Origin of the sequence: Indibacter alkaliphilus LW1 (assembly GCF_000295935.2) — a bacterium.
Classification (GTDB): domain Bacteria; phylum Bacteroidota; class Bacteroidia; order Cytophagales; family Cyclobacteriaceae; genus Indibacter; species Indibacter alkaliphilus.
Window position 1 is genome coordinate 1 of record NZ_ALWO02000050.1, and the last position, 57671, is coordinate 57671.

The following is a 57671-nucleotide window of genomic DNA, read 5'->3' on the forward strand; positions in this document are numbered from 1 at the left end:
GGGCGTCGAGCCCCTACGAAGTTTGCCCAAGAGAAGAACCTCTGGCTCATGATTGCCCGATGAAATTACTTAATGAATGTTGAACCAAACGGTCAACGCTATTTAGGGAAGTACATCTCTCATCCTTCATCCCTCATCCTTCATCCTTCATCCTTCATCCCTCATCCTTCATCCTTCATCCTTCCTCCTTCATCCCTCATCCTTCATCCTTCATCCCTCATCCCTCATCCTTCCTCCTTCCTCACATATTCCTCCTATACTGTCCTCCTACTTCATATAGCGCATTGGTAATCTGGCCTAGGGAACAATATTTAGCTGCTTCCATCAAAGTATCGAAGATGTTACCATTTTGAATAGCCACTTCTTTCAGATTTTCAAGGTATTTTTCAGCCTCTTTTTCGTTTTTCTTTTTCAGGATATTTAAGGTCTGAATCTGAGCCTCTTTTTCATCTTTAGTAGCTCTGATTACTTCTCCAGGAGTCACTGTAGGTGATCCCTCAGAAGAAAGGAAAGTATTTACGCCAATAATCGGATACTCACCGGTATGCTTCAAAGTTTCGTAATGAAGACTTTCCTCCTGGATTTTCCCTCTTTGGTACATGGTTTCCATAGCTCCTAGAACACCGCCTCTTTCAGTAATCCTGTCAAATTCCAGATTCACTGCCTCTTCTACCAAATCTGTCAATTCTTCAATGATGAATGACCCTTGTAGTGGATTTTCATTTTTGGCCAATCCCAATTCCTTATTGATGATCAGCTGTATCGCCATGGCTCTACGGACAGAAGCCTCTGTAGGCGTAGTAATGGCCTCATCATAGGCATTTGTATGCAGAGAGTTACAATTGTCATAAATCGCATACAAGGCTTGAAGCGTAGTCCTGATATCATTAAAATCAATCTCCTGTGCGTGTAAAGACCTTCCTGAAGTCTGAATATGATACTTCAGCATTTGTGACCTTTCATTGGCACCGTATTTTAATTTCATGGCCTTGGCCCAGATTCTTCTTGCTACCCGGCCTATCACTGAGTACTCGGGATCAATACCATTGGAGAAAAAGAAGGAAAGGTTTGGAGCGAATTTATTGATATCCATCCCCCTGGAAACATAATACTCCACATAAGTAAAGCCGTTGGACAATGTCAAAGCCAACTGTGTAATGGGATTGGCTCCTGCCTCCGCAATATGGTAACCTGAAATAGACACTGAATAAAAATTTCTGACACCATGATTGATAAAATACTGCTGTACATCCCCCATCAATCTCAAAGAGAATTCGGTAGAGAAAATACAGGTATTCTGTGCCTGATCCTCTTTTAAGATATCTGCCTGTACTGTTCCACGGACCTTTGTCAAGGTATCTGCTTTGATCTTGGCATAGACTTCCGCATCCAATACCTGATCTCCGGACACTCCCAGCAACATCAAGCCCAATCCATCATTTCCTTCCGGTACTGTTGCATTGTACTTGGGCCTCTCACTTCCTTTTTCTTTGTAAATTTCGTCAATTTTAGCATTGACATCTTCTTCCACACCATTTTCCCTGATATACAACTCACATTGCTGGTCAATAGCTGCATTCATGAAAAATGCCGTCATAGTCGCCGCTGGACCATTGATGGTCATGGAAACAGAAGTTTTCGGGTCTGCCAGATTAAAGCCCGAATAGAGTTTTTTGGCATCATCTAGGCAGCAGATATTCACTCCTGAATTACCGATTTTTCCATAAATATCAGGTCTGTAATCTGGGTCTTCTCCATATAAAGTCACTGAATCAAATGCCGTAGACAGCCTTTTTGCAGGCATTCCTTTGGACACATAATGGAATCTTTTGTTGGTACGCTCAGGGCCACCCTCGCCTGCAAACATCCTTGTAGGGTCCTCCCCTTCTCTCTTGAAAGGAAAAACACCTGAGGTATATGGAAATTCGCCCGGCACATTTTCGGTCAAACCCCATTTCAAAAGATCTCCCCAGGCCTCAAATCTTGGAAGGGAAACTTTCGGTATTTTGGATTGAGAGAGAGAAGTGGTATAGGTCTGTACCTTGATTTCTTTATCCCTTACTTTGAATACATAGAAATCATCTTTGTACTTCTGTGCTTTTGCAGGCCACTCTTCCAACCATTTCTTGTTTTTGGGATCAAGTTCCAACTCTACTTCAGCGTATACTTCTTGCAATTCTTTGGTCAAACGGTCTTTATCAGCCACTTTTGTGCTTTCAATGGCCTCCATAGACTTTTTGATGCTGTAAAGTTTTTGGGCTACCTCTTTTTGGTCCGACACCCATTTGTCATAATTCCTATTGTTTTCAGATATCTCAGATAAATACCTGGTTCGGGCCGGAGGAATGATGTATATTTTTTCGGACATCTCTTTGGTGACTTCAAAAGAAGATAACAGATCTGTTCCCGTTTTTTCCACCAATTTATGAATGATCGCCCTGTAAAGGTTATTCATTCCGGGATCATTAAACTGCGAGGCAATGGTTCCAAAAACAGGAATATCTTCTTCTTTGATGTCCCAGAGGTTATGGTTACGCTTATATTGCTTTTTGACATCTCTTAAAGCGTCTTGCGCACCTCTTTTGTCAAATTTATTGAGCGCAATAATATCGGCAAAATCCAACATATCAATTTTTTCCAACTGTGTAGCAGCACCATATTCAGGTGTCATCACATACAAAGACATGTCAGAGTGCTCGATAATTTCTGTATCCGATTGTCCTATACCTGAGGTTTCAAGAATGATCAGATCAAAAGATGCAGCCTTCATCACATCCACCGCATCCTGCACATATTTGGAAAGAGCAAGATTGGATTGTCTAGTGGCCAATGACCGCATGTAAACCCTAGGGTGATGAATGGCGTTCATTCTGATACGGTCTCCAAGTAGCGCACCTCCCGTTTTTCTTTTGGATGGGTCTACAGAAATGATAGCAATGTGCTTGTCATCAAAATCTGTCAAAAACCTTCTGACCAACTCATCTACCAAAGAAGATTTTCCGGCACCACCTGTCCCGGTAATACCCAAAACAGGCGTCTTATTTTCAGCAGAAGCTTTTCTGATTGCTTCCAGCAAATTTTTGCTTTGCTCTGGATAATTTTCGGCTGCTGACACAACCCTGGCGATGGTCTTTTTATCGGATTTGTCCAATGTCACCTCAGCTTTTACATCTTTCCCTACAGGGAAATCAGATTTTTCAACCAGATCATTGATCATGCCCTGCAAGCCCATAGACCTGCCATCATCTGGGGCATAAATTCTGGTAATTCCGTAATCATGCAATTCTTTGATCTCTTCAGGAAGAATGGTACCGCCCCCACCACCAAAAATTTTGATATGTCCACAGCCTTTTTCGTGCAGAAGGTCATACATGTATTTGAAAAATTCCACATGACCACCTTGATAGGAAGTAATCGCTATCGCCTGTACATCTTCCTGAATAGCACAGTCTACAATCTCCTGAACAGATCTGTTGTGGCCCAAATGAATCACCTCACAACCTGTAGCTTGGATGATCCTCCTCATGATATTGATCGCAGCATCGTGGCCGTCAAAAAGTGATGCAGCAGTTACCAGCCTGATGTGGTTTTTGGGTTTATAACTTTCTTGTGAATGAGACATGAATATATTTGGGTTTGTAATTGAATCCTTTAAATACGTCAAAGCAAAATTAGAAATCTTATTTCAATTGATTTTTTGCTTGCACTGAATACCTTGCGAATATAGGAAAAAAGCTAAAGTCTTCCTGAAACTTTAAAGCAAAAATCGGAATAATATTTTGAATGGATTAGAATTTCATTTTTTTTCAGAATATTATATAATGAAATTAATCGAAATTAAATACATCAATCTTTCGATCTGGATAAATTTAAAATTAAGAGGTTTTTTGGGTTGAGCAATAAAAAACCATGTCCTCAGATGACTTACGTCATACTTTTTAAAGGAAAAAAGCCCTTCCTTTACCTCAATTCAAAGATTTTAAACTAATTTAACCTTCACACTAAGCTGCGATTTATGAAACTCTCCTTATACCTTGGAAGCTACAAAAATGTCAAAGTCTTTATCCACTGGACTTTCTCAATTCTTTTGCTTTGGATCATCATTTCCAACTGGAGGCAGGGCATACCCGCAGCAGATATAGGTTGGACGGTTTTGTTTGTCCTTTTGCTTTTCGTATGCGTTGTATTGCACGAATTTGGCCATGCCTTGGCAGCACAAAGGTATGGTATCCAAACTAAAGACATTATTCTGTACCCAATCGGAGGAGTAGCCCGACTGGAAAAAATACCTGAAGATCCCAAACAGGAATTATGGGTAGCCATAGCAGGCCCACTTGTCAATGTGTTTATTTTTCTGGTCTTATCAGTAGTATTGACTTTTACAGGATTTAATTTGGAAAGTCTTGAGGAACTGAAAATTAATCCCTCCACCATCCTCATGTACCTGGCTTCAGCCAATTTGATATTGGCAGTGTTCAACCTGATACCGGCCTTCCCTATGGACGGAGGTAGAATCTTGAGGGCCTTTTTAGCCATCAGGCTCCCCAGAGCAAAAGCCACCCAGATAGCTGGTGGTATCGGTCAGTTTTTGGCCATCTTTTTTGTCTTCTTTGGTCTTTTCAACAATCCTATACTGGTATTGATTGGGATCTTTATATTCCTGGGGGCCTCTGCAGAGGTCAGCCATACACAGCAGCAAAGTTTCCTCAAAGGCTATAAAGTCAAAGATGCCATCATGATGCGCTTTCCTATTTTGGCATTTGACGCCCCTCTGTCAAAGGCAGTGGAAAAACTCCTCAATTCTCAAGCTACTCACTTCGTCATCGTCAAAGATGACGTAGCTGTTGGAACATTGAGCCGCAATCAAATTATTCAGGGGCTAAAAGAAAACGATGAAATGTTGCCTGTTGAAAAAGTAGCAGATTTTTCACCTTTAAAGATAGAAACAGAGCAAGACCTTGATGAAGCTTGGAGAGTCATGATGACAAAAAACAAAAAAGTAGCCTTTATTATAGAAAATGGACACTTTTTGGGAATTCTGGACCAGGAAAATATCTCTGAATTTGTAATGGTCAAGTCAGCTTTAAGTAAATAATTTAGCTTTTCATGCCAGATCTCCAATCCACAAATACCAAATGGTATCAGGAAAACCCCGAAGTTGTTTTGGACATACTAGGTTCAAATCTTGACGGCCTTTCAGATGATCTCGCATCCAAAAGAATGGTTGATTTTGGTAAAAACAAATTACCCGACAGGGCCATTATAAGCCTTTGGAAGATTATCTGGAGCCAGCTTTTCAATCCACTGATCTTTATTTTGATCGCTGCAGGCATCGCTTCCGTATTGATTGGGGAAGCAAAAGATGCGGTATTTATTCTTTTGGTGATCCTGATCAACACAGGCATAGGAGCGTATCAGGAATATAATGCCGAAAAAAGCGCCTCTAACCTTCAAAAGCTTTTGAAAATTAAATCCAAGGTGAAGCGCGCTGGCAAAGTCAAAGAAATAGATGCCGAGGAATTGGTGCCAGGTGATATTGTCTATCTGGAATCGGGAAACAAAGTCCCGGCAGACCTGAGGCTTGTGGAAGTAGCTGGACTTGAACTGGACGAAAGCATGCTGACAGGAGAATCCCAATCAGTCAGAAAACATATTGAGCCCATTCCAAAAGAAACTCAAGTCGCTGACCGGAAAAATATGGCTTATGCCGGTGCAACTGTCATCTCAGGCAGGGCAAGGGGAATAGTAGTCGCTACAGGCCTTCAGACAGAAGTTGGTAAAATTGCACTCAATGTGCAGGAAGGAGAATCCGCAAAACCACCTTTGATTCTCCGAATGGAGAAATTCACAAGAAATATTGCCAACATCGTCATTGTACTCAGTGTGATTTTGGCCATAATGCTCAGGTTTCAGGGCATGGATTTTGGCTCGATTTTCTTTTTTGTAGTAGCCTTGGCAGTATCTGCTATTCCGGAGGGATTGCCCGTATCCCTGACAGTAGCCCTAGCTGTAGCCACCAGAAGGATGGCCAAAAGAAATGTTATCGTCAGAAAACTCACCTCTGTCGAAAGTTTGGGCAGCTGTACAGTCATTGCAAGTGACAAAACCGGCACCCTTACTGTCAATCAGCAAACGGTCAAGAAAATAAAACTTATCGACGGGCAGACTTTTGATGTCACTGGAGAAGGATACAATGGAGATGGAGAAATCCATTCAATCTCAGAACATTCCGTAGCAGTTTCCTATGGGCACTCAAGCCTACTGGACCAGATCATCAGAGTTTCCCTACTGGCCAATGAAGCTTCTCTCAAACCATCCGAAAACTCCTGGGAGTACCATGGAGATGCCATGGATGTCGCCTTATTGGGAATGGGGTATAAAATGGGCAACACTGCAACAAATGTCGTAAAACTATCAGACCGTCTTGATGTAATTCCATATGAATCAGAAAGAAAATTCTCAGGTGCATTTTATCAGGACAGGGGAAACATAAAACTCGGAGTAAAAGGAGCGGTAGAAACCATTCTGGACTTTTGCCAACTGTCAACATCTGAAAAAGACAACATCATGGCTGAGGCCAACCAATTGGCATTGAGCGGGTACCGGGTTTTGGGTTTTGCAGAAGGACTGATAGAAACATTTACTCCTAAAGAATTCTACCCGGACACTGACATCCAAAACCTGGAATTCTTAGGCTTGGTCTGCTTTATAGACCCTCTCAGAGCGGAAGCTAAAGAAGCTGTCAAAAAATGTAAAACAGCGGGTATAGAAGTTCTGATGATCACAGGAGATCACCCTGCTACTGCATCTAATATAGCGTTAGAATTGGGCTTGAAGGAAAAATCAAGAAATGTGGTCACGGGCAAAATGCTTGCAGAAACAGGCGATCCGAAAAGTCCCGAATTTGCAGAACTCGTAGCCTCCACCAGTGTATTTGCCCGCGTTTCCCCTACCCAAAAACTGGAAATTGTCGATGCATTGATACAAAAAGGGGAGTTTGTGGCAGTTACAGGAGATGGAGTCAACGACGCACCTGCATTGAGAAGGGCCAATATTGGTGTGGCTATGGGTTCAGGAACTGATGTAGCCAAAGAAGTAGGAGCCATGATTGTGGTCGATGACAATTTCTCCTCCATCGTAGCCGGGGTGGAAGAAGGCAGGTTTGCCTACGACAACGTGCGTAAGGTCATTTATCTACTGGTTTCCACCGGAGCGGCGGAAGTGGTGATGTTTATACTTTCCATACTGGCGGGCCTTCCCTTGCCGCTATTGGCAGTACAACTTCTTTGGCTGAACCTCGTCACCAATGGCATTCAGGATAAGGCTTTGGCTTTTGAAAGCGGAGAAAAAGAAACCATGCAAAAAAGGCCCCGTAAGCCTTCTGAAGGGATATTCAACCGCATCATGTCGCAACAGTTGATCCTTTCCGGATTGGTGATCGGCTTGATTGCTTTTGGGTTTTGGCTTTATTTAAAGCAGTACACTGATATTGAAGAAAATGCAGCCCGGAATATGGTCTTACTTCTGATGGTTTGCATGCAAAATATACACATTTTCAATTGCCGTTCTGAGTACAAATCCACGTTCAAGATACCGGTTTATAAAAATTACCTGTTGATCCTTTTTGTCCTGGCAGCACAGGGTATCCACATCCTGAGCATGCACATACCATTTATGCAGGACATCTTAAGGATACAACCCATTTCACTCCAACAATGGTTGCTGATACTTGGATTGGCACTGCCTGTTTTGTTGATAATGGAGTTGTTTAAATTGGTAAAAACCTCCAATAGAGCATAGAATAGTTACAAGTTCCATATCAAAATATTTTTTTTCCAAAGCTAAATTTTTTAAGTTAGTTCTAAATTCAAGAAATGTGATAAAGTTAAGATTATCTAATATTTACCCTACAATTAACTTTAGTAATCTTTGTCTTACTCTTATCAAACTTTTTCTTTTCCCTTTAGCAATTCAAGGTCAGGAATATCAAAATTATCTTGAAAAATTCGATACTGCTTTAGAACCATCAGGCTTCGAAATAACCTATTTAACACTTGATAGAAATATCCTTTTAGAAAAGGATGAAATAAGTTTTCATGCAGTAACTGTTGACAATAAATCGAAGCGGATAGTATCTCAGAGCATCAACCTGAATATTGAACTGTTAACTCGGGATGGAGAAATCGTCGATTCCGGGATTTTCCGTTTGGTAAATGGTATCGCTCATGGCACTTTGCCTATCTCATTGACACCGGGAAGATATATTCTGATGGCATATACCGAACAAACCCGGGATTTGCGGAAAGCATTTTTCAAAGGTCTTTCCGTAGTCGACGAATCAGGGAATCTAGAGCCTCGCGAGCAAGATGTAAGTCTACAAGTTTTCCCAGAAGGAGGCCAATTGGTCAATGACCTGAAAAACACACTTGTGATTGTGGCCAATGAAATAAATGGCAATGGACTGGAAATCAACGGGAAAATCACTGATGATGAAGGTATGGATGTTGGCTACTTCCAAACAGACACCTTTGGATTGGCAAAAATTCCTTTTGTGCCGAAAAAGGGAATATCCTATCAGTTGGTACCTGAGTCAATCGCAACCAGCGCTATTCCACTTCCAAAACCTCAGGCTTTTGGGACAAATTTACATTTATTGAATCTATATAAAAGTGAAAAAGTGATTTTTGAAATAACCTCTACAACACTGACAGAAAACGACAGCCTTATTGTTTCGGTATTCAGTGAAAAGTCCCTAAAGGTTTTTGACACCCATCATTTCACCGGAAATAAACTGACAGTTTCTATTCCATACGAACTTTTGGACCAAGGTATTCATCAACTTGAACTAATAGATTTGAATCACAACTTGATCGCCAAGAGAAAATTTTACGTGAAACCCACATTAAAACCAATTAACCTAAAACTCACCTCAGACCAAGATTATATAGACCTTAAAATCAATGAAAAAGAGCCAAAAAGTAACATTCCCTATGGTGTGGTGAGTTTGACTGCTCGAGGTATCAGCAATACTAACCTCGGTTTAGAAAAACACCTTTTTATCAGGTCAATATTAAATAAAGACATTACCATCCTCGACCAGTCTCCGAACCTTTATTCGGATGAAGAACTTGAATCCTTGGATAGGATAATGATTACACTTGACAGTACAATTTTGGATTACAATTACGCTGAATTTCAGCCAAAATCTATTCTAAAACCCGGTTTAAGCTACAGTATCAAATTTTCCGATCAAAAATCCGGTGATCCCATTGCCAACACTCCAATTTCTTACTATAGCAATGTTTTACCTTTTTATCTAGAGGATGGAGTTACTGACGAAAATGGAATAGTCCATCTACAGGGCTTAGACTTTTTTGACAGTGCTGATTTTATCTTTCAAAAATTGGAGAGAAAATACAAAGAATTTGAAATTGAGCTTATTTCAGAAAATCTGCAAAGAAGGAAAGAAGTATTGCCCGAATGGATTTACTTCCCTGGTCAAAAAGAAAGAACTACCGAAATTTTAACTCAAGCAGTAAAATCTAATCTTGCCAAAAATCAAAATGTGGATTATGAACTGGAGGAATTCACCATTACGATCGACAAACAAGATTATGATGACAGGTATAAGATGCGCCGTATTTTCGGGAAAGGGAAAATCAAAATTGTTGACCCCAAACAACCAAATCCCTCGCATCCCTTAATCCTGGTTCAGAATATGGGGGTAACGGTAATACCTAATGGTACAGGTGGATATAGGGCTTTGGTTGGCGGGAGGAGTCCCTCAATTTATTGGGATGGTGTCCGCCTTAATCCTGCAACCTTGATTGATAATTATACCTCGAAACAGGTGGAAGAAGTAGAGGTGCTTAGGGCTGGTGCCATTTTGTTTTACAGCAGGCCATTCTATGAACCTTTGGAAGAAGGTAAAAAGAAACTGACTTTGCAGGGTTTTCAAAACAATCCAGACATTTCAGCTGCTGCCATGGGAAATTACAATAAATTTTTCCCGGTCAGTCCGGAAGAAAAAAATGCAGTGCGCTTTAACTTCCCTAAACCCAACAATGGTCAGCTTGAATACTCTGGTATTGACAGTGATGGAAATATTATCTTTTGGAAGTCCGAAATAGATTGATTGTTTTAAGGGAAAACTAATGATCACTGTAACAATTCACTTTAGGCATTTGTCTCTTTTCCATGTATTTTTAACTTTCCCTTTTAAATCAATACCCAAATGAAAAATCCGCTTTTATCTTTTATCCTCTTCTTGGCATTTGGCATAATGGACCAAGCCCAAACCATCGAGTCTCCTGACGGTCAACTTTCTTTACACTTCAAAATCAAAGAAGGAAAAGCCATTTACGCCCTTGATTTTGGACAAAAATCTGTAATCAAGCCTAGCCATCTGGGTTTTGAGATCAAAGACCAAGAACCGCTAGCTGATGGGTTTGTACTCGTAGAAAGTCAAACAGAAAGCCATGATTCCTATTGGACACCTGTCTGGGGAGAGGAAGACCGCATCCGAAACCATTACAATGAACTTTTGGTATCCCTGCTTCAAGAATCCACAGAGCGCAAACTGAATATCAGGTTCAGGTTATTTGACACAGGCTTAGGCTTCCGGTACGAGTTTCCCCTTCAGGACAAACTGGCCCATTTTGTCATCAAAGAAGAACTCACACAATTTGCCATGGCAGGCGACCACACTGCTTTCTGGATTCCAGGAGACTACGATACCCAAGAGTATGATTATACAGAATCCAAGCTCTCAGAAATCAGGCAACAGATGGAAAATGCGGTCACAGGCAACCTTTCCCAACAGCCATTTTCTCTGACAGGAGTACAGACTTCCCTGATGATGAAAACAGATGATGGCCTCTACATCAACCTCCACGAGGCTGCGCTTATCGACTACGCAACCATGCATTTGAACCTTGACGATGAGACCTTCACCTTTCAGTCCTGGCTCAATCCTGATGCCATTGGAGACAAAGGATACCTACAGGCACCTTCCCACTCCCCTTGGAGAACGGTCATTGTCAGTGACGATGCCCGCAAAATCCTGGAATCGCGGATTACCTACAACCTCAATGAACCCTCTAAAATTGAGGATACTTCCTGGATCAGACCCATGAAATACATCGGTGTGTGGTGGGAAATGATTACAGGAAAAAGCTCCTGGGCCTATACAGACGAACTTCCTTCAGTCAGACTGGGAGAAACGGATTATACCAAAGTAAAGCCTAACGGCCGTCACGGGGCGACAACAGAAAATGTCAAACGTTACATAGACTTTGCCGCAGAACATGGGTTTCAAGGTGTTTTGGTTGAAGGATGGAACATTGGTTGGGAAGATTGGTTTGGCAATTCCAAGGACTATGTGTTTGATTTTGTCACTCCTTATCCTGATTTTGATCTGGAAGGAATACGGGACTATGCCAAGAGCAAAGGGGTGGAAATGGTCATGCACCATGAGACCTCCTCTTCTGTGAGAAATTATGAAAGGCACTTGGACAAAGCCTACCAGTTTATGAAAGATCACGGCTATCATTCTGTCAAATCCGGCTATGTAGGAGACATCCTGCCCAGAGGGGAAAACCATTACAGTCAATGGATTGTCAACCACTTCCAACATGCTATAGAAAAAGCTGCCGACTATCAAATTATGGTCAATGCCCATGAAGCCGTCAGACCTACAGGGGTAGCAAGGACCTGGCCTAATCTTATCGCCAATGAATCGGCGAGAGGGACAGAGTTCCAGGCATTTGGAGGCAACAAGCCCAATCATGTCACGGTACTCCCATTTACCCGCCTGATAGGAGGACCAATGGATTATACTCCCGGGGTATTTGCAATGGACATCAGTAAAATCAATCCGGACAACAACTCTTGGGTCAACAGCACCTTGACCAATCAGCTCGCACTATATGTCACCATGTACAGCCCCCTGCAAATGGCTGCTGACTTACCTGAAAATTATGAACGCTTTATGGATGCTTTCCAATTCATCAAAGATGTCCCGGTAGACTGGAAAGAAAGCAAATACCTCGAGGCCGAGCCAGGCTACTACTTGACCATTGCCAGAAAGGATAAAAACAGCAACAACTGGTTTGTAGGAAGTGTCAATGGCATCCAAGAAAGAGTGTCTGAAATTTCATTTGACTTCCTTGATCCGGAAAAAACCTATATTGCAACGATCTATGCAGACGGTAAAGATGCCCATTACCGGAACAATCCACAGGATTACATCATTCGCAAGGTGGTCGTCAACGCTAAATCCAAGCTGAAACAGAAGAAAGCTTCAGCCGGAGGCTATGCCATCAGCATCATGGAAGCCAGTAAAGAAGAAACAAAAGGTATCAAAAAGCTTTGAGCATGACTAAAAATAGACTGAATCTTATCATCACAGCCCTGATTTTTTTTACAGTACTTTATTCCTGTAACCAAAAAGGGACTGAAGAAAAGAATACAGAATCAGAATTCAATGAGCCTTTCAGGCCTCAATTTCATTTTACTCCTCCCAGCAATTGGATGAACGATCCCAACGGTATGGTCTATTGGGAAGGTGAGTACCATTTGTTTTACCAATACCATCCAGACGGCAATACTTGGGGCCCTATGCATTGGGGACATGCCATTTCAGAAGACCTGGTCCACTGGGAACATCAACCCATTGCGCTTTTCCCCGATGAACATGGGACTATTTTCTCGGGTTCCACAGTAGCAGATTCCGAAAACACCTCTGGTCTGGGCACCAAAGAAAATCCTCCATTAGTTGCTATTTTCACCTATCATGATGCCGATGGAGAAGAAGCCGGGAGAGATGATTTCCAAACCCAGGGAATCGCATTCAGCACAGACAAAGGACGTTCTTGGACAAAATATGAAGGGAATCCGGTATTAAAGAATCCGGGAATCAAGGATTTTAGAGACCCCAAGGTCGCTTGGGTCAAGGATCAATGGATCATGTCACTTGCCGTAAAAGACAAGATAAGCTTTTACTCATCACCCAACTTACTGGAATGGACCCTTGAGAGCGATTTCGCTCCCGATTGGGCAGCTTATGGGGGAGTTTGGGAATGTCCTGACCTTTTTCCCCTGCCAACTACAGATGGTAAAGAAAAATGGGTTCTATTTGTCAGCATCAATCCGGGTGGTCCGCAGGGCGGCTCCGCTACGCAGTATTTTATCGGTGATTTTGATGGAAAAAACTTCACTACAGAAACTACCGAGGTGAAATGGCTGGACTGGGGAGCTGATAACTATGCCGGAGTTACCTGGTCAAACGTACCGGAAACTGACGGAAGAAAAATCTTTATTGGTTGGATGAGCAATTGGCAGTATGCCCAAGAGGTGCCTACAGAAAACTGGCGTTCTGCCATGACCATTCCAAGAAGTTTGAAGCTTTTCAGCGATGGAGAAGGGTATTCATTGGCCTCAAGGCCTGTCAATGAACTTGATAAACTCCAGTCAGAAACAAGCAACATTTCAGGAACTGAAGCTGAGTTGACACATGAATTGGTAGAACTGGAATTTGATATCACAGAAGAAGATTTCAGAATTGAGTTCCAAAATGAGGAAAACGAAAGGTTGATTTTGGAGAAAACAGGTGAGTTTGTTGTGCTGGACAGAGTTTTGTCCGGAATCACCAATTTCAAAGCTGATTTTGCAAATACCCAAACTGCCCCTATTGGAAATATTCAGGCCAAGAACCTACGCATATTCATTGACCGGTCCTCGATTGAAGTTTTTATCAATGAGGGAGAATTGGTGTTGACCTCTTTGATTTTCCCAACAAGTCATTATAGCAAAATCCAAATGCATGGATTGGGAAGTGGAAAAGCACATTACTTGAAGAGTATTTGGTAAATGAAGGGTAAATATTTCACGCAGCGGTCGCAGCGAACCCGCCGCAATCGCCGCGTGAACCAAATACCAATAAACCTAAGTGAAAGCGGGACAAACCTTGTTGTAATTCTTTAAATCGTTCGTCACTACGTGACTTTCGACCTTTACTATTTCTTAAATTCCTTGGATTGAAACCCATGGTTATTATATCGACTGCTCCTATGGAGCTGGTTAGAAAATTCTGTTAAAGTGCAAATTTGCATTTAATCAGTAATACTGAAAAAATCATAAAAGAACTCCATAATCTTGACCAAATTCCTTAAACTTGAATTTGGTCATTTTATTTCCAGCAAACATTCCCCAATTCTTTCCTAAGCACAATTTGAATTCAAACTTAATATCTATCTAATATCCAATATCAATGAATATCGACCACGTCTGTTTCAGGAGTTTTGAGATTGTTTACTAAATTTCAGAACTCTAAATATTCTTTCCTCTCCTACCTATGAACAAAAACTACGTTTTATTCCTCTCCATCACAGCCGCTTTAGGAGGTTTCCTGTTCGGTTTTGATACTGCTGTAATATCCGGTGCTGAAAGAGATATCCAGGCACTTTGGCAACTCAGTGACTGGACCCATGGACTTGCTGTGGCCATGGCGCTTTATGGGACGGTGATTGGAGCACTTTTTGGAGGAATCCCTGCGGATAAATTTGGCAGAAAAGCCTCTTTGGTCTGGATCGGTGTTTTCTATTTGGTTTCGGCAATGGGTTCTGCCTTGGCTCATGATGTCAATACATTTATGTTTTTTAGGTTTTTGGGAGGACTTGGCGTAGGCGCTTCCTCTGTGGTCGCACCCATGTATATTTCAGAGATTGCCCCTGCCAAAAGGCGGGGACAATTGGTAGCCCTTTATCAATTCAATATTGTGTTTGGGATATTGGTCGCCTACTTCTCAAACTATCTTATCGGTACGGCAAACCTGACAGAAGCCTGGAGATGGATGCTTGGGGTAGAAGCGATTCCTGCCCTGATTTACAGTATCCTTATCATCAAAGTACCTAAGAGTCCAAGGTGGCTGATTGCCAAAAAGCATGATTATGAAGGTGCAAGAGAAATCCTGACCAAAACAGATCCGGAAGGGGTGGATGAGGCCATTTCACTTGCCATTGAGGAGAGCAAGGAAATCAAAGGCAATGTAGTCTGGACCGCTTTGTTTCATCCCAGGTTCAGAAAAGTGACCTTTTTTGCCTTTCTCATTGCCTTTTTCAACCAAATGTCCGGCATCAATGCCATCATCTACTTTGCGCCAAGGATATTTGAAGCGGCTGGAATAGCCACAGAAGATGCCCTGTTTTCTACCATTGGAATAGGAGTCATCAATATTGTTTTTACGATGTTAGGGCTTTATTTGATAGATAAACTGGGCAGAAAAGTACTGATGTATATAGGTTCTATAGGGTATATCATATCCCTGTCCCTGATGGCCTACAGTTACTTTGGAGGTATGGTCAGCAATACCCTTTTGCCTTGGTTTGTATTTGTATTTATCGCCTCTCATGCGATAGGTCAGGGTTCAGTGATCTGGGTGTTTATTTCAGAAATATTCCCCAACGAACTCAGGGCATTTGGTCAGTCCTTGGGCTCTTTCACCCATTGGATATTCGCAGCGGTGATTGCCAATCTCTTCCCCTTCTTTGCAAGCAACTTTGGAGCGGGAAATATTTTCGCCTTCTTTGCCCTGATGATGGTCTTGCAATTGTTGTGGGTAGCATTTAAGATGCCGGAAACCAAAGGAAAATCATTGGAAGAAATTCAAAAAGAATTACAAAAAGAACATGTCTAAAAAAGTTGTCTGTTTCGGTGAGATGCTATGGGATTGCTTCCCAGATCATGAAATCCCAGGAGGTGCACCTATGAATGTAGCACTTCACCTCAAGCAATTGGGCTTGGATGTCAAAATGATTTCCAGATTGGGAAAAGATGTACGTGGAGAGAAACTCCTGGCTTTTGTGAAATCCTATGGTTTGGATACGGAAGAAATACAGTGGGATGAAAACCATCCCACCGGAACGGTCACCGTGGACAACAAAGATCCTGAAAACATACAATACACCATCAATGCCCCTGCTGCATGGGATCATATCACCCTTAGCAAGACCAATTCAAAAACAGTCAATGAGGCGGATGCCTTTATATTTGGGAGTCTGGGTATCAGAAACCAAATGAGCTGGGACAGCCTTTACCACCTTGTACATGCCCCCGTTCTCAAGATTTTTGACATCAATTTAAGGTCTCCTTACTATGATTTTGAGCAGATAGAAATTCTGTTGGGATATACAGACATCTTGAAAATCAATGAGGATGAGTTGCTGATTGTGGCTGACTATTTCGACATTCCTGTCAAATCCAAAAAGGATTCAGAAATTGCCAGCATTGTAAGCGCATACCTTTGCGAACATTTCCCCATTCAGATGGTCTGTATCACTCTGGGCAGCAAAGGAGCTTTGATCTACGAGGAAGGGAAAATATCCTCACATCCAGGATACAAAGTAAAAGTGCAGGATACCGTAGGTGCTGGTGATGCTTTTTTAAGCGGTTTTGTCAAGGCATACTTAGACGGAAACAAGAGCAGGGAAATTCTGGATTTTGCCTGTGCTTTAGGGGCTTTTGTTGCTACGCAAAAAGGAGGTACGCCGAGGTATGATTTGGAAGAGGTAGAAATGGTCAAAAAAAGGATTGAATAAGGCACCAAAGTGAATAATCAATTTTTATGAATATAGACATTGAAGAGAACCTTACTCAAAAAGAAAAGTATTATCCTGATGTCATCATTTTTTTGATTGCAATCCCTATAATCAGTGCCATTAACTTTCACCTTACATATACCAATATACAAGCCAATTCCTTCTATCTGGTTAGATTTCTAATAGACACCGCCCAGGGATATATAGCTTGGTGGGCCGTCCGGCTGTTGATTATCAATCTGGATACACGAATTCCATTTGAACCAGATCCTGCGAGAAGGATCTTACTACAGACTATTCTGACCACTTTCACAGGAGTCTTACTAATTGCCCTCACTACCGAAGCCCTCAGCCTTATGATCAAGAAGGAATGGGCTCCCTTTCATTTTTATTCAAAAGACCTGTTGATAATCAGCATCTGGTTTTTGGTGATCAATGGATTCTACATTGGCATGTATTTCTACAGGCAATGGAAAGAAAAAAAAGTATTTTATGCCCAAGGTAATTCAAAGCCCTGTGGCTTTCCGGTAAAAAAAGGCAATCAGGTTATTTTGGTCTGGTTTGAAGAAATTTCAATGTTCCTCGTGGATGCTGAATATATTTTGCTCATTGATTCAGCCGGCAAGAAATTTTTGATGGACTTATCTTTGGACAAAATAGAAAAAAAAGTACCGGGCTCTGATTTTTTCAGACTAAACAGGCAGGTAATTGCCAATAAAAAAATAATCAAGGGTTTTAAAAAAATTGAAAATGGAAAACTGTTGATCCAATTAATTGAATCATTTGACCTCAGTCAGGATTTGATAGTAAGTCGTACAAAAGCATCCTCCTTTCGCAGCTGGTTTTTGAATTAAGGGTAACATTTCAAGTTGGTTTTTATATCATTTTGCGGATTGAAATACTTCAATAGGCAGTCATACAAAATGTCTCAAGTAAATTTGGAGAAAAATCAACTCCATGAAGCCTTTACTCCTTCTAGTGATAGCCTGTCTTTTCTTTCCGAAAAACCAGGGTTTGGCACAAGCCGAAACCGGGAACAACTACAGAAACTTCCCCATTGTTTTTTCATTGCAATTCCATTCTTTAGCAATGCCATTCAAAGACCTAAAAAGTAATTTCAAAAATGTTGGTTTTGGGATAGGTACTGAAGTCAGCCATAACGGACTTCACAATTGGGTACAGCAATTTGATTTGATCTGGATTAAAAACAAAGGAATTGGAAACGGAATTTTATTATCTACCCAAACTTCCTACAGGCCAATGATGGTGGGGAATATTTTTGCAGAAGTAAAAGCGGGAGTTGGATATTTGAAATCATTCAAACCTTCTCAATCATACCAGCAAATTGATGGCAAATGGAATGAAGCCAAAAAAAATGGAAAAGGCATGCTGGCCTTCCCAATTGGGCTTGGTCTAGGACAACATAACCATTCAGAATCAAGTTACATTTCTCCGTTTTTTGGCTACCAGATGATTTTGGTCACTAATTATAATCAAGATATCCCTATTGTTCCACAAACTCTTTTTCAGATAGCTGGGCGAATTCATCCCAATTATTCCAATGTGATCCAAGACTAAGCCATAATGTTATGTATATCAAAAAAATCCTTTTCGCTCTTCTTTTGTTAATTCCTGCTCAACTCTTTTCCCAAGGGATGCAAACCTGCAATTGTCCTGATACCAAACTCCAATTTTCAACAAATAAGGTTACAGTCCTTAAAGCAGCATTGGATAAGCTTACGGGACAAGGAATCCCAGGAGCAGTTGTAGGTGTTTTTGACGAAAGTGGTTATTGGGAAATAAGCAGCGGTTTTGCAAAAATCGAAAACCAAACCAAAATGCAATTATGCCATCTTCAATATCTTCAAAGCATTTCAAAAACTTATTTGGCTGTTACTATTTTACAGCTATATGAAGAAGGAAAATTGGGGCTGGACAATAAAATCACAGAATATTTATCCAGCCAATTATCAAGTAACATTCCAAACGCATCTGAAATTTCTGTTCGGATGCTTTTAAATCATACATCAGGTATTCCTGAATACAACAGTCAGCCAACCTATGTAACCCATCTCCTACAGAATCCTACGAGGATTTTTCAACCAGAGGAATATTTTCTGTACATCAAAAATAAAAAACCTGATTTTGAGCCGGGAACAAAGTATGGTTACAGAAATACCAATTATGTAATTCTTGCTCTGATAGCTGAGCAGATTACCGGAGATCACAAACAATTTATGGAAGAAAGAATTTTCAAAGTACTTAATTTAAAAAACACGATTTACAGAATCGAACAAGGCGAAACTTACGAAAAAAGGTTAGTTAATACCTATTGGGATAGATTCAGTGACGGCACTTTGGAAAACGTATCTGTGCTTCAAAATAGCAATGTAGCATCCATGATTGGTGATGATGGAATAATTACCACCCCAGAGGATGCAATTACTTTTTTAAAAGGATTAATGGGAGGTAAATTAATATCAAACAACAGTTTGGAATTGATGCAGGAGTGGGTGAAGAACTTAAATGGAAAAGAAGTCTATGGCTTGGGTTTAAATATTTCTGACTTTAAAGGTCATAAAGGAATAGGCCATAGTGGCGGAGGACTTGGAGCGGGAGTACAGCTTTATTACTTCCCTCAAAAAAAAATTTATACCTTTCTGGCAATCAATTTAGGTACTGTTACAAATAGCCCTATCCATCAAAATGCAGAATTGACTCTTGAGAAGATTTATAACATTATACTACAATAGTTTTTGTTTGCTAACAATTATTGAACAGTGACTGATGAATAATTGGCTACACAGCATTTAAGCATTGAGAAGAAAAACAATCTGATCAATCCAGAAAAACTTGAACCAAAATCATCAGTTTCTTTCTAAATCTTCAATGAATTATTTTTTAAAAATTTATCATAGTAAAAATTAAGTATAAGCGTATATTGAAGTTCAAATACTTATTTTGTGATGAAAAAATTGTTTTCTGCTATCGCTCTTTTTTCTTCGAGCCTTTTCGTCTTATCAATTTTCTCTGGATGCGAATCCAAAGAAGAAATCAAAGAAGATCGTGTAAGTCTTTCAGCAGCTGAAATGGAGCTTTACAGCCTATTGATGACGTACAGGGCTGAATTGGGCTTGCCGGAAATTCCTCTTTCCATTTCCATGACTATAGTCGCCCAAACCCATGTAAAAGACCTACAGGAAAACAACCCCATGTCAGGTGAATGCAACAGTCACAGTTGGTCGGAATTTGGGAACTGGACACCTTGCTGCTATACCGCTGACCACGCCCAAGCTGCATGCATGTGGAACAAGCCGCGCGAACTGACTGAATATACAGGGAATGGATTCGAAATAGCAGCTTATAACATGGCCAGCATCAATCCTTCCGGAGCCCTAAATGCTTGGAAAAACAGCCCCGGGCACGATGCCGTGATCAGAAACGATGGCCCTTGGAATCAAGAGTGGAAAGCCATTGGAATAGGTATGAACGGCAGGTTTGCTGCTGTCTGGTTTGGCAGGGAAGCCGATCCCAAAGGTCAGCCTCAATGATTTAAATTCTCCCTATTGCTTACTGATATTTTTCAAACAATTCTTTAAATCTAAAAATTATTAACTCAAAGTTAACCTAAAAACCCCTTATTAGTTGAGAAGTTCATGTATCTTTGAATTAATAAAAATCAAATAAATCAAATCTTTATAATAAAATTTAATACTAATTATTGATTTTATTTCAAAATACCATGCGTAATCTTCTTTTAGTTCTTGTTTTAGGTAGCTTCATTTTGGTATCTTGTGAAGACCCACAGAATCCAGAATCTTTGATTTCTCCTGATCCTGAGGTGTTTTACAAATCAGATAAGCTGTTCTTTTCCACTTACTCCCAATCGGAAGAAAGTGTCAAGTTTTTGATATGGGATTCAGAGTCTAACAGGACTTTCAATAGGCTTTTTTTATTGAACGAAAATGCTGATACAATTTTGATTTCCGGACTTGAACGGGCTCCATTTTTTACGCATAATTTTATAGCAGAAGTCAATCACAATTTCAATAAGGCCGATAAGTATCAATTATTGGTTGAAGAACGGGTTAACAAAGACAGTATTAATTTTTACCAACTTCCTGATTATCAGCATTTATTCAAGTCTCAGACTACACAATCTTCCCTTGCAAAATTTGAAAGGCTCTATGATTTTGACCTCACTCCCGATAGAGACTTTATTTTTGTTTTCGATTTTGAGAATAATGTACAAGCCAATTACAGGGTTCAAATAAGTACAGGTGAGATTTTGAAGTTGAAAGGTGATCTCGGCAGAAAATTAAGAGCCGTAGACAAAAACACGCTATTACATACAATAAATGGCATTTACGAATCCGAGATTTTTACTTATGATGTGGAAAAGAAAACTTCAGAGTCATTTGGTGTGACCGGTGGAAATGGAGGAAAGCTGACAAGAGTATTCGAAAATCATATCGTGTTTGAGAACCCTGTTGTAGATGGCGATAGAACGCTTACAGTGGTTAACCTCATCAATGATGAAAGAAGAATAGTTCCTAATTTTGCTTTTGGATACAGTATGCGGGAAAATATACTAGGACAAAAAATCTTTGGAAATTCGATTTTTGATATAGCCAGTGGTACAATAAGCGAAGAGTTGACTCCTTTTATAGGAACATCTTTAATACAGTATCTACAAGATGAAGATCTTGTATTTTTCAGGCAAAGCCCTGGTAAAGAATTGAGAGAAGAAGGTTTTGATATCAAATTCGCTGTTAGCAAAAAAGGAGGGCAAATTCTATTTGATTCAGGATTAGAAAAACATGTTTCCTATCACCTTCCTTCAGAGACAAGAATCATTGATAATAAATTTTTGGTCTATGTTCAATATGGGGACTTCACAGATGAACATAGGTTAAGTGGATTCTACCAGGTCGACTTATCAACAGGAACCATGGAATTGATACAAGCGGAAAGCAGGTTGAATTTAGCTGTGGATGGTATAGTCCAGATAGAGGATAATTTGTGGCTGACAATTTTTTCTGGAGAGATTGGCTTGATGAGAATCAATTGATATAAGTAGGTTGAAATATTTTCAAAAATAAATTCAGGTCTCCAGGAAATGGGGGCATATTGAAAAGGCTTCATCGAATAATCCGGACAGTTTTAAAACTTATTGATTTACATGATGTTATTGAAATGTAAAACCATAAAACAAGACATCAAATGAAAAGATTAAGAATTTTATCATTAGCCTTTGCTTGCAGTGCAACAGTTTTAGCAATAAGTTGTAATCCCAAAACCTCTCAAACAGCAGAAGAAACTGAAGTTTTGGACAAAGTAGTAGTGGAAGAAGAAGCTCCAACAGTGGTTGAAATCGCAGTTGGTTCCCCTGACCATACAACACTGGTAGCTGCCGTAAGTGCAGCCGGTTTGGTAGAAACTTTAAATGGAGATGGTCCATTTACTGTTTTTGCACCGACCAATGAGGCATTTGGAGCTTTACCAGAGGGAACTGTTGAAAGCCTTTTAGAGCCAGAAAATAAGGATCAATTGACTTCAATTCTAACCTACCATGTGGTATCCGGAAATGTAAAGGCTGCAGATTTATCTGATGGTCAAGAAGTCACCACACTGCAAGGGGGGAAATTTAAAGTTACCATTCAGGATGGAAAGGTTTATATCAATGATGCAGTATTGACTGGGGCAGACATTGAAGGAGTCAATGGTGTAGTACACATTATCGATGGAGTATTGCTTCCAGGTTAATAGAACTCCAAAATTTAATAAATCCTGTAACTCGAAAGAATTACAGGATTTTATTTTTTTAGGTCAAGAAGGATTCATGTGCCACATTTAGCTTGATATTTCAAAATAACGTAAACACCCATTTCGCAGTAGCTTGGTCTCTGGCTTGTTGCCTTTGACAATTTCTTCAAAATATCAAATTGGAATGAACCGAATATCAATCAATCAATTTTTAAATCACTCTCCCTAAAGCTTGCTGCCAATTGCCATACACCTCTTTATATGCTTCAACTTTAGAGGTTTCTGGCTCAAAAGAGGATAATTTTTCCAGACCCGCAAATGCTTGTTCGGCACCTGAATAAATTCCAGCCCCTATTCCTGCTCCTCTGGCAGCTCCCTGAGCGCCATCGGTATCGTAAAGCTCCAGGACCACTTCATTCATATTAACAAAAGCTTCTCTGAACAAAGGACTCAAAAACATATTTGCCTTTCCTGCTTTTACAGTATTGAGGTTGAGGCCCATATCCTTCATGATATCAAAACCATATTTCAAAGAGGATACTATACCTTCTTGAACAGCCCTTAGAACATGCCTTCTATCATGTTGCAAAAGATTGAGACCCATCATATGAGCACCCACAGCTTGATTTTGCATAATGCGCTCTACTCCATTGCCAAATGGAATAAAAGATAATCCTTCAGCTCCAATCTGTGTTTCCTGAGCCAGGTCATTCATTTCCGGGTAAGACACGGATTCTCCACCCAACAACTTCTTTATCCAGGAATTGAGAATCCCGGTTCCGTTGATACAAAGCAAAACACCGTAATGAGGATTTTCTTGTCTATGGTTGACATGAACAAATGTATTGACTCTTGATTTTGGATCATAAACTGGCTTTGTACTGACCCCATACACAGTCCCTGATGTACCGGCAGTCGTTGCTAATTCACCTTCTTCCAAAACATTCAGCGAAAAAGCATTATTGGGCTGATCACCTGCTCTGTAAGTAATCGGAACACCTTCCTCTATACCCAAAATTTCAGCGGCTTTCTTCGTCACTTTACCCTGCTCAGAAAATGAAGGAACCACATCTGCAATCAGGCTTTTGTCAATACCGTAATTTCCTAGAAGTTTTTCGGACAGACCATTAACTTTAAAATCCCAGAAAATACCCTCAGATAGTCCTGTTTCAGAAGTCTTGATTTCTCCACTTAGCTTCATGGCAATGTAATCACCTGGAAGCATGATTTTATGGATTTTGGAATAAAGCCCAGGCTCATTCTCCTTCACCCACTTGAGTTTGGAAGCTGTAAAGTTACCAGGAGAATTAAGCAGGCTAGGAAGACAATATTCTTCACCCAATTCTTCAAATGCTTTATTGCCTATTCCTACGGCTCTGCTGTCACACCAAATGATGGCAGGGCGGATAACTTCGTGATTCTCATCTACGCAGACCAAGCCGTGCATCTGATAGGAGATCCCGATTGCTTTGAGTTCTCCCTTTTTGATTCCAGCTTTAGCTACAATTGACTTTGTTGTATCGATTATATACTCCCACCACATTTCGGGGTCTTGCTCAGCCCAATCTTTTTGTGGGGCATTGATCGGCATTTCTACTTTCGGAAGACCTTCTGAAGCCACTACTTTACCGGTATCTGCGTCCAAAAGCGTAGCCTTTACCGAAGAGCTACCAATATCATATCCAATTAAAAGTCTTCTCATTTTACCAGAATATTATATACAATGCTGCGGTGATACCTATAATTATAAATGCACCGATCTTGAATGTCGCACTTGTTTTAAACAATTCACTATTGACCTCAATACTATTGGGATGATCTTTTCCTTTACCTTCCACCAAGCTGATCAAGATCATCAAGGCAGCAATGACCAAAAGGACCACCCCCATTCTATCTAAGAATGGTAATTCCGGAGTAAGCCATTTCAACAATACTGAAAGTGGAATACTCACTGCGGCACCTGTTAGCGCTGCATTAGAGGTGGTTTTCTTCCAAAACACACCAAAGAAGAAAATAGCAAACACACCTGGACTAATAAACCCGGTATACTCCTGAATAAACTGGAACGCCTGATCTAACTGACCTAAAGCAGGAGCCACTATTGCTGCAATTACAAAAGCCACAACAGCAGTAATCCGTCCTACTGCTACTTGCTTGGTTTCAGAAGCATTTGGGCCAATGTATTTTTTGTAGATATCCATAGTAAAAATGGTAGAAGTACTGTTGGCCATAGAAGCCAAAGATGAAACAATTGCCGCTGTCAATGCAGCAAAAGCAAGCCCTTTTAATCCCACTGGAAGCAATTGCAACAGCGTAGGATATGCCCTGTCCGACTTGATAATACCTGAAACTGGATCCTGCATGGATTGAATAAACCCTGTATCTATTCCATTTTTGACGATCACCAATGCAGCTATACCGGGAATAACCACGATCAAAGGCATCAACAATTTGAGAAATCCTGCGAAAATCATCCCCTTTTGGGCCTCATCTAAACTTTTAGCTGCCAATGCCCTTTGTGTAATGTATTGATTGAATCCCCAATAACTGAGGTTGGTGATCCACATACCTCCTACCAATACTGAAATTCCAGGTAAATCCTGATAGGCATCGTAAGTCCCGCCTTTTCCATCGGGAATCATCATTTCTCCTCTTTCTAAAATCATAGAAAAGTGTCCAGGAACTTCTTGTCTCAGCAAGCCAAGCCCTTCCCATGCACTGCCTTCTCCTACCATCTGCAAGGCAATGTAGGTAGTTGCAAGACCTCCCAAAACCAAAAAGAATACCTGAACCACATCCGTCCAAGCAACAGCCTTTAATCCACCATAAATGGAATAAATCATGGCAAAGACTGCCAGTCCGGCAATTCCATAACCTAAAGGCACATTTAGGATGGTATTCAAACTCAATGCCCCCAAATACAATACTGAAGTAAGGTTGACGAATACATAAAGCAATAGCCAAAAAATGGCCATGGTAGTTCTCACTCTGGTATCATACCTATCCAAGAGAAAACCGGGCATGGTGTATATCCCTTTTTTGATATAAACCGGCAAAAAGAAAATCGCTACTACCAACAAAGTAATAGCTGCCATCCACTCATAAGTGGAAATAGCCAATCCAAGTGCAAACCCAGATCCTGACATTCCTATAAATTGTTCAGCAGAAATATTAGAAGCGATCAAACTGGCTCCTACTGCCCACCAAGGGAGTGCCTTGGAGGCCAAAAAATAATCTTGGGAATTTTTGACATGGCCTTTTTTCTCTCGGGAGACAAAAAGCCCCATGCCTACTATCAGGCAACAGTACCCGATAAATACAATGAGGTCTAAAGGTTCTAGTAACATAGATTTGGTTTATTGTATAAGGTTTGAGTTGATAGCCGGTTCACAATAGGTCCCATGAACCGACAATGAATAATCTCCAAATATAATGTTTTGCTTCAATTGGCTAGGAGATTTCTAATAATTATACATCTTAAATAGGGTGTTTTTAATGACTTCCGGAAGAGAATTATACTCAAGGGATTAGATTTTGATAATGAATCCTAAATATAAAGTGTTGAAAGTACATTTAAAAAGCTGCTTTTCAAAAACTCCATAATTAAAAAATTAATCCCAATCCTTTCGATAGCTCCTTTGCCTTGGTTATATTAAGGCATGATTGATTCCAAAATACCTCCGGGGCCGATACAAGAGAAATGGACCCAATATAAAGCAAGCTGTCGACTGATCAACCCAGCCAATCGAAGGAAATACCGGGTCATAGTGGTAGGAACTGGGCTTGCGGGTTCTTCATGCGCAGCAAGTTTATCTGAGCTTGGTTTTCAAGTTGAAGTATTCACCTTCCATGAATCTCCCCGCAGGGCTCATAGTGTGGCAGCACAAGGAGGCATCAATGCTGCCAAAGATTATAAAAATGATGGGGATAGTATCTGGAGAATGTTTTATGACACGGTCAAAGGAGGCGATTTCAGATCCAGGGAAGCCAATGTATACAGAATGGCAGAATGTTCACTTGCTTTGATAGACCAAGCTGTAGCACAGGGCGTTCCTTTTGCAAGAGAATACAGTGGCTACCTGAGCAATAGGTCGTTTGGAGGAGTACAGGTCAGCCGAACCTTTTATGCGAGAGGACAAACTGGCCAGCAGCTTTTGCAGGGAGCTTATCAGGCTTTGATGAGACAAAGTCAAATCGGTAATGTCAGGCTCCACACAAGACATGAAATGATGGACCTTTGGGTAGAAGAAGGAAAAGCGAAAGGTATAGTAGCTAGAAACCTAGACACAGGAGAAATCAAATTGCACGTTGCTGATGCTGTCGTTTTGGCAACCGGGGGCTACGGTAAAATTTATTATCTGTCCACCTTGGCAATGAACTGCAATGCTTCTGCAATTTGGCGAGCACATAAACAGGGGGCGTTTTTTGCTGCTCCAAGCTGGACCCAGTTTCACCCTACTTCTTTGCCACAAATGGGTGACTATCAATCTAAGCTCACCTTGATGTCAGAATCTCTTAGGAATGATGGTAGAATCTGGGTTCCTATCAAGTCCGGAGATAATAGACCTCCCCATGAAATCCCTGAAGAAGAAAGAGATTATTACCTGGAAAGAAAATATCCTTCTTATGGCAACCTGGCCCCCAGAGACATTTCATCCAGAGCTGCCAAAGAACAAATTGACAATGGTCATGGTGTAGGGCCTATGAATAATGCCGTCTATCTGGATTTTAAGGATGCTATCAATAGGGATGGAAAGACAGCCATCGAAAAAAGATATGGCAATCTCTTTTATATGTATAAAAAAATTACAGGAATGGATGCTTTCAAAGAACCCATGTTAATCTCTCCTTCTGCCCACTTTTCTATGGGCGGATTATGGGTTGATTATGAATTAATGAGTAACCTTGAAGGGCTCTTTGTGTTGGGAGAAGCGAATTTTGCAGATCATGGTGCAAATAGACTTGGAGCAAACTCCCTCCTACAGGCTTGTGTAGATGGCTACTTTATTTCACCTCATACTATCATGAACTACTTGGCCGGTGAAAAACCCATAGAAGACCCCAAACCTGAATTAAGCCATGAAATAATAGATACCAACCAGAAAAGGCTTGATAATCTACTTGCTATCCAAGGCAATAAAACAGCTGAAGAGTTTCACAAAGAACTGGGAAAAATTCTGTACAACAAATGTGGATTAATCAGAGAAAAACAGACGCTTCTCAAAGCCAAAACAGAGTTAAAAAATCTTCGGGACTCCTTTTACAAGGAACTGCTTGTCCCGAAAGGAAGTAGTCTGAATTTTGAACTGGAAAAAGCTGCCCGAATGGAGGATTATCTTGAATTGGCTCAATTAATTGTAGAAGATGCCCTGCAACGGGAAGAGTCATGTGGCGCTCATTTCAGAGCCGAACACCAAACTCCGGATGGTGAAGCAAAAAGAAATGACAATGAATTCCAATTTGTATCAGTTTGGGAAATACTTGAAAATGGAAACCATAATTTGCATAAAGAGCATTTGGATTTTGAATCTATTAAAGTGAGTGAACGAAGTTATAAATAATATGAAGCTAACATTACATATCTGGAGACAGGAAAACCAAAAGTCTAAAGGCAGGTTTGAAACCTATGAACTCAGTGGCCTAGATCCACAAATGTCCGTTCCGGAGATGTTGGATTTTTTGAATGAAAAGCTGATAAAAGACGGAAAAGACCCCATAGCTTTCGAGTCTGACTGTAGGGAGGGGATTTGTGGGCAATGTGGATTTGTAATCAATGGACACATACAGAGTCCTGAAAAACATGCAACCACTTGCCAGACACACCTGAGAAGCTTTAATGATGGTGATGAGCTCTTTTTGGAACCTTTTAGGGCAGCTGCTTTTCCCATCAAAAAAGACCTCTGTATTGACAGAACGGCATTAGATAGAATCATTGCCAAAGGTGGCTATATCGGTGTAAATACGGGCCAGGCACCTGAAGCAAACAGTATTTTAATTGGACATTATACGGCTGAGTCAGCTTTTGATGCCGCTGCCTGTATAGGCTGTGGAGCTTGCGTAGCTGTCTGCAAAAATGCCAGTGCTGCTCTATTTACCGGGGCGAAGATCAGTCATCTCGCCATGCTTCCTCAAGGGAAAATGGAAGCCAAAAACAGGGTAAAGTCTATGGTTGCTCAGATGGACCAAGAAGGCTTTGGCTCTTGTACCTTCACAGGAGCCTGCCAAGAAGTTTGTCCACAGAGCATCTCCGTAGCCAACATCGTAACCATGAACAGGGAGTTCTGGAAAAGCTAAAGCAATATTGCTGAAAAGATGTTTTTCAATAATCTATTCCATCTTCCTCCTCAGAAAGCTCGTACTTTAAAGTCCTTCCCTTTTCTACTGCAGGCAATCCTTCCGTCATCCAAAGTGGTGCAGGAGCCCCTTTAAGATAATGATCAAAAAACTGTGACAATCGGACCGAAAGATCTTTCCTGTTTTTCCTAAGTCTTAAGTTATGGTCTTCATCATTATATTGAAGTAACCAAGCTGGCTTATTCAATCGCTTTAAGGCCATAAACATTTCTATTCCCTGGTACCATGGCACTGCACCATCTGCGTCATTGTGCATGATAAGCACAGGAGTTTCTACCCTATCCATATAAAAAAGCGGAGAGTTCTGCATGTAATACATTGGCTTTTCCCACAAGGTACCGCCTATTCTTGACTGTGTCTGCTCGTATTGAAACATCCTGCTCATCCCAGTTCCCCAACGAATTCCTCCATAGGCTGATGTCATATTCACTACTGGAGCACCAGCTCCTGCTGCTTTGAACATATTGGTTCGCGTAATCAAATGTGCCACTTGGTATCCCCCCCAGCTCTGACCCTGAATCGCTATATTTTTCCTATCCACAAATCCACGGTCTATTATATTATGTACTCCAGGGATGATGCAGTTGTAGGCACTTGGTCCTGGAAGCCCCAATTCATATTTGATATCAGGTACAAAAACCAGATAATCATTACTTACAAAAAAAGGAATGTTGATGATTGAGGCACTTGGTACTGGTGCCCTGTAATTGTGAAGTCCATCCGAATTTCTCTCATAAAAATAGACCATCATAGGATACTTTTTCCTGGTATCGAAGTTTTCAGGCTTAAACAATAGTCCTTGCATGGGTTCCCCGTCATTTGCCCTGTAATTAATCAACTCTACACTCCCCCACTTTACCTGTGTTTGTTGTGGGTTGAGTGAAGATATTCTTTTTAACTCCTTCATGGACAAATCACTGCTATAGATATCAGGATTATCTTTGTAAGTAGATCTTCTGACTATGATCCTTTCATTCTCTTTCGCTTTAGCAAAACCAAAATACCTATGATCTGTGAATAAAAGCTCTTCTGGAGGTTTTGGTTCAGTATAATTGGCAAGGAAAAAACCATCTCTCTTATCAAATTCCTGGAATGCAGTAAGTAATAGTGGCTTTGACGGATCAATGGTCTCCTCTTCTGCATCCAGTTTTTGCCTTCTGAAAGTAATATTTCTCTTTCTTCCTTCTCCTGCAGTGAGATTAACAGGTGCGGCTGTACCAGATGGGTCAACTTTCCATACGTCGTATTTGTCATAAACCAAAAATCCGGAATCTCCTTTTAGCCAACCTGCAGCTCCATAAGAAGACGGCATCGAAGGGGAATCGTGTAATTCATCATAAAAATTAACACCTATTTTCTTTGTCATATTTTTGAAAGACCTAGAGGCAAGGTCAAAAGCAATCCAGGAACTGTCTTTCATAGAATACCAATACACAAACTTTCCTTCTGGGGAAAGTTGTGGGTTTCCAGACAGGTTTTCCATCATGAGGTATCGATGTCCGTTTTCGAGGTTGACTATATAAACATCCTTTCCGATTTGAATATCCCAACTGTAACTTCTTCTGTAAGGGCTGTCGTCCACGCCTATGCCTATTTTGTGTTTGGCATTTTTGTCCACATTCACGGATGGGATACGCTCATCTCCAAGAGGAATGATTTTTCTATTACTGATCTCATAGGCGGTCAGAAAATTTCTTTGCTCTTCTCTGGATTTGTTGCGCAATTGCATCGGCTGAATTTCAGCATCTTGCCAGCCCCAGATGTCAAGACTTACTCTTTCCTCAGTCAGGATTGTCGTGTCTTCTTCATAAGCGAAGGTTTTGTAATCGGGAGCTGTTCCAAAAAACAGTCTGTTTTCATCTTTTGAGAAAAAAAGCCTGCCATGTTTGGAAATCATCCCTTCCAAGTCCTGAGATTCCTTATGCAGTATTTTCTGGTTGGACTCATTGGCTATTTCATAGAGATAAAGATCGTAATATGGTTTTTTGGCATTAGTGGAATCTTCAGTGGTAAGGTATGCCAAATACTTATTACTCGAGGAAAATGCAGGAGAAAGGTACTCTGTTTTTCTGACATCTATGATTTTGGAAATCCCTGTAGCCAGATTGAGCAAAAAGATTCCGGTATTTTTCAAAGTATCCTCTTCCGCCTTGATATAAAAGAAAAAATCTCCGTTATCCGAAAAACCATATTCTTTAACTCTGTGGAATTCAAACTTCTTTTGCCCGTCAAGGGATCTCACCAGAAGTTTCGTGCCCTCAGAATTTCTTGGACGATCCTTCGTATCAGATTCGTTTTTCAAAGAATCAGCCTTATCATCATCCTTGGCTTTTACAGGTTTATCTTTTTCAAAGTGAATCGCAATCCAGTTCCCTTTCTTTTTGGGGTGGCTGTAGGATTTGACGCGCGCAAATTTCTCTACATTCTCAGATTCAAGATTGACGATGAAAAGACTATCCTTCGGCATTTGATCTGATTTTGCCTTCTTCAATTTCAAATACCTGACTGAATCTCTTTCAGGAACAATTTTTCCAAAAGCAAATTTGCTGTCATGGGAAAAATTCCAATTGCCTCCCCGGGGGATGATAATTTTATTGATAGGGTTGCTATGAGAAACCACTTCCAGTCTCCCGTCACCGTCCTGAGGATTGATTTCATAACCCAACCAATCACCATTTTTTGTAATTTTTTCCGCACTGATAGACTCCCAACCATCATAATCATCATGTGTAAGGGATCGCTTCTGCTGTCCATATGCTACAAGGGTGAATAGTAAAAAATGGAAAACCAACAAATACTTATAAATCAACAACTTCATATTTCTTAACAATAATTTTCCGAAAGTTAACCAAACTTCAGTCTTCGGTCAGGTAAATTTACTTTAATGGAACTTAGATTGTTTTAAAAAGAAAAAACCGCAGGTCTGGTGCGCATTCACCAAAATCTGCGGTTCTTTTAATTTTAAATTAATAATATGATCAATTACCTAAAGTGATTTCCCTTTCTACATACCCCCCCCTGGTAGACAACAGCTTGACTTTTGCTTTCACTGGTTCATTATGATTTACTTTCACTTTGAATACAGATTCTTTGGATTCTCCTGCCTCTGTATAACCAGCATAGATCGTTTTATCATACAATTCAGGACTTGTAATCTGGACTTTGGCATTTTCAAACCCTTTGGTCAGCTCTTTGTCAAATTCCAAGATCAACCTGTCTTCCTGAACAATCTTCACACGTTTGGCCTGATCAAGCGCTACAGGCAACTTTCCTGAATTTTCCCAAGTCACCTTGATTTCATACTCATCACCGGTTTTGCTCACTTTTATATCATTGATTTCTATTTGTGGCAGATCCATGGCCATAGCCAAATTGAAGAGTGATTGTTTTCTAATCCATCCTTCCAGCTGCCATGGAGGGCCATTCTGTGAGAAAAATTTAGGATGAAACCCGCCTATTTCAACTTCTCCCAGTTGTGGGTGATCAAATTTTTCCCAGGACTTGAATCCCCTGGACCCGTTTTCTTCATCATCCCACATCAAAGCGTCATAATCATCCAATATTCCATCTCCATCATAATCTTTCATCGCCCCATTGTTCCAAAGCTCATCACCATACCACACAGCTCCGTAATAGAAATAACCAAAATCAGGTCCATGTCCAAAAAGTGGATTAGGTTTCAAAGGATCCCCAGTCAACCTATTGACTTTCCATCTGGTGCTGTAAGTTTCGTAGACGTCTCCTGCCCAAGGATAACCTGTAATGCTCATCCCCAAGCTGTCATAGTACTCATATATTTGTCTATCCTTTTCAAACATTGACTCTTCTGAAGAAGAGGTGGACGGTGGCCTTAGGTGCATTGGTACTCTTGTATCCAATGAATTTACAACAGAAATATTGGGATGAGAAAGCAGCCAGAGTACAGTCGACCTTGTCTCGATTTCACTTAGTGGATATTCCCCGGCACCGAATTGGGTATAACCTCTACCTGTCATATCCCCTCTTCTATCCGGTCTCCAATTTTCAGGATAATTTCTATGAAGATCCAGACCGCCTATCCCGTCTTCATTGTATTTACCATCCCCATCGTTGTCAATTCCCTCAGTATACATCAGGTATTCTCCTTGCCCTTCAAACACCCTTTTCATCAATCTCCCAGAGGGGTCTCTTGGATCCAGAATATAGTTGGCTTCTGCTTTTTCTTCTTCAGTAACAGCCTTTTTACGCATCATGTGAATGATTCCATCTCCATTCAGATCCTCTTCGGGATCTTCATCGTACAGACCGTCTCCATCTACATCATATGGACGGACAGTACTTCTGTTTCTCTGTTCGGAAAATAAATACATATTACTTCCGTCAGGATTGTTCTGCGGTCTGACATAAATAGTTTTGGTATCGATCAATCTGGTGATTTCAGGATCTTTCCCATAATTCTCCAAAAGGTGTTGGGTCAACCAAAACACTGCCTCACTTGCTGTCACTTCACCACCATGTCTTCCTCCTTCGAAATATGCGGCAGGCTTGTCTGTATGCTTGCCTGTTTTTTTGTTGGTAATCGTCATCTGCAGGATAGGTCTCCCCTCGTAGGATTTATCTACCTCGTACAGTTCCGTGATTTCCGGGAATTTTTCAGCCCACAACCTGTACCAATGATACATCACATCAGGCGTATGATAAATATCAAAAGTCAGTTTTTCTCCCGGCTCATATTCCACTTCAGGGAATTTGTGCTTCTTAAAAAACGACTGTCCATGTCTTTCTCCTGAAACAGTATAAAATTTTGAATTTTCGTCCTGTTCAGGCCATTTTTTCTCATTGAGCACTTTCTCTTGAGCAGTGGCCATTCCCGTGCTGAGTAGGAATGCCCCAAGAATGGGAAGTATTCGTAATTTCATAAGCATTTAAATTTTAAGATTCTTAAATCCCACATCCACCTCCTAAATACTGATTACGGATAATGCCGGATTTAATTTTTATAAAGATTGGTTTGTAATAAAAGTAAAGCAGTATTTACCATCTTCCTAACCGCTCAAAAAAAAGTCCCCGACATTTCAATGCCGGGGGCCTTTTCAATTAAAACACTCTTGACGTATATTAATGCTATTTGATAGTTAACCTAAAATCAGTTGCCTCAGGATTTTCATAACCCGAAACTAACACTGCTCGAGGGATTTGGCGCAGAACATAGGCTAGTCTTTCCCTTAGACCTTTGTCCGCTTCTTCATTCAGAATTTCAAACCCAACTAGCTTACCTTTTGCATTCAGATTTAAAACTACATGAAGTTCATCAATTGCCGCACTCTTTTTTGTTCTGAAAATAAATGAAGAATAACTATCAATGATGTCTATTGTATGAGCAGGGAATTCCCATGCAGACCCGAAATTATCTTCTGAAATCAAAACCGGGTGCAAAGTTGAATTCCTTTCATCTTCCTTCTCTTTAAGATCTGAATAAGGTCCAGAAGCAGTAAAAGCAACCGTCTCGCCTTTTAGATTTAAGCCGAAGTTGAAAAATAATATCAATAAAAAGAAAACTTTAATGCCTTTCATCTCGATGCCACATTTATTTTATTCAAATGTACATTTAAAAATCTTTTATACCCAATATTTTGCATTTTAAATTTAAAAATAGGAAATAAAAAAGTCTTGCCAAAAGCAAGACCCTTTTCAGAATATAAACCCAAATATAACTTTAGAGATTAAAAGTTTCCAGATAAAACCGCTTGATCCTTAATCACATGACATCATAGACGAATAAATCTATATATGCTAAGAGAAATTTCAAAATATTCTATAAGTACTCAAGCGAGAATTCAAAATAAATAGATTCATGTCAATTTTACAAATTGAAAAATAAATTTTGGTATTTTTTAAGTATTTTATAATTTGACCGCAATATCATTAACATAGATTCAAAACAACCCCTTTAAAATGGACAAAATTTTAGATATTGACAATGTCGACTTGAAAATCATTTCTCTTTTAAATGATGACGCCAAGACCCCATACACCGAAATTGCCAAAAAAGTCTTTGTCTCATCGGGTACAGTCCATGTGCGGATGAGAAAACTTGAAGATATGGGCATAGTTAAAAGCGCTACATTGAACATTGATTTTTCAAAACTTGGATATGATATATCCGCATTCCTAGGAATATACCTGGAGAAAAGCTCACTTTATGACAATGTGATCGAAAAACTCAAACAAATCACAGAGGTGATCAATGCTTATTACACAACCGGAAATTACAGCATCTTTGCCAAAATAATCTGTAAAGACACCAATCACCTCCGGACCGTTCTTGACAAAATTCAAAAAGTGGAAGGTATAGATAGAACGGAAACCCTGATTGTTCTGGAAGAAAGCATCAACAGACCAATTCAGTTTTTTGACAAATAACATGATTTATATCATTTGATCTTTTCGGGAATATGTGTAAATAAAGCAATTTAGATTAAATCTAAATAAATTATTTTTCTTACTATTCCATGAATTAATATCACTTTAATAAGTAGGCTGGGATTTTTATTCTCAGCCTTTATTTTTTCTATCATTTTAAATATCAATTACTTATTGAAAATATCAATGGGTATTTTCAATATTTTAAGCTAGCATCGAACAATTATTTTTTCCATAATGTTGTATCTTCGCATCACAAACTATAATTAGTCTAAATAACTCAAGCTCATGAGCAAAGACAATCAGATTTTAGAAGAATTTACCTCAAAAGAGTACGAACACGGTTGGTCGGTCAACTATGAAGCCGATGAAGCTCCAATTGGACTCAATGAAGATATCATCAGATGGATTTCTGCCAAAAAAGAAGAACCACAATGGCTTCTGGATTGGAGGCTGAAAGCTTTCAGATCATGGCTCGAAATGACCGAGCCGGAGTGGGCCAATGTCCGCTATCCGAAAGTTGATTTTCAAGCTTTGAGGTATTATTCTGCCCCAAAACAAAAAAACAAACCGAAAAATCTAAATGAAATAGATCCGGAATTGCTCCAGATTTATGAAAGACTGGGCATATCCCTAAATGAGCAAAAGAGATTGCAGGGAATCGCGGTAGATGCAGTTTTAGACTCAGTTTCTGTCGGAACTACTTTTAAAGAAACGCTTTCAAAGTTGGGAATTGTGTTCTGTTCATTTAGCGAAGCTGTAAAGGAACATCCCGAACTTGTCAAAAAATACCTGGGATCGGTAGTCCCTATGACAGATAATTATTATGCAGCTCTGAATTCCGCTGTTTTTTCAGATGGTTCCTTTTGTTATATTCCTTCTGGAGTAAGATGTCCAATGGAACTATCTACATACTTCCGAATCAACGCTGCCAACACCGGTCAGTTCGAAAGAACTTTGATCGTGGCTGAGGATGACTCTTATGTATCCTATCTCGAAGGGTGTACAGCACCACAGAGAGATGAAAACCAGCTCCATGCCGCAGTAGTTGAGATCTATGCCGGGAAAAATGCGGAAGTGAAATATTCTACCGTTCAGAACTGGTTCCCAGGTGACAAAGAAGGTAAAGGAGGTATTTACAATTTCGTAACCAAAAGAGGCATCTGCGCTGGTGACTATTCAAAGATTTCTTGGACACAGGTAGAAACAGGATCTGCTGTTACTTGGAAATATCCTTCTTGTATTCTTAAAGGTGATCATTCAATAGGTGAATTCTACTCAGTAGCCGTGACCAACAATTACCAGCAGGCTGATACGGGTACGAAAATGATCCACATCGGAAAAAACACCAAATCCAGAATTGTATCCAAAGGAATTTCGGCTGGAAAATCCCAAAACTCCTACAGAGGTCAGGTACAAGTGATGAAAAGAGCTGCCAATGCCAGAAATTTCTCGCAATGTGATTCTCTATTGATGGGCGATAAATGTGGTGCGCATACTTTCCCATACATAGATATTCAGAATTCTACTGCCATGGTAGAACACGAGGCCACTACCTCCAAAATCGGAGAGGACCAACTATTCTACTGTAACCAAAGAGGCATCAGCACTGAAGATGCTGTGGCTTTGATTGTAAATGGCTATGCCAAAGAGGTGCTCAACCAGCTCCCTATGGAATTTGCAGTGGAAGCCCAAAAACTCCTTGCGCTTACCTTGGAAGGATCTGTGGGATAATATATTGGAATGAACTTAAGACTATCAAAAGAATACATAAAATGCTATCTATAAAAAACTTACACGCATCTATTGAAGGTACACCTATACTGAGAGGTATAGATCTGGAAGTAAAAGCCGGTGAAGTACATGCTATAATGGGTCCGAATGGGTCCGGAAAATCTACTCTTGCTTCTGTATTGGCAGGTAGAGAAGAATATGAAGTCACAGAAGGAGAAGTCAAATTCAAAGGTAAAGACTTATTGGATCTTGCTCCTGAAGACAGGGCCAGAGAGGGTGTGTTTTTGGCATTTCAATACCCAGTGGAAATCCCTGGCGTAAGTACAACTAACTTCCTCAGAACTGCTGTAAACCAGGTCAGAGAATACCGTGGTCAGGACCCATTGGATGCAGTGAAATTTCTTTCTGTAATGAAAGAAAAAATGAAGCTGGTGGAAATGGATCAGAAACTTTTGAGCAGATCGCTCAATGAAGGTTTCTCAGGAGGTGAGAAAAAAAGAAATGAAATCTTCCAAATGGCCATGCTTGAGCCTACACTTGCTGTTTTGGATGAAACTGATTCAGGACTTGATATTGACGCACTCAGAATTGTTTCCAATGGCGTCAATAAATTAAAATCCCCTGACACGGCTACCATAGTCGTTACTCATTACCAGAGATTACTGGATTATATAGTTCCTGACTACGTCCACGTGCTTTACAATGGAAGAATCGTAAAATCAGGAACGAAGGAGCTTGCGCTTGAATTGGAAGAAAAGGGTTATGACTGGATCAAAGAAGAAGCAAACGCAGCTTCTGTTTAATCTTTTCCCATCCTTTAAAACTGAATTACAATGGCAACAGCTATCAAAACAGATATACTAAATGCTTTCTTGGACAAAATCGACGAATCCAATTTTTCTTCTTTAAAAGAAAAAGCCCAACAAAGGCTTCGTGAAACTGGTCTGCCAGGAATCAAAGATGAAGAGTACAAATTCACCTCAATTCTTCGGAAAATAGAAAAATCCATCGAGAATTTTTCCTGTGCAGCTGCATCTGAACTTAGCGAAGAAGATGTTCAAGAATCACTTCCTCAAGGTTTTTCAGGAGATTATTTGGTTATCAACAATGGAAAGCCAGAGTTGAATTTATCAAAGATTTCCTCTCAACACTATAAAGTAACTTTACTTTCAGAAGCAGAAAATCAAACACTTGGAAGTATCGCTAAAATTGAAAAAGATCCTTTCACAGCGCTCAATTCTGCAAGTTTTGCTGATGGATTATCAATCAGCGTTGATAAAAATTCGAAAATAGAACAACCTATTTTCATTTTGTTATTCAACAAAGCAAATCAAGGAGAGGTTATCAATTCACGCTTGTTGATTGAAATCGGAGAAAACGCTGAAGTTTCTTTTTTGGAAAATACTATTTCTTTAGATGAAAGAGCCTATTTCGCCAATCAAGTGGTAGAAGTAAAAGCTTCACCGAATTCCCAAACCAAGTATGCTAAACTTCAGAATGAAAGCAGAAATGCAATAACTGTGAATAATTTTGAAACGGATATTCACAGAGATGCCGTTTTCACAAGCACAGTCATTTCATTGAACGGTGATATGGTGAGGAACAACCTTTCTCTTAACCTCTTGGATTCGGGATGTGAGGGAAATATGTATGGACTTTACCTGCTAAACGGTAAAACTCATGTGGACAACCACACTAACGTAGACCATACCAAGCCTCATGCTGAATCCAATGAACTGTATAAAGGAATCCTTACAGATAGTTCAAGGGGAGTTTTCAACGGAAAAATATTCGTTAGGCAGGATGCCCAAAAAACAAATGCATTCCAACAAAACAATAACATCCTTCTTTCAGAGGATGCTACAATTAATACCAAACCGCAACTGGAAATTTGGGCAGATGATGTAAAATGTTCTCATGGGTGTACCACAGGTCAACTTGATGAAGAAGCCTTATTTTACCTTCAGGCAAGAGGACTGGGTAGAGATCAGGCTAGAGGCTTTCTGCTTTATGCGTTTGCTGGAGAGATCATGGAGTACATCTCTGATGATTCATTCAGACAGCAAGTCATCGATCTGGTCCAAGAGCGCTTAGGAAGCCAAATTTAATACCAATTCATGCCAATAAATATTGAGGAAATCCGCAGCCAATTCCCTGTACTTCATCAAGAGGTAAACGGGAAACCCTTGGTTTATTTTGATAATGCAGCCACCACCCAAAAACCATTTTCGGTGATGCAGGCTATCAACGGATATTATGAGCTGGACAATTCCAATATCCACAGGGGAGCACATACGCTGGCAGACAGGGCTACCCGCTATTTTGAAAATACAAGGACAGCAGTCAAAAATTTCATCAATGCAAAAGAAGATGCAGAAATCATCTTCACTAAAGGCACTACAGAAAGCATTAATCTAGTAGCCGCTACCTTTGGTCGCATGGAAATTGGTAAAGGGGATGAAATCATCATTTCCACTATGGAGCATCACTCCAATATAGTCCCTTGGCAAATGCTGAGTAAAGAAAAAGGAGCTATTCTAAAAATAATCCCTATCAGCGAGGCAGGAGAAATTGATATTGAAAACTTCAAAAAGCTGCTCACTGAAAAAACCAAATTGGTCAGTATCGTTCATGTTTCCAATGCGCTGGGAACCATCAATCCAGTCGAGGAGATAATCAAACTAGCCCATGAGGTCGGTGCCAAAGTACTGTTGGATGGAGCACAGTCCACCAACCATCTTGAGGTGGATGTTCAAAAACTGGATTGTGACTTTCTTGCTTTTTCTGCGCACAAACTCTACGGTCCTACTGGCTTGGGAGTGCTTTATGGAAAAAGAGAAATTTTAGAAAACATGCCTCCTTACCAAGGTGGTGGGGAAATGATCAAAGAAGTGAGTTTCGAAAAAACCACTTACAATGATATCCCATTCAAATTTGAAGCAGGTACACCAAATATCGCTGATGTGATAGCCTTTGGCAAAGCCATTGAATTCATTGAAGAATTAGGAAAAAAGGCAATCAAGCAGCATGAGGATGAATTGTTGAATTATGCGACCAAAGCATTGAATGACATCAAGGGGTTTATTCCCGTAGGCACTTCCAAAGAAAAAGTAAGTGTAATTTCCTTCAACATCAATGGAATGCACCCTTTTGATGTAGGTATGATGTTAGATGCTAACGGAATCGCAGTTAGGACAGGACATCACTGCACCCAACCGCTAATGCAACGACTTGGCTTGGAAGGAACTGTTAGGGCGTCCTTTTCTGTTTACAATACCAAATCGGAAATTGATCAAATGGTAACTTCAGTTGCCAAAATCGCAAAAATCAAAAATAAATGAGCAGCATCCAGGATGTGCAAAATGAAATCATTGGGGAATTTGAAATTCTAGGTGATGACAAGGAGTCCACAATCTTTTATATCATGGAATTAGGAAGCAATCTTCCGGAATTTCCTGATACAGAAAGAAAAGATGAAAACATCATCAAGGGCTGCCAATCCAAGGTTTGGTTGACAGCTGGCATGAAAGAAGATAAAATCCAGTTTTTGGCTGATTCAAACACCGATATTACAAAAGGCTTAATAAGCCTCTTGATTCGAGTGTTATCAGGAAGAACACCTCAAGAAATTATCAATGCTGAGCTCAGCTTTATTGATAAAATTGGGATGGGTAATATTATCGGATCTCAGCGTTCCAATGGTCTGGCTGCCATGATCAAACAGATGAAATTATATGCTTTGGCTTATCAAGCCAAACAAAATGCCTGATAACTATGTCTGAAACTACCGAAAACGTACAAGAAATACCACAGCAGGAATTGAAAGAAAAGGTCATCAATGCTATCAAGCAAGTGTATGACCCGGAAATTCCCGTAGATGTTTATGAATTGGGACTGATTTATGAAATCAGCATTTACCCTGTCAATAATGTCTATGTTCTGATGACTTTGACATCTCCCAACTGTCCTGCAGCGGAGTTTATTCCGACAGAAGTAAAAGATAAAATTCAACAGATTCAGGGAATCAATCATGTTGAGTTAGAGCTCACTTTTGATCCGCCATATTCCCAGGATATGATGTCCGAAGCAGCAAAATTGGAATTAGGATTCTTATAAAAATTAACAAAATAAATTAAACGAGATATGTATCCAGAAGAATTGATAGCACCCATGCGTGCAGAATTAACAGATGCAGGTTTTCAGGAATTCAGAACCTCTGAAGATGTTGAAAACCACCTGAAAGACCATAAAGGTACCACCTTAATTGTAATTAACTCAGTATGTGGTTGCGCTGCAGGGGCAGCCAGACCTGGCGTAAGATACGCCTTAGATAAGAGCGATAGCAGACCGGATGTGCTGGCTACAGTATTTGCCGGAAATGATAAAGATGCTGTACAGAAAGTGAGAGAGCATCACTTACCTTACCCACCTTCTTCGCCGGCAATGGCACTTTTCAAGGATGGTGAATTGGTACATTTTATTGAAAGACACCATATAGAAGGGAGAAACGCTCAAATGATAGGAGAACATCTAGTTGAAGTTTTCGACCATTTCTGTAAATAAAAAATGCCCTTCGGGGCTTTTTTTTTGCTAAAAAAATATAGTAGTTTCGTGAAAGTGCCACAGAAGATTATTTTGGAAATCTATTTTTCAAGCGATCGGTCACAATGCTATAAATTGGGTAAATGAATTAAAAAAGTAATAAGTTAATGGTTGACAGGTGTAACCTTTGCCCTTTCATTTATACCCTAATTTGATCAATTGAAATAATAAAAGATTTAAAAAACACTCGTTTTTGCTAACTTAAGCACTTTAAATGCAGTTACTAATTTGTAAACAATAAACTGAAAAATAAATAATATATACTTATGGCTGAAATCGCTAAGTTATCATACGGAGGGAAAGATTTTGAGCTTCCGATTGTTGAAGGTACTGAAAATGAAAAGGCAATAGACATTGCCAAACTAAGAGGCCAATCCGGTTTAATCACCATCGACCCCGGCTTCAAAAATACAGGCTCCACTACAAGTTCAATTACTTTTTTGGATGGAGAGCAGGGTATCTTAAGATACAGAGGATACCGAATAGAAGATCTTGCAGAAAAATCATCCTTCCTAGAAGTTGCTTACCTGCTTATTTACGGTCATCTTCCTACACAGTCAGAATATCAAAAATTCACCAGAGAAATCACTACCCATACATTGGTCCATGAAGACATCAAAAAGATCCTTGACGGCTTCCCTTCCAATTCTCACCCCATGGGAGTATTGTCTTCTTTGATTTGTTCTTTGACGGCTTTCTATCCTGAATCTTTGGATCCTACTAGAAATGAAGATGCGGTCAACCTTAGCATTATCAGACTTTTAGCCAAAATGCCAACTTTTGCCGCTTGGGCATACAAAAATGAAGTAGGCCATCCGGTCAACTATCCTGACAACAGTCTGGATTATTGCTCCAACTTCTTGAAAATGATGTTTGCTTTGCCAGCTGAAGGTTATGATGTAGACCCTGTCGTTGCAAAGGCTTTGGATCAATTGCTGATCCTTCATGCTGACCACGAGCAAAACTGTTCTACATCTACTGTAAGAATTGTAGGTTCATCACAGGCTAGTATCTACGCCTCGATTTCAGCAGGTATCAATGCACTTTGGGGACCACTACATGGCGGTGCCAATCAAGCAGTGATAGAGATGCTTGAAGCCATCAAAGCAGATGGTGGAGATACCAAAAAGTTTTTAAACAAGGCTAAAGATAAAGAAGATCCTTTCAGATTGATGGGCTTTGGACATAGGGTTTATAAGAACTTTGACCCAAGAGCAAAGATCATCAAGAAAGCTGCTGATGATGTTTTGGCCAAACTAGGTGTTGATGATCCGGTATTGGATATTGCCAAAGAATTGGAGCACGCAGCATTGAATGACCAATATTTCGTTGACAGAAAACTTTATCCTAACGTGGACTTCTACTCTGGTATCATATACAGAGCTTTGGGAATACCAACAGATATGTTTACTGTTCTATTTGCCATGGGTAGGCTTCCAGGATGGATCGCGCAGTGGAAAGAAATGAGAGAAAATGGTGAGCCTATAGGTAGACCACGTCAGATTTACACAGGTGAAACCGAAAGGGATTATGTATCAATGAACAAAAGAGGATAATCACTTCTCAATATTGAATTAGAAAAAGCCTCTGAGAAATTCGGAGGCTTTTTTCTTATACCATTAGCAAATAGCAGAGCCGTTTAGGTCCTAAAGACAAAACATAAGATTCTATTTTTCCAATTCATAAAATTCTTATATTTGGAAACTCAAATTTAAAAACGAGTTTACTTATGAAAGCAAATACCCTTGAAGAGGCAGTTGCCCTGACTAAAAAATTTACAAGCAAACCAAGTAATGAGGAATTGCTAAAAGTCTATAGTCTATACAAACAAGCCAGCGAAGGTGATAATGAAGAAGAAAGACCTACAGGTTTTGATTTTGTAGCTGCGGCCAAATACAATGCATGGCTTGCTTTGAAAGGAAAGTCCAAAGAAGAGGCATCATCTGATTATGTTGAGTTGGTCAACAAACTTTCTGAAAAATATATTTAACAAAATATATTTTGTCTTAAGGGGCTATTTATGTTGGAATATTCTAAATACTTTTACTTAAAAGTTGGAATTCAGAATTTTTCATCATACTTTTGTACCCGAATTAATTAAGAACATTTTTCACACCGTGGGTTTCCTTACTGTCGCTTGATCTGGGATACTTCTAGGAAATCATGGTTTGAAGAAGTAAGGAAACATTTCATGGAAAAAGAATTAACATTCTCAGACCTTGGGATTTCAGCAGAAATCTTAAGGGCAGTGGAAGAAATGGGCTATACCCAGCCTTCTACTATTCAATCACAATCTATCCCATTCATGTTGGAAGGCAAAGATGTCATCGGGCAGGCTCAGACCGGCACCGGAAAGACAGCTGCTTTTGGCATACCAATTATCGACAATGTAGATCCGGCAATCAACAAGCCTCAGGCTTTGATCTTGTGCCCTACTAGAGAATTGGCTGTACAGGTAGAAGGTGAAATTGTAAAATTATCAAAATTTAAAAGAGGCATATCTTCTACCTGTATTTACGGTGGAGAAGCTATTGATCGTCAGATCAGGAGCTTGAAAAAAGGTGTGCAAATCGTAGTGGGAACTCCTGGAAGGATCATGGATCACATTGATAGGGGTACACTCAAGCTGGACCTGGTTCGTATCATCGTATTGGATGAGGCAGATGAAATGCTTGACATGGGTTTCAGAGAGGATATCGAAAGCATCCTTGGCGATTGTCCAGAAGAGAGACAGACAGTTTTCTTCTCTGCAACTATGCCAAAGCCAATTTTGGAACTTACTAAAAAATACCAAGATAACCCTGAAATAGTAAGGGTCCTTAGAAAGGAACTGACAGTAGAAAACATCACCCAAAATTTCTTTGAAGTAAAGCCTTCATTGAAAATGGAATTGATGAGCAGGTTGATGCATCTCAACCAATATGCATTAAGTGTAGTTTTCTGTAATACCAAAAGAGTTACTGACGAGGTAACGGAAGAATTGGTAGCGAGAGGCATCATGGCCGAAGCTCTGCACGGAGATCTTTCTCAGGCACAGCGTACCAAAGTAATGAACAAATTCAGAAAAGGACATGTATCTGTACTTGTTGCTACAGATGTAGCTGCTAGAGGTATTGATGTGGACAATGTAGAAGCCGTATTCAATTTTGATCTTCCTTTGGATGAGGAGAATTATGTTCACAGAATTGGTAGAACAGGTAGAGCTGGGAAGTCAGGAACAGCCATCAACTTTGTCACTGGAAGAAAGGACATGTTCAGAATTAGAGATATTGAAAAATTTATCAAAACAACAATCTCTAAAATGGCTCCGCCATCAGTTTCTGACCTGATCGAACTGAAAAAGCAACAGCTGGTAAAAGATGTTTACAGACACTTAGGTAAGGAGGAAGACAACAGATTCTATGAAGAAACCATTGGTCAGATGCTGGCTGAAGGCTTAACAATGGAACAAGTTGTATTAGGTCTAACCAAAATACAAATGTCTGACGCCGTTCATGAAATGGAAGAGCAGAATTTTGATCTTGATCTAAGCAGAGACAGAGACAGAGGAAGCAGAAGAAGAGAAGGCGGTAGAGATGGAGATAGAAGGGGCGGAAGAGATAGAGACCGTGGAAGTAGATTCGAAAGAGGAGATAGATCAGAAAGAGGAGAAAGAAGAAGGTCTACAAGAGAAAAAGGAGTTAGAGAGCCAGGAATGGCAAGACTTTTTCTTAATCTAGGTAAAAAAGACAGAATCCGTCCAAATGATATCGTTGGAGCTATTGCCGGTGAAACAGGTCTTGAGGGACGCAACATTGGAGGAATCGACATTTTTGACAATTTCTCCTTCGTGGATGTTCCTCAGAAAGATGCTGATCATGTGATCAAAGTCATGAAAAATAACACGATCAAAGGAAAATCAGTCAATATGGAGATTTCCAAAGGCTAATAATTCATATTAAGGTTAATAGTTTATAAAGGTTAAATGGTTGTAAAAGCGTAGTTCCTCAGGGATTACGCTTTTTTCTTTTTAACAGCCCTAAAGAATCAGCCAAGATCAGCTTTATTTTTCAACAATGACTTTAATCATTTTTAGTAACTTTGATAAGCACTATTTTTAGAAAAACTAAAAAACCATATGCAACTCTTCTTTCACGAAAATATCCAGCAATCTAATTTTCAATTAGATCCAGAAGAATCAAGACACCTGATCAAAGTATTGCGGAAACAGCAGGGTGACAAAGTGAATTTCACAGATGGTAAAGGCTGTCTATTTGAATGTACCATCATAGATTCGAATCCAAAAAAAACAACCATTCAGATTGATAAAAGACTCTACACACCTGATGACGACTTTTACATCCATTTAGCGATCAGTCCAACCAAAAATTCTGAAAGGATGGAGTGGATGGTAGAAAAACTGACAGAAATCGGTGTTCATGAAATTTCCTTCATGGAATCCGAATTCAGTGAAAGAAGTAAACTCAAATATGACCGTCTGGAAAAAAAGATCAAAGCGGCTTGCAAACAAAGTCTCAAAACCCGTGTTCCAAAATTAAATCCTGTTATCCCGATGGAAGATTTGGTAAGAGATGACAAATTCAACGAGTACCAGAGATTCATCGCTTACGTGGACAAAGAAAACGACAGACATCTTTTCCAAAAACTTGAAAAAGACAGAGCTTACTTGATTTTGATTGGACCTGAAGGTGATTTTTCAAAGCAAGAACTTCAATTGGCATTTGATCATCTTTTCTTACCTTGTTCCTTGGGCAAAAGCAGGTTGCGCTCTGAAACAGCAGCCTTGGCGGCTGTTCACACCATACAGATGAAAAACAACCTGTTGGACATTTAAGACCGGGAAATTCCTGTTTTGCCCGATATGGTTTCTGTAAATCAGCTGCTATGGTCAGCAGAATTAGTCAAAAAAAATGCTTACAGAAAAAAATTATTACTGACTCTAAAACTTTAAAACATGAAAAAGATCCCATTTTTGATTTTAAGCTTTTTTTTATTCATAGCCTGTCAATCGGAGGAAAAATCCTCGGCGGTAGGACCAGATGGATGGCTGGAAGGGAACACCGAAGAAAAGCTTGATGAAGTTGCCCACCAATTGGGTGGATTCAGCAGAACCATGGTGGAAGTTTCCTACAGGTATTCCGAACTCTATTGGGCAGGAATGGACGAAAACTGGGGCTATGCAGACCATCAGGTAGAGCATATCATCGAAGCCATGGAGGACGGGCTGAAAAGAAGACCTGTAAGAGCTGAATCCTCAAAGTCTTTTATGGAGGAAACTTTACCCATGATGGAGGAAGTCATTCAAAAAGAAAATAAGGAAGAATTTATAAAAGGTTTTCAGATGCTCACCTCAGCTTGTAATGCCTGCCATGCCAAAGAGGGTGAATCTTTCATTATGATACAGACTCCCGAAAATAGAACCTCCCCGGTAAGATTCTGAAATAAAAAGTCTTGAATGCTTCATTTGAAAAAGTGAAGCATTTATTTTTAGGCCCCTTATTCAATAAAATAATTGAATCCCTTGGATGGAAAGTGAAGAGAAGATACTGGTGACAGATAAAAAAGAATTATCGGATGATGAAAAAGGCCTTACCATCATTCTTACTACAGATGAAGATGATGAAAGGCCTGTATTCCTGGCTGGAAACTTCAACAATTGGGCTACTCAGGACAGAAAGTACCAATTCCTTCGGCTGGAAAATGGAAAGTATGCATTCAACTTCCCTGTGGATTTCAAATATCCAGAGCAGTTAATCTATAAGTTCACAAAAGGAGATTGGTCTGAAGTAGAAATCGACAGGTATGGTAACAAAACTCCTAACAGGTTTACCGACCTTAAAACCGGAATACAAGAGGAACATGTCCCCAAGTGGAGAAGAAACTGGCTCCCCTACCGGCCCAGCCAATTACCCAAAGTACACCTTATATCCGAAGAGTTTGAGATCCCCCAACTGAATAAGACAAGAAAAATTTGGGCCTTGCTCCCCCATGATTACGAAACGTCCGATGAGCACTATCCTGTCCTTTACCTTCAGGATGCCCAAAACCTCTTTAATGAAAATGCTCCCTACGGAAATTGGCAAATTGACAAAAAATTGGCTGTAATGTCCGATTATGGCATTGGCAAAATTATCATCATCGCCATTGAGCATGGTGAAAAAGAGAGGGTGCTTGAGTATAATTTCGGAAAAACCCTTCTAGGTCAAGGTCAGGGCAAAAAATATATCCGGTTTGTCACTGATACCTTAAAACCCTTCGTAGATAAAAATTTCAGAACTAAACCCGAAAGGGAGCATACAGGAATTGGCGGAAGCTCTATGGGTGGCTTAGTGAGCATTTTCTCGGGTTTGATCTATCCGGAAGTTTACGGAAAACTTATGATCTTCTCACCTTCCCTATGGGTCATTCCCAAGATCAAGTTTTCATTCCTTGATTTCTTCGAACCGATGGAAACCAAAATCTATCTTTATGCTGGAGGTGATGAAAGCGAAACCATGGTCAAGCACACCAAAAAGTTCAAAAAGCGTCTGCTCAAAAGAGATAGTATACGGAAAAAAATGAAGGTCAAGCTTAGCATCAATGAAGAAGGAAAACACAGCGAAACCTATTGGTCAGATGAATTTCCAAAAGCCATAGAATGGCTCTTTTTTTCAGACAAAGAGGGGGATTTATAAATTAATTTTTATCCACAAAAAATTTAATATATGAAAATTCAAGTCAATCCTTCAAAGAAAAGTTTTAAGGGACTGGTCATCATTCCTTTTTTGGAATCTGAAGTAAATATCAAGCTTCCGGAAAAATTTGGAAACAAAGAATTCTCCTCTAAGATTTTTTCAGGCAAAAAAGACAGTACACTATTATTCGAGTCTGAAGATAAAAATACAAGCTATTACCTGATTGGATTGGGAAAAGACCCCGACTATCAAGTTGTCAAAAAGACTTTCAGAAGGTTTACTGCGAAACAAGAAAGCCTCATTGACTCAGAAGTTCATATTTACTTCCATGAAGTTATGGACAGTGCCTTTGTAGAAGCAGCCGTTTCAGGCTATATTTTAGGAACTTACAGATTGGGACATTTCAAATCAGAAGAAAAAAGAGACTTCTCTGCTTTGCAGCTTTACATCCACAGCCCTCTCAATAAGGTCAATGAGGATGTAGAAAAAGCTCAAAAAATTGCCAATGCCCAGCTTGAAACATTCAAGCTGGTAGATTTACCTCCAAATATTGCAACGCCGGAGCATCTTGCTGATTGGGCAAAAAGCAGTGGCAAGCAATATGGATTTTCAGTCAAAGTTCTTGATAGAAAAAAAGCCCAAAAAGAAAAACTGGATGCTTTCTTGGCAGTCAGTCAGGGTTCCATTAAGGAACCACAGTTCATCATCATGACCTACAAACCCAAAAAAGCCAACAAGCATATTGGTCTGGTGGGTAAGGGTGTAACTTTTGACACAGGCGGGCTCAATATCAAAACCCAAGGCATGGTGCATATGAAGTGTGACATGGGAGGAGCAGCTGCGGTTTTAGGAGCCATGCAGCTTATTGCTGATATGAAACTTCCCGTACAGGTCAGTGCCATCGTACCCTGTGTGGAAAACTCCGTAGACAACCATGCTTTTCTACCCTCTGATGTCATCGGCAGTTATAGCGGTAAGACCATAGAAATCATTGATACAGATGCGGAAGGGAGGCTGATTCTTGCTGATGGGCTCAGCTATCTCGTCAAAAACTTCAAGCCGGATACCGTCATAGACATCGCCACACTGACAGGAAGTACAGTGGGCACATTTGGTTATGAATGTGCAGCCTTATTTACAAATGACCAAGAACTTTCCAAAAACCTTCAAAACGAAGGAGAAAAAATCGGGGAAAGGGTATGGCAACTCCCCTTATGGGAATGCTACAGATCCGAGATGGACAGCGAAATCGCAGATATCAAAAACTTCCACGGAAAACCTTACGCAGGAGCCATTACGGCAGCAAAATTCCTTGAAGTGTTCACCGAAAACCATCCCTCTTGGGCCCATATAGATATTGCAGGTACCGCTTTTGGGGATTCAGAATTTTCAAAAACCAAACACGCCACAGCATTTGGTGTGCATTTATTGTTTAAATTGTTAGAAAATCATTGAGTCATGAGCCAGACAAGCAAAACCTTTCTTTGTATATCCAACTTTTTTAAAGGAGGAGCATTTCTTACTGCTTTGAAGCAGGCCGGCAATAAAGTTTTCCTTATCACTACTGAAAAACTCAGGGACAGTCCCTGGCCTAAGGCTGATATCGATGAGATTTTCTATATGCCGGGTCAGGATTTGGATTGGGACTTGGAAAAACTGCTTTTCGGCGTGGCTGGTATCATGAAAGCCAATAAGATAGACGCTATAGTCGCTTTGGATGATTATGATGTAGAAAAGGCCACTTTCCTGAGGGAAAATCTCAGGATTTCCGGAATGGGACAGACTACAGGCAGGTATTTCAGAGACAAACTCGCCATGCGCATGCGGGCCAAGGATGCAGGCGTGTTGGTTCCTGACTTTTCTTCCCTCTTCCATGACGAAGACATCAACCATTTTGCGGATACCGTTCCGGCCCCTTGGGTGCTTAAGCCAAGGTCTGAGGCTTCCGCCAATGGCATCATCAAAGTACACAACAAAGAGGAACTTTGGCAAAATATCCATGAGCTCGGTGACAACCGTGTCAGATACCTGGTAGAAAAATTTGAACCCGGTGATGTGTATCATGCCGACAGCCTCAACTTGGACGGCAAACCTATAGCCTGTGTGGTTTCTCAATACCTGGCAACTCCAATGGAAATTTCTCTGGGAGGAGGTATTTTCCGAAGTGCCAATGTACCTTATGGTTCGGAAGACGACAAAGACATCAAAGAGGCCAATAAACAGGTCATGAAAGCCTTTGGTATGAAAAGCGGCGCAGCACATACGGAATTTATCAAAGGCAAAAATGACGGCAAAATCTACTTCCTGGAGACCTCCTCCAGAGTAGGCGGTGCGCATTTGGCAGAAATGGTAGAAGCCGCTTCCGGGATCAACATGTGGGCTGAATGGGCCAAAATAGAAGATGCCAAAGTCAAAGGACTCAGCTACAAGCTGCCCAAAGTCCAGAAAGGATACGCCGGAATCGTATTGACCCTATCCAAGTACCAAAATCCCGACCTTTCATCCTTTGATGATGCTGAGGTCTGCTTCAGGGTGCCACTAGATTACCATGCCGGTCTGATTGTCCGGTCCAAAAATCATGCTCGTGTAAGGGAACTTTTGGATGATTATGCAGAAAGGTTATCCCAAGATTTCTCTACTACCGCTGCGCAGGAAAAGGTGAAGAAGTTTCATTAGGAGAGTTTGGAGAAATACAAATTTATGTATCCGCCTTATTGCAGGTATTTATTATAAATTCTATTTTGATAAGATTCTGGGTTGATTATAGGATATTTGTCTAATTGACACCAAAATTCAAACTGATTTTCTTTTGGCATAGGCATCATTACGAATATTCACAAATAATATTTTTTTGAGTATAATTTTATTCACTTCCTGTTTAGAAGAACAATCTGAAATATTAGAGACCCAGCAGCAAGACACAAAACTAACACTTGTAAAGAACTGGTTTGAGGCAAACAAAAGTGAGTTAAGGGTTGAGGATTCAAGGGACAATTTCAGAACTGAATTCAATGAACTGATTCTGCCATTTTTCGAAAAAGAACCCGATTGGGACAAATTTCATATCTTTCAATTTCCAGATGGAAGGGAAGTATATGAGATCAACCTGGCCAATACAGAGCTGTATTTTCCGGACTATCTGTTGGATAGCTTGCCAGGGATGATACCCCAAAAATCGGTAGTACAGAATATCATGTTTGTCGAAAACACCCAAACACAAAGATTTGATCCACTGATTGTCCGTTATTATCCCGACAACAAGGAATCCTTGAGGGAGTTTGGGGAGATTTACTATGGAATGATCGACATGGACTGGTCGGGAATGGTGGATATCTGGACTTATGATGAGCGCCATTTTATCAGTTTTACGATAAGAGATGGGGCAATTACATCAAGTATGCAGACCTTGCCCAAAGACCCTGAATCCCATCAGGATTACGGGGGAAATCTCTTGACCACCGAACCCTGCAGGGAAGTGGTCACCCAAAGAAATTATGTTGGATCAGACGGAGTGGTCACGGTATCGTATACGGTGACCTATCAGTGTTCCGGGGGATCGGGTAGTGGTAGTTCGTCCGGGTCATCATATGGAAATCACAGTGGAAACACCTATACCTATACTGGCCCCTATCAGGGAGGTGGTTCCGGTAGTTATGGGTCTGTAGGTGGGACGACTTATACCCCTCCTACAATTACCTCACCTAATATTAAAATTGAAAAAATTGATATGGAGGATCTTGATGATTGCCATCAGAATATTATTAACGATTTAATTGGAAGCACCCAACAGGAATTCCATAGGATCTTTAGGAAATTTTACGGTGACAAACCCTTGCCTTCAAACTATAATGTAAAATTTCAGTATGGGGTTTGTAGCAATTCACAGGCTAATGCCTGTACTTCGTCTGCCTTGATTAATGGTTGGGCAACCATTACCTTCAATCCAAACAATATTGGCAATGCTACGGATCTATCATTTGCACGAACAGTAATACATGAGATTTTGCATGCATATTTGCTGTTTGAGGCTGCTTATCCATCAAATTGTGACTTAAATTGTTTACTAAACAAATATTTTGATAAGTATAACAGTAATAATCCTTCTCATCATAACTTATTTGCTGAAACTAAGTTTCTAAACGATATCGCCACGGAGCTGAGGAACTATGCTGCAGGTATTGGCTACAATGTTAATGCCCTAGGAGATCAGTTCTTTAAGGACATGGCCTGGGGAGGATTAACTCGTACGGACGTTTTCAACAGTTTATCTGCATCGGACAAAACTAGGATAATCAATCGACTAAATGCAGAAAATACTGGAGATCCTAAAGGAAACATTGTACCAATAGGGATTAAAGCTTGCAATTGATATGGCTGCTATAAAAACACTCGCTTTTTCGATTTTACTTGTTATGGCTGTTTCCTGCGGATCAGACAGACAGCGGAAAATGGACCTGATTTTGATGACAATGGAAACCGCATCGAGAGGGAAATCCATTCATCTGCTAGATGAATCAGATACCAGCTGGTGTAGAGTTATGGGCGAGAATATATGTACATTGAACCGCTTGAACACATATCAACTGCATGGTAACCCAAGGAACAGGACTCCGGAACTCAGGGAAATATTTAAAGCAGATGAATTCGACTATATCGCAGACCAATTCAAAAAACGCGTTAGTTTCAAAGAGAAGGATTTTACAAGCAATATCCAGCTAATTAGCCAAAAAGAACTGGACAACAAGAGTGATTTTGAATTATCCACCTTCTCTTATTTCACATTGTCGGCTCCTGCCTTTTCCGAGAATGGTGAATATGCACTTATCTATATTTCTGAATTCTGTGGAATGGAATGTGGGGGTGGAGATTTGATGATTTACAAGAGAGAGAAGGGAAAATGGGTAAGAATCCTGATATTGGGTATTTGGCTGTCGTAATTATTACTGGAAATATGGTAATATACCCCTCAGTCTCTTTTTGTTGATACCAAATTCCTAAATGACATAGCGATTGAATTACAAAATTTTGCTTTATTAAAAGGATATAATCTAAACACTTTAGGTGGGGATCAATTCTTCAAATACGTGGCATGGGAAGGATTAACCAATACGAATGTATTTAATACTCTGTCGTCAGCTGAAAAGACAAGGATAATTAATACTATTGGGGCTGAGCTATATAACAAAAATTATCCTGGCACATTACCAAAGGGAAAAAAAGCCTGCGATTAATATGACAAAATATATTATTCTCTTATTGTTATCCATTTCTATTTCGTCTTGCTTCGATCGGGAGGAAAAAGAAACCTATCTACTGAAACCTTCACACCACCCCCTGCTTTCCCAAAGCAAACCAGATCAGCCTTAAGCCAAATCCTACCAACAGCAGCCCAACGGTTTTATTGAGGATTAGCATTACCCTTGGGGTGATAAATGAACGCAACTTTTTGGCCACATAGGCCTTGAGTAGATCTATGGAAAAAACAGTCCCCAAAATCCCCATATAATAAAGCGTGATATCTGCCTTACCGAAGTGATCTTTGAGACTCACCAAACCCGCAATGGATATCCAAAAAAGCAATACAAAAGGATTCACCCCGTTGATACCAAAACCTTTGAAAAAACCTTTGGTCTTCCCTGTCTTCGGCAATGGCAAACCTCCGGAATTGGGTCTTGCACTTCTCGGTTTGAAAAATGAACTGATACCAAAAGCCATTAAGATCGCCCCTCCTGCATAACCCAACACGATCTCGAAATTGGGATACCTGGCAAATACACTCACCCCAAAATAAGTAATCAGGACATATATCAGGTCACTGCACAAAATCCCCAAAGCCAGCACCACGGTATGCCTGAAGCCATTTTCTATGCTATTGGTGATCAATGCAAAAAAGACCGGTCCAATCATCGCTGACAAGACCAGTCCCATTCCTATCCCTTCCAGCAGGGCCTCTGTCATATTTCAATATTGTTATCCTTCAAAAACTCCAGCCATTGGGTCATTTTTTCTTTTTTCAGCACTCTAGGGAATTTGTTCTGCCCCCCCTCTTTGCCTTGCGCCCTCAACCAATCGTAAAAATATCGCGGAGACAAGACCGTACAGCTCACCTCTTTCAGCGCGTGTTGACGCTCCACAACATAGTCATCATTGAGAATTTTCAGCTTTTCATCGATTTGCTTGACCAATTCTTCCTGATCGATTTCATCATCAGTACCCACAAACCAGTGGTGCTTGAAGAGGGACCCATGAGGCAGGCCTATCACGGTGAATTCTTTGATGTTCAGGTTCTGCTCCTCTCCCACCATTTCTATGGCCCTGTTCATGTTGTCCATAGAGAGGTGCTCTCCACACAAGCTCAAAAAATGTTTGGTACGTCCGGTGATGATGATTTCGCTTTCTTCCAAAGACACAAATCGGATCACATCCCCTATAAGATAGCGCCAGGCCCCGGAACAGGTACTGATCAAGAGGCCATAATCCACATTTTCCTCAATTTCATCAATTTTCAAAGTCCTCGCTCCCTCTTTCACTTCACCGTTTTCATCAAAATTCTCATCCTTGAAGGGTATGAATTCATAAAAAATCCCATTATTCAGCACCAGACGCATGCTTCTTCTGTCGGGCAAAGCCTGAAAAGCCAAAAACCCTTCAGAAGCCAAATAAGTCTCCATGTAAATCAATGGATGGGCCAAGAGCTTTTCAAAACCCTTCTTATAGGGCTCGAATGACACCCCACCATGGACAAATATCTGAAGGTTGGGCCAGATATCATGAATAGTGCTGAGCTGATACCTTTCGATGATTTTCTCCAAAAGAATCTGCAACCAGGCGGGTACCCCCACTATGATTCCTATGTCCCATTTGGGTGCCATTTCTACGATCTGATCCAACTTCTCTCCCCAGTTTTTATTTCTGGAGATTTGTTTTCCCGGTTTGTAAAATCTTTGAAACCAAATCGGCAATCTTCCCGCCGTGATCCCACTGAGGTCTCCGGAAAAAAAGGTGCCGTTAAAATCCAAATCCGTACTTCCTCCAAGCATCAGTATTCCTTTGGTAAAAAGGTCATCGGGCAGGTCATACTTGGAAAGACTCAAAATCTGCCTGACACCTGTTTTCCTGATCGCCCTCACCATATCCCCTGAAATCGGGATGTACTTGGAAGAAGCCCCAGAAGTACCTGATGTCAAGGCAAAATACCTGATGGCTCCGGGCCAGGTAATGTTCCTTTCTCCATCTTTGAGCCTGTACCACCATTCTTTGTAGATCTTCTCGTAATCATAAATAGGAACCATACTGGAAAATGCCCTATAAAAATCCTTATTGGGCTTCCTGAATTCTTTCAGGATCAACTTAAACCCATACTTCTTCCCTATGGCGGTATTGGCTGATTTGATCAAAAGTTTCTTCAGTTCTTCCTTCTGAAGCTCAGCAGGAGAGCTGTATTCCTGCTCAAGTGACACCCTTAATCTGATGCCTTTTTTTAGTAATGTCCCCAATATCGCCATATCTTTGCTTACTTTAGAAGTCTTTCTTAACAGATCAAAAATAAAGGAATGAGTATTAAAGAAAACCTTATTGACATAAAAAAAACCTTCATTGACCCAAATTGTCTTCTGGTGGCGGTTTCCAAAACACACCCTGAAGAAGCAATTATGGAAGCCTACCAGGCTGGTATCAGGGATTTTGGTGAAAATAAGGTACAGGAACTGGTAGAAAAGGCAGAAAAACTCCCAAAAGACATACGCTGGCACATGATAGGCCACTTACAAAGAAATAAGGTGAAATACATGGCAGGGTTTGTTCACCTTATCCATGGAGTAGATTCGCTCAAGCTTCTCAAAGAAATCAACAAACAGGCCATTAAGGCCGACAGGACAATCAATTGCCTTTTGCAGGTCCACATCGCAGAAGAAGAAAGCAAGTTTGGATTTGATGAAGCTGAACTCATGGAGATGCTGGAGGATGAAGTTCTCCCAACTCTGAAAAATGTCAAAATCATCGGACTGATGGGAATGGCCACTTTCACAGAGGATGAGGAACAGGTACTGCGGGAATTTGAAAGTTTACAGTCTCTTTTTGAAAAAATGAAAAAAATGGATCTTCCTGATAACTTTGACCTGAAAGAACTTTCCATGGGCATGAGTGGTGACTACCTGCTGGCGCAAAGCAAAGGCAGCACCATGGTGAGAATAGGTTCTGCCATTTTTGGGGAAAGAGATTACAAGTAATATGAAAAACTACAAATACTTACAGATAGCCGCACTGCTGGGTGCTTTGGCGGTAGGAATAGGTGCATTTGGGGCCCATGGACTATCGGAAACCCTAGCTTCCTATGGTACCGCTGAAACATTCGAAACTGCCGTCAAATACCATTTTTACCATGTAATGGCACTTTTGGTTTGCAGTTTACTTATGGATACTTACCCTGAAAACAGAAAGTTGAAAAATGCTTTTTGGCTTTTCTTCACAGGGATATTGATTTTTTCGGGTTCCTTATACATTTTATCCCTGACAGGCGTTTCATGGCTGGGAGCCATCACTCCCATAGGAGGAGTAGCCTTTATTGCAGGTTGGATAATGATGCTACTTTCTGCAAAACCTAAAAATCTTTAATTGAATGATAAAAAAGTTAAGCTGTGGCTTATTGCTGTATGCCCTTACGGTTTTCACCCTATCAGCTCAGGAAGTTGATGTCCGGGAGAGGTATGAAGGGCTCAATGCGCTGATAGGACCGAACTCCTTTTTTGATAACCATCCTACAGGTTTTATACTGTATGAACTGGACTCAGGCTGGGTGCATTTTGAAAGAAACAGCCACATGAACTTTATCCCTGCCTCCACCACAAAGCTTTTTACCTTTTTTGCTTCCCTAATGGTGCTCCGGGATCAAACCAATACCTTAAGGTATGTGGAACAAGGAGATGAAATTACAATTTGGGGAGCCGGAGATCCTTCCTGGAAATACAACATCCTTCCGCAGCCAAAAATTGAAGATTTTCTTTCCAGATACAGCAAAGTAAAATTTTCTGCCAGCAACTGGAAAGACGAAGCCTTTGGTTATGGTTGGCAGTGGGATGATTATTATTATTCTTATTCCGCAGAAAGGTCCCCCCTACCCATTTATGGCAACATCGTAATTTTCAAAAATGTAAACAGAACACCCCAGTCTACAATTCCTGCTTTTGCCAACAGTGTCAAAACCTACAGCAAAGTATCACCAACTGTCCGAAGGGATTTTCACAGCAATATTTTTTACTACAATCCCAGTACCTACACCAATCCAGGCCCAATGTTGCCTTATGTAACATCCCCTGAGCTCACTGTACAAATGCTCAGAGATATACTCAAAAAACCAGTAGAGCTTGTCAATACCGAATTACCTACATCTGCTCGGCTTTTCAATGGAGGCAGTATGAGTCCCCTGTGGAAAGAAATGCTCCAGGAAAGCGATAATTTCATTGCCGAGCAGATTTTGCTCATGATTTCAGACCAACTTTTCGGGGAACTTAATTCTGAAAGAGCCATTGATTATATCAAAAAAACC

44 protein-coding genes (1 of these 44 running past the window's edge) are annotated in these 57671 nt (G+C 40.3%); 36 read left to right on the top strand and 8 right to left on the bottom strand.

The annotated features are described in order from the left end of the window. Positions 1 to 241: 241 nt before the first annotated feature. The gene (locus A33Q_RS18045; RefSeq protein WP_009035504.1) at positions 242 to 3622 is read right to left on the bottom strand and encodes a methylmalonyl-CoA mutase family protein; all 3381 of its coding nucleotides are present in this window, start codon (positions 3620 to 3622) and stop codon (positions 242 to 244) included. A 393-nt stretch (positions 3623 to 4015) separates the two neighbouring features. On the opposite strand from A33Q_RS18045, the gene A33Q_RS18050 reads away from it, so the two are divergent. The 13 genes from A33Q_RS18050 to A33Q_RS18110 all read left to right on the top strand — a co-directional run bounded on the left by A33Q_RS18050 (position 4016) and on the right by A33Q_RS18110 (position 22361). Beyond that, positions 4016 to 5095: a site-2 protease family protein gene (locus tag A33Q_RS18050; protein WP_009035505.1), complete on the top strand. Its 1080-nt coding sequence runs from the start codon at positions 4016 to 4018 to the stop codon at positions 5093 to 5095. Between the two features lie 11 nt (positions 5096 to 5106). Next, positions 5107 to 7800, top strand: coding sequence for a cation-translocating P-type ATPase (locus tag A33Q_RS18055; protein ID WP_009035506.1), 2694 nt, complete (start codon positions 5107 to 5109; stop codon positions 7798 to 7800). Between the two features lie 76 nt (positions 7801 to 7876). After that, a complete protein-coding gene (locus tag A33Q_RS18060; RefSeq protein WP_009035507.1) occupies positions 7877 to 10135 on the top strand; it encodes a Plug domain-containing protein in 2259 nt (752 codons plus the stop codon). Between the two features lie 99 nt (positions 10136 to 10234). Beyond that, positions 10235 to 12373 carry a glycoside hydrolase family 97 protein gene (locus A33Q_RS18065; protein ID WP_009035508.1) on the top strand — a complete coding sequence of 713 codons (2139 nt, stop codon included), beginning with the start codon at positions 10235 to 10237 and terminating at the stop codon, positions 12371 to 12373. Between the two features lie 2 nt (positions 12374 to 12375). Next, on the top strand, positions 12376 to 13869 hold the full coding sequence (locus A33Q_RS18070) for a glycoside hydrolase family 32 protein (protein WP_009035509.1): 1494 nt from the start codon (positions 12376 to 12378) through the stop codon (positions 13867 to 13869). Between the two features lie 484 nt (positions 13870 to 14353). Beyond that, positions 14354 to 15694 carry a sugar porter family MFS transporter gene (locus tag A33Q_RS18075; protein ID WP_009035510.1) on the top strand — a complete coding sequence of 447 codons (1341 nt, stop codon included), beginning with the start codon at positions 14354 to 14356 and terminating at the stop codon, positions 15692 to 15694. After that, positions 15687 to 16595: a carbohydrate kinase family protein gene (locus A33Q_RS18080; protein ID WP_009035511.1), complete on the top strand. Its 909-nt coding sequence runs from the start codon at positions 15687 to 15689 to the stop codon at positions 16593 to 16595. Before A33Q_RS18075 ends, A33Q_RS18080 begins: the two co-directional genes overlap by 8 nt. A gap of 26 nt (positions 16596 to 16621) precedes the next feature. After that, positions 16622 to 17449: a LytTR family DNA-binding domain-containing protein gene (locus A33Q_RS18085; protein ID WP_009035512.1), complete on the top strand. Its 828-nt coding sequence runs from the start codon at positions 16622 to 16624 to the stop codon at positions 17447 to 17449. 103 nt (positions 17450 to 17552) lie between these two features. Then, complete coding sequence (locus A33Q_RS18090; protein WP_009035513.1) at positions 17553 to 18173, top strand: hypothetical protein; 621 nt, start codon at positions 17553 to 17555, stop codon at positions 18171 to 18173. A gap of 11 nt (positions 18174 to 18184) precedes the next feature. Further along, entirely contained in the window at positions 18185 to 19348 is a 1164-nt protein-coding gene (locus A33Q_RS18095) for a serine hydrolase domain-containing protein (RefSeq protein ID WP_009035514.1), read from the top strand. Between the two features lie 213 nt (positions 19349 to 19561). After that, positions 19562 to 20146, top strand: coding sequence for a CAP domain-containing protein (locus A33Q_RS18100; protein ID WP_009035515.1), 585 nt, complete (start codon positions 19562 to 19564; stop codon positions 20144 to 20146). A gap of 191 nt (positions 20147 to 20337) precedes the next feature. After that, a complete protein-coding gene (locus A33Q_RS18105) occupies positions 20338 to 21666 on the top strand; it encodes a hypothetical protein (protein ID WP_009035516.1) in 1329 nt (442 codons plus the stop codon). 152 nt (positions 21667 to 21818) lie between these two features. After that, positions 21819 to 22361, top strand: coding sequence for a fasciclin domain-containing protein (locus A33Q_RS18110; protein ID WP_009035517.1), 543 nt, complete (start codon positions 21819 to 21821; stop codon positions 22359 to 22361). 211 nt (positions 22362 to 22572) lie between these two features. Here the strand turns inward: A33Q_RS18110 and A33Q_RS18115 are convergent, their stop codons facing one another. Both A33Q_RS18115 and A33Q_RS18120 read right to left on the bottom strand, forming a co-directional pair. Then, positions 22573 to 24063: a xylulokinase gene (locus A33Q_RS18115; RefSeq protein WP_009035518.1), complete on the bottom strand. Its 1491-nt coding sequence runs from the start codon at positions 24061 to 24063 to the stop codon at positions 22573 to 22575. A 1-nt stretch (position 24064) separates the two neighbouring features. Further along, the gene (locus A33Q_RS18120; RefSeq protein ID WP_009035519.1) at positions 24065 to 25708 is read right to left on the bottom strand and encodes a sodium/sugar symporter; all 1644 of its coding nucleotides are present in this window, start codon (positions 25706 to 25708) and stop codon (positions 24065 to 24067) included. A 312-nt stretch (positions 25709 to 26020) separates the two neighbouring features. On the opposite strand from A33Q_RS18120, the gene A33Q_RS18125 reads away from it, so the two are divergent. Together A33Q_RS18125 and A33Q_RS18130 are read left to right on the top strand one after the other, a co-directional pair. After that, positions 26021 to 27922, top strand: a complete 1902-nt coding sequence (locus A33Q_RS18125) for a fumarate reductase/succinate dehydrogenase flavoprotein subunit (protein ID WP_009035520.1) — start codon at positions 26021 to 26023, stop codon at positions 27920 to 27922. Position 27923: 1 nt separating this feature from the next. Continuing rightward, complete coding sequence (locus tag A33Q_RS18130; RefSeq protein ID WP_009035521.1) at positions 27924 to 28655, top strand: succinate dehydrogenase/fumarate reductase iron-sulfur subunit; 732 nt, start codon at positions 27924 to 27926, stop codon at positions 28653 to 28655. Between the two features lie 25 nt (positions 28656 to 28680). On the opposite strand, the gene A33Q_RS18135 is transcribed toward A33Q_RS18130, so the two are convergent. From A33Q_RS18135 to A33Q_RS18145, 3 genes are all read right to left on the bottom strand, one after another. Beyond that, positions 28681 to 31533, bottom strand: coding sequence for an alpha/beta hydrolase family protein (locus tag A33Q_RS18135; protein WP_009035522.1), 2853 nt, complete (start codon positions 31531 to 31533; stop codon positions 28681 to 28683). A 160-nt stretch (positions 31534 to 31693) separates the two neighbouring features. Then, the gene (locus A33Q_RS18140; protein WP_009035523.1) at positions 31694 to 33613 is read right to left on the bottom strand and encodes a M14 family metallopeptidase; all 1920 of its coding nucleotides are present in this window, start codon (positions 33611 to 33613) and stop codon (positions 31694 to 31696) included. 205 nt (positions 33614 to 33818) lie between these two features. Beyond that, entirely contained in the window at positions 33819 to 34268 is a 450-nt protein-coding gene (locus A33Q_RS18145) for a hypothetical protein (protein ID WP_009035524.1), read from the bottom strand. A 381-nt stretch (positions 34269 to 34649) separates the two neighbouring features. Between A33Q_RS18145 and A33Q_RS18150 the strand changes: the two genes are divergently transcribed. The 18 genes from A33Q_RS18150 (at position 34650) to A33Q_RS18235 (ending at position 53064) form a co-directional block, all read left to right on the top strand. Further along, the gene (locus A33Q_RS18150) at positions 34650 to 35117 is read left to right on the top strand and encodes an Lrp/AsnC ligand binding domain-containing protein (RefSeq protein WP_009035525.1); all 468 of its coding nucleotides are present in this window, start codon (positions 34650 to 34652) and stop codon (positions 35115 to 35117) included. 288 nt (positions 35118 to 35405) lie between these two features. Continuing rightward, positions 35406 to 36851: a Fe-S cluster assembly protein SufB gene (gene sufB / locus A33Q_RS18155; RefSeq protein WP_009035526.1), complete on the top strand. Its 1446-nt coding sequence runs from the start codon at positions 35406 to 35408 to the stop codon at positions 36849 to 36851. A gap of 41 nt (positions 36852 to 36892) precedes the next feature. Further along, the gene (gene sufC, locus A33Q_RS18160; RefSeq protein WP_009035527.1) at positions 36893 to 37654 is read left to right on the top strand and encodes a Fe-S cluster assembly ATPase SufC; all 762 of its coding nucleotides are present in this window, start codon (positions 36893 to 36895) and stop codon (positions 37652 to 37654) included. Between the two features lie 30 nt (positions 37655 to 37684). Further along, positions 37685 to 38959, top strand: coding sequence for a Fe-S cluster assembly protein SufD (sufD, locus tag A33Q_RS18165; RefSeq protein WP_009035528.1), 1275 nt, complete (start codon positions 37685 to 37687; stop codon positions 38957 to 38959). A 9-nt stretch (positions 38960 to 38968) separates the two neighbouring features. Next, the gene (locus tag A33Q_RS18170; RefSeq protein WP_009035529.1) at positions 38969 to 40192 is read left to right on the top strand and encodes an aminotransferase class V-fold PLP-dependent enzyme; all 1224 of its coding nucleotides are present in this window, start codon (positions 38969 to 38971) and stop codon (positions 40190 to 40192) included. Further along, complete coding sequence (locus A33Q_RS18175; protein WP_009035530.1) at positions 40189 to 40620, top strand: SufE family protein; 432 nt, start codon at positions 40189 to 40191, stop codon at positions 40618 to 40620. The genes A33Q_RS18170 and A33Q_RS18175 overlap by 4 nt, the downstream gene beginning before the upstream one ends. 5 nt (positions 40621 to 40625) lie before the next feature. Continuing rightward, a complete protein-coding gene (locus A33Q_RS18180; RefSeq protein ID WP_009035531.1) occupies positions 40626 to 40967 on the top strand; it encodes a DUF59 domain-containing protein in 342 nt (113 codons plus the stop codon). A gap of 27 nt (positions 40968 to 40994) precedes the next feature. After that, positions 40995 to 41414, top strand: coding sequence for a BrxA/BrxB family bacilliredoxin (locus A33Q_RS18185; RefSeq protein ID WP_009035532.1), 420 nt, complete (start codon positions 40995 to 40997; stop codon positions 41412 to 41414). 305 nt (positions 41415 to 41719) lie between these two features. Beyond that, entirely contained in the window at positions 41720 to 43009 is a 1290-nt protein-coding gene (locus tag A33Q_RS18190) for a citrate synthase (RefSeq protein ID WP_009035533.1), read from the top strand. 173 nt (positions 43010 to 43182) lie between these two features. Beyond that, positions 43183 to 43443, top strand: coding sequence for an acyl-CoA-binding protein (locus tag A33Q_RS18195; RefSeq protein ID WP_009035534.1), 261 nt, complete (start codon positions 43183 to 43185; stop codon positions 43441 to 43443). Between the two features lie 201 nt (positions 43444 to 43644). After that, positions 43645 to 45381: a DEAD/DEAH box helicase gene (locus A33Q_RS18200; protein WP_009035535.1), complete on the top strand. Its 1737-nt coding sequence runs from the start codon at positions 43645 to 43647 to the stop codon at positions 45379 to 45381. Between the two features lie 189 nt (positions 45382 to 45570). Further along, a complete protein-coding gene (locus A33Q_RS18205) occupies positions 45571 to 46287 on the top strand; it encodes a 16S rRNA (uracil(1498)-N(3))-methyltransferase (RefSeq protein WP_009035536.1) in 717 nt (238 codons plus the stop codon). Between the two features lie 120 nt (positions 46288 to 46407). Continuing rightward, the gene (locus A33Q_RS18210; RefSeq protein WP_009035537.1) at positions 46408 to 46893 is read left to right on the top strand and encodes a hypothetical protein; all 486 of its coding nucleotides are present in this window, start codon (positions 46408 to 46410) and stop codon (positions 46891 to 46893) included. A gap of 85 nt (positions 46894 to 46978) precedes the next feature. After that, positions 46979 to 48127: an alpha/beta hydrolase gene (locus tag A33Q_RS18215; RefSeq protein ID WP_009035538.1), complete on the top strand. Its 1149-nt coding sequence runs from the start codon at positions 46979 to 46981 to the stop codon at positions 48125 to 48127. A 30-nt stretch (positions 48128 to 48157) separates the two neighbouring features. Continuing rightward, a complete protein-coding gene (locus A33Q_RS18220) occupies positions 48158 to 49582 on the top strand; it encodes a leucyl aminopeptidase family protein (protein WP_009035539.1) in 1425 nt (474 codons plus the stop codon). Positions 49583 to 49585: 3 nt separating this feature from the next. Next, positions 49586 to 50803, top strand: coding sequence for an ATP-grasp domain-containing protein (locus A33Q_RS18225; protein WP_009035540.1), 1218 nt, complete (start codon positions 49586 to 49588; stop codon positions 50801 to 50803). Between the two features lie 175 nt (positions 50804 to 50978). Next, the gene (locus tag A33Q_RS18230; RefSeq protein WP_009035541.1) at positions 50979 to 52496 is read left to right on the top strand and encodes a hypothetical protein; all 1518 of its coding nucleotides are present in this window, start codon (positions 50979 to 50981) and stop codon (positions 52494 to 52496) included. 1 nt (position 52497) lies between these two features. After that, positions 52498 to 53064, top strand: a complete 567-nt coding sequence (locus A33Q_RS18235) for a hypothetical protein (protein WP_009035542.1) — start codon at positions 52498 to 52500, stop codon at positions 53062 to 53064. 385 nt (positions 53065 to 53449) lie between these two features. Here A33Q_RS18235 and A33Q_RS18240 read toward each other — a convergent pair whose 3' ends face one another. Together A33Q_RS18240 and A33Q_RS18245 are read right to left on the bottom strand one after the other, a co-directional pair. Next, complete coding sequence (locus A33Q_RS18240) at positions 53450 to 54085, bottom strand: LysE family translocator (protein ID WP_009035543.1); 636 nt, start codon at positions 54083 to 54085, stop codon at positions 53450 to 53452. Continuing rightward, a complete protein-coding gene (locus A33Q_RS18245; RefSeq protein WP_009035544.1) occupies positions 54082 to 55632 on the bottom strand; it encodes a GH3 family domain-containing protein in 1551 nt (516 codons plus the stop codon). Before A33Q_RS18245 ends, A33Q_RS18240 begins: the two co-directional genes overlap by 4 nt. A 48-nt stretch (positions 55633 to 55680) precedes the next feature. On the opposite strand from A33Q_RS18245, the gene A33Q_RS18250 reads away from it, so the two are divergent. The 3 genes in view from A33Q_RS18250 to A33Q_RS18260 are tightly spaced (at most 4 nt apart) and all read left to right on the top strand, a layout consistent with a single transcriptional unit that may run on beyond the window. Beyond that, the gene (locus tag A33Q_RS18250; protein WP_009035545.1) at positions 55681 to 56355 is read left to right on the top strand and encodes a YggS family pyridoxal phosphate-dependent enzyme; all 675 of its coding nucleotides are present in this window, start codon (positions 55681 to 55683) and stop codon (positions 56353 to 56355) included. A 1-nt stretch (position 56356) separates the two neighbouring features. Beyond that, positions 56357 to 56740 (top strand): DUF423 domain-containing protein, encoded by a 384-nt coding sequence (locus A33Q_RS18255; protein WP_009035546.1) that lies wholly within the window; start codon positions 56357 to 56359, stop codon positions 56738 to 56740. Positions 56741 to 56744: 4 nt separating this feature from the next. Next, positions 56745 to 57671: the 5' portion of a D-alanyl-D-alanine carboxypeptidase/D-alanyl-D-alanine-endopeptidase gene (locus A33Q_RS18260; RefSeq protein WP_009035547.1), read on the top strand. The gene runs 375 nt beyond the window's last position; the window shows 927 of its 1302 coding nt (coding positions 1–927); the start codon lies at positions 56745 to 56747; the stop codon falls past the right edge of the window.

Bases quoted from the DNA above. Each gene is read 5' to 3' on its own strand.
- A33Q_RS18045 (WP_009035504.1), bottom strand. From the start codon at position 3,622: ATGTCTCATTCACAAGAAAGTTATAAACCCAAAAACCACATCAGGCTG.
- A33Q_RS18050 (WP_009035505.1), top strand. From the start codon at position 4,016: ATGAAACTCTCCTTATACCTTGGAAGCTACAAAAATGTCAAAGTCTTT.
- A33Q_RS18055 (WP_009035506.1), top strand. From the start codon at position 5,107: ATGCCAGATCTCCAATCCACAAATACCAAATGGTATCAGGAAAACCCC.
- A33Q_RS18065 (WP_009035508.1), top strand. From the start codon at position 10,235: ATGAAAAATCCGCTTTTATCTTTTATCCTCTTCTTGGCATTTGGCATA.
- A33Q_RS18070 (WP_009035509.1), top strand. From the start codon at position 12,376: ATGACTAAAAATAGACTGAATCTTATCATCACAGCCCTGATTTTTTTT.
- A33Q_RS18075 (WP_009035510.1), top strand. From the start codon at position 14,354: ATGAACAAAAACTACGTTTTATTCCTCTCCATCACAGCCGCTTTAGGA.
- A33Q_RS18080 (WP_009035511.1), top strand. From the start codon at position 15,687: ATGTCTAAAAAAGTTGTCTGTTTCGGTGAGATGCTATGGGATTGCTTC.
- A33Q_RS18085 (WP_009035512.1), top strand. From the start codon at position 16,622: ATGAATATAGACATTGAAGAGAACCTTACTCAAAAAGAAAAGTATTAT.
- A33Q_RS18090 (WP_009035513.1), top strand. From the start codon at position 17,553: ATGAAGCCTTTACTCCTTCTAGTGATAGCCTGTCTTTTCTTTCCGAAA.
- A33Q_RS18095 (WP_009035514.1), top strand. From the start codon at position 18,185: ATGTATATCAAAAAAATCCTTTTCGCTCTTCTTTTGTTAATTCCTGCT.
- A33Q_RS18100 (WP_009035515.1), top strand. From the start codon at position 19,562: ATGAAAAAATTGTTTTCTGCTATCGCTCTTTTTTCTTCGAGCCTTTTC.
- A33Q_RS18105 (WP_009035516.1), top strand. From the start codon at position 20,338: ATGCGTAATCTTCTTTTAGTTCTTGTTTTAGGTAGCTTCATTTTGGTA.
- A33Q_RS18110 (WP_009035517.1), top strand. From the start codon at position 21,819: ATGAAAAGATTAAGAATTTTATCATTAGCCTTTGCTTGCAGTGCAACA.
- A33Q_RS18115 (WP_009035518.1), bottom strand. From the start codon at position 24,063: ATGAGAAGACTTTTAATTGGATATGATATTGGTAGCTCTTCGGTAAAG.
- A33Q_RS18120 (WP_009035519.1), bottom strand. From the start codon at position 25,708: ATGTTACTAGAACCTTTAGACCTCATTGTATTTATCGGGTACTGTTGC.
- A33Q_RS18125 (WP_009035520.1), top strand. From the start codon at position 26,021: ATGATTGATTCCAAAATACCTCCGGGGCCGATACAAGAGAAATGGACC.
- A33Q_RS18130 (WP_009035521.1), top strand. From the start codon at position 27,924: ATGAAGCTAACATTACATATCTGGAGACAGGAAAACCAAAAGTCTAAA.
- A33Q_RS18135 (WP_009035522.1), bottom strand. From the start codon at position 31,533: ATGAAGTTGTTGATTTATAAGTATTTGTTGGTTTTCCATTTTTTACTA.
- A33Q_RS18140 (WP_009035523.1), bottom strand. From the start codon at position 33,613: ATGAAATTACGAATACTTCCCATTCTTGGGGCATTCCTACTCAGCACG.
- A33Q_RS18145 (WP_009035524.1), bottom strand. From the start codon at position 34,268: ATGAAAGGCATTAAAGTTTTCTTTTTATTGATATTATTTTTCAACTTC.
- A33Q_RS18150 (WP_009035525.1), top strand. From the start codon at position 34,650: ATGGACAAAATTTTAGATATTGACAATGTCGACTTGAAAATCATTTCT.
- sufB (WP_009035526.1), top strand. From the start codon at position 35,406: ATGAGCAAAGACAATCAGATTTTAGAAGAATTTACCTCAAAAGAGTAC.
- sufC (WP_009035527.1), top strand. From the start codon at position 36,893: ATGCTATCTATAAAAAACTTACACGCATCTATTGAAGGTACACCTATA.
- sufD (WP_009035528.1), top strand. From the start codon at position 37,685: ATGGCAACAGCTATCAAAACAGATATACTAAATGCTTTCTTGGACAAA.
- A33Q_RS18170 (WP_009035529.1), top strand. From the start codon at position 38,969: ATGCCAATAAATATTGAGGAAATCCGCAGCCAATTCCCTGTACTTCAT.
- A33Q_RS18175 (WP_009035530.1), top strand. From the start codon at position 40,189: ATGAGCAGCATCCAGGATGTGCAAAATGAAATCATTGGGGAATTTGAA.
- A33Q_RS18180 (WP_009035531.1), top strand. From the start codon at position 40,626: ATGTCTGAAACTACCGAAAACGTACAAGAAATACCACAGCAGGAATTG.
- A33Q_RS18185 (WP_009035532.1), top strand. From the start codon at position 40,995: ATGTATCCAGAAGAATTGATAGCACCCATGCGTGCAGAATTAACAGAT.
- A33Q_RS18190 (WP_009035533.1), top strand. From the start codon at position 41,720: ATGGCTGAAATCGCTAAGTTATCATACGGAGGGAAAGATTTTGAGCTT.
- A33Q_RS18195 (WP_009035534.1), top strand. From the start codon at position 43,183: ATGAAAGCAAATACCCTTGAAGAGGCAGTTGCCCTGACTAAAAAATTT.
- A33Q_RS18200 (WP_009035535.1), top strand. From the start codon at position 43,645: ATGGAAAAAGAATTAACATTCTCAGACCTTGGGATTTCAGCAGAAATC.
- A33Q_RS18205 (WP_009035536.1), top strand. From the start codon at position 45,571: ATGCAACTCTTCTTTCACGAAAATATCCAGCAATCTAATTTTCAATTA.
- A33Q_RS18210 (WP_009035537.1), top strand. From the start codon at position 46,408: ATGAAAAAGATCCCATTTTTGATTTTAAGCTTTTTTTTATTCATAGCC.
- A33Q_RS18215 (WP_009035538.1), top strand. From the start codon at position 46,979: ATGGAAAGTGAAGAGAAGATACTGGTGACAGATAAAAAAGAATTATCG.
- A33Q_RS18220 (WP_009035539.1), top strand. From the start codon at position 48,158: ATGAAAATTCAAGTCAATCCTTCAAAGAAAAGTTTTAAGGGACTGGTC.
- A33Q_RS18225 (WP_009035540.1), top strand. From the start codon at position 49,586: ATGAGCCAGACAAGCAAAACCTTTCTTTGTATATCCAACTTTTTTAAA.
- A33Q_RS18235 (WP_009035542.1), top strand. From the start codon at position 52,498: ATGGCTGCTATAAAAACACTCGCTTTTTCGATTTTACTTGTTATGGCT.
- A33Q_RS18240 (WP_009035543.1), bottom strand. From the start codon at position 54,085: ATGACAGAGGCCCTGCTGGAAGGGATAGGAATGGGACTGGTCTTGTCA.
- A33Q_RS18245 (WP_009035544.1), bottom strand. From the start codon at position 55,632: ATGGCGATATTGGGGACATTACTAAAAAAAGGCATCAGATTAAGGGTG.
- A33Q_RS18250 (WP_009035545.1), top strand. From the start codon at position 55,681: ATGAGTATTAAAGAAAACCTTATTGACATAAAAAAAACCTTCATTGAC.
- A33Q_RS18255 (WP_009035546.1), top strand. From the start codon at position 56,357: ATGAAAAACTACAAATACTTACAGATAGCCGCACTGCTGGGTGCTTTG.